Origin of the sequence: Teichococcus oryzae, assembly GCF_008386565.1 — a bacterium.
GTDB lineage: Bacteria > Pseudomonadota > Alphaproteobacteria > Acetobacterales > Acetobacteraceae > Pseudoroseomonas > Pseudoroseomonas oryzae.
This window is the reverse complement of sequence record NZ_VUKA01000002.1, coordinates 494597-549516: the sequence shown is the minus strand read 5'-3', so window position 1 is coordinate 549516 and position 54920 is coordinate 494597. Positions and strand designations below refer to the sequence as shown.

General features: G+C 70.7%; 55 protein-coding genes and 1 tRNA gene (2 of these 56 running past the window's edge). 29 read left to right on the top strand and 27 right to left on the bottom strand.

From position 1 onward, the window contains the following. Both F0Q34_RS08720 and F0Q34_RS08715 read right to left on the bottom strand, forming a co-directional pair. Positions 1–18 carry the 5' end (the start) of a 2-methylaconitate cis-trans isomerase PrpF family protein gene (locus tag F0Q34_RS08720; RefSeq protein ID WP_149811759.1) on the bottom strand. It extends 1155 nt beyond the left edge of the window, so only the first 18 of its 1173 coding nucleotides appear in the window; it begins with the start codon at positions 16–18; its stop codon lies beyond the left edge, outside the window. Further along, complete coding sequence (locus tag F0Q34_RS08715) at positions 15–932, bottom strand: GntR family transcriptional regulator (protein ID WP_161600806.1); 918 nt, start codon at positions 930–932, stop codon at positions 15–17. The genes F0Q34_RS08720 and F0Q34_RS08715 overlap by 4 nt, the downstream gene beginning before the upstream one ends. Positions 933–1053: 121 nt before the next feature. Here F0Q34_RS08715 and acnA point away from each other — a divergent pair, with 121 nt between their 5' ends. After that, positions 1054–3837, top strand: a complete 2784-nt coding sequence (gene acnA, locus F0Q34_RS08710; protein ID WP_149811757.1) for an aconitate hydratase AcnA — start codon at positions 1054–1056, stop codon at positions 3835–3837. Between the two features lie 21 nt (positions 3838–3858). Here the strand turns inward: acnA and F0Q34_RS08705 are convergent, their stop codons facing one another. Beyond that, positions 3859–5646, bottom strand: coding sequence for an AI-2E family transporter (locus F0Q34_RS08705; protein ID WP_149811756.1), 1788 nt, complete (start codon positions 5644–5646; stop codon positions 3859–3861). A gap of 133 nt (positions 5647–5779) precedes the next feature. On the opposite strand from F0Q34_RS08705, the gene F0Q34_RS08700 reads away from it, so the two are divergent. After that, positions 5780–8791: a response regulator gene (locus F0Q34_RS08700; RefSeq protein WP_149811755.1), complete on the top strand. Its 3012-nt coding sequence runs from the start codon at positions 5780–5782 to the stop codon at positions 8789–8791. Beyond that, positions 8788–9174, top strand: a complete 387-nt coding sequence (locus F0Q34_RS08695; RefSeq protein ID WP_149811754.1) for a response regulator — start codon at positions 8788–8790, stop codon at positions 9172–9174. The genes F0Q34_RS08700 and F0Q34_RS08695 overlap by 4 nt, the downstream gene beginning before the upstream one ends. Positions 9175–9190: 16 nt before the next feature. On the opposite strand, the gene F0Q34_RS08690 is transcribed toward F0Q34_RS08695, so the two are convergent. Beyond that, positions 9191–10438 (bottom strand): ABC transporter substrate-binding protein, encoded by a 1248-nt coding sequence (locus F0Q34_RS08690; RefSeq protein WP_149811753.1) that lies wholly within the window; start codon positions 10436–10438, stop codon positions 9191–9193. 156 nt (positions 10439–10594) lie between these two features. Further along, the gene (locus F0Q34_RS08685; protein ID WP_149811752.1) at positions 10595–12361 is read right to left on the bottom strand and encodes an SLC13 family permease; all 1767 of its coding nucleotides are present in this window, start codon (positions 12359–12361) and stop codon (positions 10595–10597) included. Between the two features lie 179 nt (positions 12362–12540). On the opposite strand from F0Q34_RS08685, the gene F0Q34_RS08680 reads away from it, so the two are divergent. Beyond that, positions 12541–13200 carry a DUF533 domain-containing protein gene (locus F0Q34_RS08680; protein WP_149811751.1) on the top strand — a complete coding sequence of 220 codons (660 nt, stop codon included), beginning with the start codon at positions 12541–12543 and terminating at the stop codon, positions 13198–13200. On the opposite strand, the gene F0Q34_RS08675 is transcribed toward F0Q34_RS08680, so the two are convergent. The 4 genes from F0Q34_RS08675 to mobB form a co-directional block, all read right to left on the bottom strand. Beyond that, a complete protein-coding gene (locus F0Q34_RS08675; protein ID WP_241665396.1) occupies positions 13181–13606 on the bottom strand; it encodes a CBS domain-containing protein in 426 nt (141 codons plus the stop codon). The two genes, F0Q34_RS08680 and F0Q34_RS08675, sit on opposite strands and share 20 nt — an antisense overlap. A 74-nt stretch (positions 13607–13680) precedes the next feature. Next, positions 13681–14001, bottom strand: coding sequence for an antibiotic biosynthesis monooxygenase family protein (locus F0Q34_RS08670; protein ID WP_149811750.1), 321 nt, complete (start codon positions 13999–14001; stop codon positions 13681–13683). A gap of 59 nt (positions 14002–14060) precedes the next feature. After that, positions 14061–15326, bottom strand: a complete 1266-nt coding sequence (locus F0Q34_RS08665; protein WP_149811749.1) for a molybdopterin molybdotransferase MoeA — start codon at positions 15324–15326, stop codon at positions 14061–14063. Continuing rightward, positions 15314–15814, bottom strand: a complete 501-nt coding sequence (gene mobB, locus F0Q34_RS08660; protein ID WP_149811748.1) for a molybdopterin-guanine dinucleotide biosynthesis protein B — start codon at positions 15812–15814, stop codon at positions 15314–15316. Before mobB ends, F0Q34_RS08665 begins: the two co-directional genes overlap by 13 nt. A gap of 155 nt (positions 15815–15969) precedes the next feature. Here mobB and F0Q34_RS08655 point away from each other — a divergent pair, with 155 nt between their 5' ends. Next, positions 15970–16968, top strand: a complete 999-nt coding sequence (locus tag F0Q34_RS08655) for an NADP-dependent oxidoreductase (RefSeq protein ID WP_149811747.1) — start codon at positions 15970–15972, stop codon at positions 16966–16968. A 91-nt stretch (positions 16969–17059) separates the two neighbouring features. Here the strand turns inward: F0Q34_RS08655 and F0Q34_RS08650 are convergent, their stop codons facing one another. The 4 genes from F0Q34_RS08650 to F0Q34_RS08635 all read right to left on the bottom strand — a co-directional run bounded on the left by F0Q34_RS08650 (position 17060) and on the right by F0Q34_RS08635 (position 22233). Next, positions 17060–17317: a GlsB/YeaQ/YmgE family stress response membrane protein gene (locus tag F0Q34_RS08650; RefSeq protein WP_149811746.1), complete on the bottom strand. Its 258-nt coding sequence runs from the start codon at positions 17315–17317 to the stop codon at positions 17060–17062. A gap of 385 nt (positions 17318–17702) precedes the next feature. Further along, a complete protein-coding gene (locus F0Q34_RS08645) occupies positions 17703–19892 on the bottom strand; it encodes a hybrid sensor histidine kinase/response regulator (RefSeq protein ID WP_161600805.1) in 2190 nt (729 codons plus the stop codon). Positions 19893–20326: 434 nt separating this feature from the next. Continuing rightward, complete coding sequence (locus F0Q34_RS08640; protein WP_149811744.1) at positions 20327–21370, bottom strand: glycosyltransferase family 4 protein; 1044 nt, start codon at positions 21368–21370, stop codon at positions 20327–20329. 38 nt (positions 21371–21408) lie between these two features. Continuing rightward, entirely contained in the window at positions 21409–22233 is an 825-nt protein-coding gene (locus F0Q34_RS08635) for a UDP-2,3-diacylglucosamine diphosphatase (protein ID WP_149811743.1), read from the bottom strand. A 171-nt stretch (positions 22234–22404) separates the two neighbouring features. Here F0Q34_RS08635 and F0Q34_RS08630 point away from each other — a divergent pair, with 171 nt between their 5' ends. Continuing rightward, positions 22405–23331: a diacylglycerol/lipid kinase family protein gene (locus F0Q34_RS08630; RefSeq protein ID WP_149811742.1), complete on the top strand. Its 927-nt coding sequence runs from the start codon at positions 22405–22407 to the stop codon at positions 23329–23331. Here the strand turns inward: F0Q34_RS08630 and F0Q34_RS08625 are convergent. The 3 genes from F0Q34_RS08625 to F0Q34_RS08615 all read right to left on the bottom strand — a co-directional run bounded on the left by F0Q34_RS08625 (position 23306) and on the right by F0Q34_RS08615 (position 25972). Next, positions 23306–24094 carry an inositol monophosphatase family protein gene (locus F0Q34_RS08625; protein WP_149811741.1) on the bottom strand — a complete coding sequence of 263 codons (789 nt, stop codon included), beginning with the start codon at positions 24092–24094 and terminating at the stop codon, positions 23306–23308. The genes F0Q34_RS08630 and F0Q34_RS08625 overlap by 26 nt on opposite strands. 132 nt (positions 24095–24226) lie before the next feature. Next, positions 24227–24856: a bifunctional nicotinamidase/pyrazinamidase gene (gene pncA / locus F0Q34_RS08620; RefSeq protein WP_149811740.1), complete on the bottom strand. Its 630-nt coding sequence runs from the start codon at positions 24854–24856 to the stop codon at positions 24227–24229. 72 nt (positions 24857–24928) lie between these two features. Beyond that, a complete protein-coding gene (locus tag F0Q34_RS08615) occupies positions 24929–25972 on the bottom strand; it encodes an amino acid ABC transporter substrate-binding protein (protein ID WP_149811739.1) in 1044 nt (347 codons plus the stop codon). Positions 25973–26169: 197 nt separating this feature from the next. Between F0Q34_RS08615 and F0Q34_RS08610 the strand changes: the two genes are divergently transcribed. The 7 genes from F0Q34_RS08610 (at position 26170) to hpf (ending at position 31835) form a co-directional block, all read left to right on the top strand. Then, a tRNA-Leu gene (locus tag F0Q34_RS08610) sits at positions 26170–26253 on the top strand. 56 nt (positions 26254–26309) lie between these two features. After that, positions 26310–26963, top strand: coding sequence for a ribonuclease D (locus F0Q34_RS08605; RefSeq protein ID WP_149811829.1), 654 nt, complete (start codon positions 26310–26312; stop codon positions 26961–26963). 174 nt (positions 26964–27137) lie between these two features. Then, a complete protein-coding gene (lptC, locus tag F0Q34_RS08600) occupies positions 27138–27839 on the top strand; it encodes an LPS export ABC transporter periplasmic protein LptC (RefSeq protein ID WP_149811738.1) in 702 nt (233 codons plus the stop codon). 14 nt (positions 27840–27853) lie between these two features. Next, positions 27854–28792, top strand: a complete 939-nt coding sequence (locus tag F0Q34_RS08595) for an LptA/OstA family protein (protein WP_241665395.1) — start codon at positions 27854–27856, stop codon at positions 28790–28792. After that, on the top strand, positions 28789–29541 hold the full coding sequence (gene lptB, locus F0Q34_RS08590) for an LPS export ABC transporter ATP-binding protein (protein WP_149811736.1): 753 nt from the start codon (positions 28789–28791) through the stop codon (positions 29539–29541). Before F0Q34_RS08595 ends, lptB begins: the two co-directional genes overlap by 4 nt. Positions 29542–29614: 73 nt before the next feature. Beyond that, complete coding sequence (rpoN, locus tag F0Q34_RS08585; protein ID WP_149811735.1) at positions 29615–31099, top strand: RNA polymerase factor sigma-54; 1485 nt, start codon at positions 29615–29617, stop codon at positions 31097–31099. 79 nt (positions 31100–31178) lie between these two features. Further along, on the top strand, positions 31179–31835 hold the full coding sequence (gene hpf, locus F0Q34_RS08580; protein WP_149811734.1) for a ribosome hibernation-promoting factor, HPF/YfiA family: 657 nt from the start codon (positions 31179–31181) through the stop codon (positions 31833–31835). An 86-nt stretch (positions 31836–31921) separates the two neighbouring features. Here the strand turns inward: hpf and F0Q34_RS08575 are convergent, their stop codons facing one another. Then, positions 31922–32797, bottom strand: a complete 876-nt coding sequence (locus tag F0Q34_RS08575; RefSeq protein WP_149811733.1) for a universal stress protein — start codon at positions 32795–32797, stop codon at positions 31922–31924. A gap of 238 nt (positions 32798–33035) precedes the next feature. After that, the gene (gene pdxH, locus F0Q34_RS08570) at positions 33036–33632 is read right to left on the bottom strand and encodes a pyridoxamine 5'-phosphate oxidase (RefSeq protein WP_149811732.1); all 597 of its coding nucleotides are present in this window, start codon (positions 33630–33632) and stop codon (positions 33036–33038) included. Between the two features lie 136 nt (positions 33633–33768). Between pdxH and fabI the strand changes: the two genes are divergently transcribed. The 8 genes from fabI to F0Q34_RS08530 all read left to right on the top strand — a co-directional run bounded on the left by fabI (position 33769) and on the right by F0Q34_RS08530 (position 38406). Then, positions 33769–34608 (top strand): enoyl-ACP reductase FabI, encoded by an 840-nt coding sequence (fabI, locus tag F0Q34_RS08565; protein ID WP_149811731.1) that lies wholly within the window; start codon positions 33769–33771, stop codon positions 34606–34608. A gap of 103 nt (positions 34609–34711) precedes the next feature. Then, positions 34712–34891 (top strand): hypothetical protein, encoded by a 180-nt coding sequence (locus F0Q34_RS08560; protein ID WP_149811730.1) that lies wholly within the window; start codon positions 34712–34714, stop codon positions 34889–34891. A gap of 34 nt (positions 34892–34925) precedes the next feature. Then, positions 34926–35114: a hypothetical protein gene (locus tag F0Q34_RS08555; protein WP_120006919.1), complete on the top strand. Its 189-nt coding sequence runs from the start codon at positions 34926–34928 to the stop codon at positions 35112–35114. 51 nt (positions 35115–35165) lie between these two features. Then, entirely contained in the window at positions 35166–35387 is a 222-nt protein-coding gene (locus tag F0Q34_RS08550; protein WP_149811729.1) for a hypothetical protein, read from the top strand. Between the two features lie 21 nt (positions 35388–35408). Continuing rightward, entirely contained in the window at positions 35409–35645 is a 237-nt protein-coding gene (locus tag F0Q34_RS08545) for a hypothetical protein (protein ID WP_241665394.1), read from the top strand. Between the two features lie 97 nt (positions 35646–35742). Further along, a complete protein-coding gene (aroC, locus tag F0Q34_RS08540; RefSeq protein ID WP_149811728.1) occupies positions 35743–36849 on the top strand; it encodes a chorismate synthase in 1107 nt (368 codons plus the stop codon). A gap of 95 nt (positions 36850–36944) precedes the next feature. Then, positions 36945–38147 (top strand): hypothetical protein, encoded by a 1203-nt coding sequence (locus tag F0Q34_RS08535; protein ID WP_149811727.1) that lies wholly within the window; start codon positions 36945–36947, stop codon positions 38145–38147. 112 nt (positions 38148–38259) lie between these two features. After that, positions 38260–38406, top strand: coding sequence for a peptide chain release factor 1 (locus tag F0Q34_RS08530; RefSeq protein WP_149811726.1), 147 nt, complete (start codon positions 38260–38262; stop codon positions 38404–38406). A gap of 19 nt (positions 38407–38425) precedes the next feature. Here the strand turns inward: F0Q34_RS08530 and F0Q34_RS08525 are convergent, their stop codons facing one another. From F0Q34_RS08525 to F0Q34_RS08495, 7 genes are all read right to left on the bottom strand, one after another. Then, positions 38426–39166: a TlyA family RNA methyltransferase gene (locus tag F0Q34_RS08525; RefSeq protein WP_149811725.1), complete on the bottom strand. Its 741-nt coding sequence runs from the start codon at positions 39164–39166 to the stop codon at positions 38426–38428. A gap of 148 nt (positions 39167–39314) precedes the next feature. Continuing rightward, positions 39315–41282 carry a 1-deoxy-D-xylulose-5-phosphate synthase gene (gene dxs, locus F0Q34_RS08520; protein WP_149811724.1) on the bottom strand — a complete coding sequence of 656 codons (1968 nt, stop codon included), beginning with the start codon at positions 41280–41282 and terminating at the stop codon, positions 39315–39317. Then, a complete protein-coding gene (locus F0Q34_RS08515; protein ID WP_149811723.1) occupies positions 41282–42199 on the bottom strand; it encodes a polyprenyl synthetase family protein in 918 nt (305 codons plus the stop codon). Before F0Q34_RS08515 ends, dxs begins: the two co-directional genes overlap by 1 nt. Positions 42200–42204: 5 nt before the next feature. Then, the gene (locus F0Q34_RS08510; protein ID WP_149811722.1) at positions 42205–42453 is read right to left on the bottom strand and encodes an exodeoxyribonuclease VII small subunit; all 249 of its coding nucleotides are present in this window, start codon (positions 42451–42453) and stop codon (positions 42205–42207) included. A 25-nt stretch (positions 42454–42478) separates the two neighbouring features. Further along, positions 42479–43408, bottom strand: coding sequence for a histone deacetylase family protein (locus tag F0Q34_RS08505; protein WP_149811721.1), 930 nt, complete (start codon positions 43406–43408; stop codon positions 42479–42481). Then, complete coding sequence (locus F0Q34_RS08500) at positions 43405–43713, bottom strand: sulfurtransferase TusA family protein (protein WP_149811720.1); 309 nt, start codon at positions 43711–43713, stop codon at positions 43405–43407. The genes F0Q34_RS08505 and F0Q34_RS08500 overlap by 4 nt, the downstream gene beginning before the upstream one ends. Before the next feature lie 44 nt (positions 43714–43757). Continuing rightward, entirely contained in the window at positions 43758–44150 is a 393-nt protein-coding gene (locus F0Q34_RS08495) for a PH domain-containing protein (protein WP_149811719.1), read from the bottom strand. 105 nt (positions 44151–44255) lie between these two features. Here F0Q34_RS08495 and F0Q34_RS08490 point away from each other — a divergent pair, with 105 nt between their 5' ends. Further along, entirely contained in the window at positions 44256–45152 is an 897-nt protein-coding gene (locus tag F0Q34_RS08490; protein ID WP_149811718.1) for an ROK family protein, read from the top strand. Between the two features lie 92 nt (positions 45153–45244). Here the strand turns inward: F0Q34_RS08490 and F0Q34_RS08485 are convergent, their stop codons facing one another. Both F0Q34_RS08485 and F0Q34_RS08480 read right to left on the bottom strand, forming a co-directional pair. Beyond that, positions 45245–46042, bottom strand: coding sequence for an enoyl-CoA hydratase/isomerase family protein (locus F0Q34_RS08485; protein ID WP_149811717.1), 798 nt, complete (start codon positions 46040–46042; stop codon positions 45245–45247). Between the two features lie 32 nt (positions 46043–46074). Then, complete coding sequence (locus F0Q34_RS08480; protein WP_149811716.1) at positions 46075–46998, bottom strand: NAD(P)H-dependent flavin oxidoreductase; 924 nt, start codon at positions 46996–46998, stop codon at positions 46075–46077. A gap of 262 nt (positions 46999–47260) precedes the next feature. Here F0Q34_RS08480 and F0Q34_RS08475 point away from each other — a divergent pair, with 262 nt between their 5' ends. The 7 genes from F0Q34_RS08475 to F0Q34_RS08445 form a co-directional block, all read left to right on the top strand. Next, complete coding sequence (locus tag F0Q34_RS08475; protein ID WP_241665393.1) at positions 47261–49375, top strand: acetate--CoA ligase family protein; 2115 nt, start codon at positions 47261–47263, stop codon at positions 49373–49375. Beyond that, positions 49372–50220 (top strand): MaoC/PaaZ C-terminal domain-containing protein, encoded by an 849-nt coding sequence (locus F0Q34_RS08470; RefSeq protein ID WP_149811714.1) that lies wholly within the window; start codon positions 49372–49374, stop codon positions 50218–50220. The genes F0Q34_RS08475 and F0Q34_RS08470 overlap by 4 nt, the downstream gene beginning before the upstream one ends. Continuing rightward, entirely contained in the window at positions 50217–51290 is a 1074-nt protein-coding gene (locus tag F0Q34_RS08465; RefSeq protein ID WP_149811713.1) for an acyl-CoA dehydrogenase family protein, read from the top strand. The genes F0Q34_RS08470 and F0Q34_RS08465 overlap by 4 nt, the downstream gene beginning before the upstream one ends. Next, positions 51287–52432 carry an acyl-CoA dehydrogenase family protein gene (locus F0Q34_RS08460; protein ID WP_149811712.1) on the top strand — a complete coding sequence of 382 codons (1146 nt, stop codon included), beginning with the start codon at positions 51287–51289 and terminating at the stop codon, positions 52430–52432. The genes F0Q34_RS08465 and F0Q34_RS08460 overlap by 4 nt, the downstream gene beginning before the upstream one ends. A gap of 208 nt (positions 52433–52640) precedes the next feature. Further along, positions 52641–53813 (top strand): thiolase domain-containing protein, encoded by a 1173-nt coding sequence (locus F0Q34_RS08455; RefSeq protein ID WP_149811711.1) that lies wholly within the window; start codon positions 52641–52643, stop codon positions 53811–53813. Between the two features lie 5 nt (positions 53814–53818). After that, a complete protein-coding gene (locus F0Q34_RS08450; protein ID WP_149811710.1) occupies positions 53819–54244 on the top strand; it encodes a Zn-ribbon domain-containing OB-fold protein in 426 nt (141 codons plus the stop codon). After that, positions 54231–54920 carry the 5' portion of an SDR family NAD(P)-dependent oxidoreductase gene (locus tag F0Q34_RS08445; protein ID WP_149811709.1) on the top strand. It continues 225 nt past the right edge of the window, so only the first 690 of its 915 coding nucleotides appear in the window; it begins with the start codon at positions 54231–54233; the stop codon falls past the right edge of the window. Before F0Q34_RS08450 ends, F0Q34_RS08445 begins: the two co-directional genes overlap by 14 nt.

Sequence of the window (54920 nt, the reverse complement as noted above, 5' to 3'; positions counted from 1 at the left end):
GAGGGAACGCTGGATCATGGGGTTTCCTTTGTGGTTTCGGCGGAGCCACCGGCCCGCCGCAGCAGCCGCACCTTTTCTTCCCCCGCATGGACGAGGTGGCCTTCAAGCAGCCGCGCCGCCGCGTCGCGGTCATCGGCCATCAGCCTGTCCAGGATCGAAAGATGCTCGAAACATTGGTGGCGGACGCGCCCGCGGTCCAGCACGGCGCGGTATTCCACCAGCCGGCGAAGCTGGTTCTGCCGCACCACCATCTGCAGCACGAAGCGGTTGCCCGACAGCGTGGCCAGCGATTCATGGAAGGTGGAATTGGCGGCGAACAGTTCGGCATCGCCGGCGCGGAACACGCCGCCTTCCGCCAGCATCCGCTGCTGCGCCCGCAGCCGCTCCAGCACCGCCGGGTCGGGCGCGAAGCCGGGCATCCGCAACGCCGCCGGCTCCAGCGCGGCGCGCAGGGCATAGCTTTCGGCGCAGGCCTCAGGTCCGTCGATCATCGGCAGGAAGGACCAGCGGCGGGACGGGCGCTGCTCGATCCAGCCTTCCTGGGCGGCGCGCGCCAGCACGCGGCGCAGGGCATCGCGCGCTAGGCCGGTGCGCCGCATCGCCTCGCTTTCCGACAGCACGGCGGGCAGCTCGCCCGCCAGCCGGGCGCGGGCCAGGGCGAGATAGGCGCGCTCCTCCGCCGGGGCACCGGGCAGATCCTCGGCCAGGGCCATCTCGGCGGCGTCGCGGGCCAGGAACAGGCCACGGCGCGGCGGGCGCGGCACCAGCACGCCCTGCGCCGCCAGATGCGCCAGCGCACCGCGGATGGGGGAGCGGGAGGTGCCCAGCACCGGCTCCAGCGATTGTTCCGTCAGGTGGTGGCCAGCCGGCAGCCCCTCGGCCCGGATGTGGTCGAGGACGCGGTGCGCCAGCAGCACGTGCAACGATCCCATTGGCCCTCCGCGCGGCTTTCTTGTATGATACCTGGATATGGTACAAAACGCCAGCCGAACTGCCTCCTGGCCTCCCAGGCGCCCCCTGCCCCCGCGCCCCTCGCACAAGGAACGTCCCATCATGGCCGCAGCCCCTGCCCTGCAAACCCTGACCGCCGGCGGACGCAGTCTCCGCTACGTTTCGATCGCCGATGTGCCGGGGGTGGAAACCCTGCCCGTCACGCTGCGCATCCTGCTGGAGAACCTGCTGCGCCAGGCGGCCCTGCGCGGCGCCGACACGGCGGAGGAGGTGCGGGCGCTGCTGAACCGGGAGGTCGGCAGCGGCATCACCTTCTACCCGGCGCGGGTGTTCGGCCAGGACATCCTGGGCCTGGTGATGCTGGTGGACATGGCCGCCATGCGCGATGCCGTGCAGCGCGAGGGCGGCGACCCCTCCACCGTGTCCCCCAAGGTGCCGATCGACGTCATCATCGACCATTCGCTACAGGTGGATAGCTGGGCCAACCCGGATGCCGCGCGCATCAACCTGCAGCGCGAATATGACCGCAACGGGGAGCGATTCGCCTTTCTGCGCTGGTGCTCGTCGAGCTTCGACGGAGTGCGCGTGGTGCCGCCGGGCAAGGGCATCATGCACCAGCTGCACATCGAGCAGATCGGCCGCGTGGTCTGGACCGACAACACGCCGGAAGGCGAGATCGGCTATCCCGACAGCTGCGTCGGCACGGACAGCCACACGCCGATGGTGAACGGCCTCGGCATCCTCGGCTGGGGCGTGGGCGGCATCGAGGCGGAGGCGGTGATGGTGGGCAAGCCCGTCGCCATCGCCCTGCCGGAAGTGGTGGGCATCGAGGTGAAGGGCGAACTGCGTGACGGTGTGCTGCCGACCGACCTGGTGCTGGCCATCACCGAGAAGCTGCGCTCCCTCGGCGTGGTCGGCAAGTTCGTCGAGTTCTTCGGACCCGGCCTCGACGTGCTCTCCCTCGGCGACCGCGGCATGATCGCCAACATGGCGCCGGAATACGGCGCGACGGCGGTGTTCTTCCCGGTGGACCGCCGGGCGCTCGACTATATGCGCGTCACCGGCCGCAGCGAGGAGCAGGTGGCGCTGGTGGAGGCTTATTGCCGTGCCCAGAAGCTCTGGCATGACGAGACGGTGCCGGCGCCGCGCTTCGAGACGGTGCTGACGCTGGACCTTGACACCATCCGCCCGGCCATCGCCGGCCCGCGCAACCCGGAAGACTGGCTGGACCTTGAAACCGCCCCCGCCGCCTTCGCCGAGCACCACCGGCAGATCGGCGGCCGGCCGATCGACCCGGCCCGCCGGGTGCCCGTCGCCGGCAGCGATTTCGCGCTGTTCGACGGCGCGGTGGTGATCGCCGCCATCACCTCCTGCACCAACACCGCCAACCCGGCCAACATGATGGCGGCCGGCCTGCTGGCGAAGAACGCGGTGGCGCGCGGGCTGCGCTCCAAGCCCTGGGTGAAGACCTCGCTGGTGCCGGGCAGCCAGGTGACGGCCTCGGTGCTGGAAAAGGCGGGCTTGCAGGGCGACCTCGACGCGCTCGGCTTCCACATCGCGGGCTTCGGCTGCACCACCTGCAATGGCGGCTCAGGGCCCCTGCCCGAGCCGGTGGTGGATGCCATCGAGCGCGAGAAGCTCGTCACCACCGCCGTGCTGTCCGGCAACCGCAACTTCGAGGGGCGCATCCACCCGAATGTCCGCGCCGCCTATCTTGCCTCGCCCGCGCTGGTGGTGGCCTATGCGCTAGCCGGCTCGCTGACGGTGGACATCACGCGCGAGCCGCTGGGCACCGGCAGCGACGGGCAGCCCGTGTATCTGCGCGACATCTGGCCCAAGGCGGCCGAGGTGTCCGCCGCCATCGAGGGCGCTTATGCCCGCGACCTGTTCGTCGAGAAATACGCCGAGCTGTATGAAGGCGGCGAGCCCTGGGACGCGCTGGCCCGCCCGCACAGCGAAAGCTTCGCCTGGGAGGCGGACAGCACCTATATCCGCCGCCCGCCCTATTTCGACGGGCTGACGCGGGAAGCGCCGCCGGTGCGAGACATCACCGGCATGCGGCCGCTGGTGATCCTGGGCGATTCGGTCACCACCGACCACATCTCGCCTTCCGGCGCGATCAGCCTGGGCACCCCGGCGGCGGATTTCCTGCTGTCCAAGGGCGTGCAGCGGAAGGACTTCAACAACTACACCACGCGGCGCGGCAACCACGAGGTCGCGGTGCGCGCCACCTTCGCCAATATCCGCCTGCGCAACCGCATGGTGCCCGGCGTTGAGGGCGGCGTGACCAGGGTGATGCCGGAGGGGACGCAGATGCGCGTCTTCGAGGCGGCGCAGGAATACCTGCAGCGCGGCGTGCCGCTGGTGGTGGTGGCCGGGCGCAACTATGGCTGCGGCTCCTCCCGCGACTGGGCGGCGAAGGGGGTCGCGCTGCTGGGCGTGAAGGCGGTGATCGCCGAAAGCTTCGAGCGCATCCACCGCACCAACCTGGTCGGCATGGGCGTGCTGCCGCTGCAATTCGCGCCCGGCACCACGGCCGAGACGCTGCGCCTGGACGGCAGCGAAACCTTTGACGTGCTGGACCTCGCCACCGGCATCGGCGTCCGCGCCGAGCTGCGCTGCGTCATCCACCGCGCCGATGGCAGCAGCGAAACCATTCCGCTGACCGCGCGGCTGGATACGGCAGAGGATGTGGAATACTGGCGCCATGGCGGCATCCTGCCGCGCGTCTGGCGCTCCTACGTCACCGGCACGCCGATGCGGGAAGCGGAAGATGGCGCCACGCCCCCCGCGCTGCGGGACGGAACCGGCCCCGGCCGCGAACTGCCCGATGCCCTGCCGGCCAGCGACACGCCAAGCGAGGCGCAGGGGCCGACGCTGGGCTGATCGGCCGATTGGGGCGGCGCCTCAGCGGGGCGGCGCCACCGGCTGCCCCGCCGAGGCTCGCCACAAGGCTGCCAGCTCGCCCAGGGAGGTGACGATGGGATGCCCCGTCGCCTCCTGCCGCAGCGCCCGCAGCATCGCGCTGTCGGGCCGCGCGTGCCAGACGCCGATGGCCAGCCCGGCCTCCGGCAGGGCCTTTTCCCAGCGGCGGATCAGCAGCCTGACGCTGGCGGCGCTGCTGCCTTCCTCGAGCACCGAGATGCAGCACAGCCGGACCCGCGCGGCGATCTCCGGCGGCAGCTCGGCGCCCTCCGGTGTCATGGCGGCCGCCACGCCCTCCGATTGCAGCGCCAGCGCGGCGATGGAGGCCGACAGGTCGTCCAGCCGCCCCCGCCCGGCGGCGCACAGGCAGAGCGGCGCATCCTCCGGCGGCTTGCCGACGCCCGCCTCCTCCGGCAGGACCTCCAGCAGGGCGGCGGTTCGCGCGCGGACATCCTCCAGCCGCTCCGGCTCCAGCTCCTCCCGCGCCCAGTCGCGGTCGGCCAGCACCAGGGCGGGCAGCGCCACCCCGTCCAGATAGGCGGTGAGGGACGGCTCCTCCCGCAGGCTGCGGCGCGCCTGCTCCAGCTGCCCGGCCGCGTCGCCCTGCAACAGGCGCTGGTAGAAGCTTTCCTCCGGCCGCAGCGACGGGCTGTCCCCCAGCATCACGTTCAGGAAGCCCAGGCTCGGCACATGCCGGCCCAGCACCACCAGCACCACGGTGAGCGGCGTCGCCAGCAGCAGGCCGATGGGACCCCAGATAAAGGTCCAGAACACGGCGGCGATCAGCACCGCCACCGGCGAAAGGCCGGTGGAGCGGCCGAACACCATGGGTTCCGCCACCTGGCCCATCAGCGGCTCGGCCACCAGGAACAGGCCCAGCACCCAAAGGGCCATGCCCCAACCCGGGTCCACCGCCACGGCCAGCACCAAGGGCGGGATCAGCGCGATGAACAGGCCCAGGAACGGCACGAAGCGCATCAGCCCCGTCAGGATGCCCCACAGCGCCGCGCTGGGCAGGCCGAGCATCCACAAGGCCGTGCCGATGAAGGTGCCAAGCGCCGCGTTCAGGGCCACCTGCGCCAGGAACAGCCGCGACAACCGGCGCGCCGCGTCGTTCAGCGCGACGGTGGTGCGGTGCAGGTCCCCGCTGCCGGCCAGCCGGATCACCCGGTCGCGCAGATCCTCGCGGTACAGCAGCACGAAGATGGTGAACAGGATCACCACGCCGGCCGTCGCCAGCGGCCCCAGCACCGGCCCCGCCAGGCCCTGGATCACGTCCAGTGGCGTGGTGCCGATATCGGGCGGCACGGCGCTGCTGGTGCCGGGGGCCCCGGCCGTCTCGCCGCGCGCCGCCGCCGGGATGCCGTCGCCGATCATGCTGCGCAGGTCTTGCAGCGCCAGCCGCGCTTCCCGCATCAGCTCGGCGAGCTGCAGGTTCTGTAGCTTCTGGCGCAGGTTCTCCTGGTAGTCCGGCAATCCGCCCATGAGGCTGCCGGCCTGCCGCGCCATGACCATGCCGAGGCCAAGGATGGCGCCGGCGCTGAGCAGCACCGCCAGCACCACCGCCAGGGCCCCGGGAATGAACAAGCGGCGCAGCGCCGCAACCACCGGCGCCAGCACGAAGGCCAGAAGCACCGCCAGCACAAGCGGCACGATCACGTCGCGGCCGAAATACAGCCCGGCAATGATCAGCGCCGCGGATAGCAGCCCCGTATGCAGCGTGGGGGCGGTTCTGGCGGGCGAAGCCGGGCCGGCCTGGGGAGGGATCATGGGCGGAACTCCTGCGGCACTGGCAACAGGCCGTGAGCCGGCTCAACGCCGCAGCGCCCAAGGTGGTTTGCCTTCGCCGTGAACCCCAGGCCCCTGGCACGCGTTACCGGAAGCAACCCTGGAACCACCGCCCTTGTCCGCTTCCGCCTCGCCCCGCCCAAGCTCCCGCCTTTTGCGCTTCGCCCTGCCTCTTGCGCTGGGACTTCTGGCCCTGTCGCTGGCGCTGGGCATCGCCGAATGGCGCCTGGGGGTGGCGGGCCGGGCGCAGGACGCCCGCGCCTCGAGCTATGTGCTGGATGCCGAGGCCCTGCTGTCGGCGCTCAAGGATGTGGAAACCGGCCAGCGGGGCTTTGTCCTGGCTGGCGACGAGACCTATCTCACGCCCTATGAGGAGGGCCGGCGCCGGGCCACCGAGCTTCTGGGCGCCCTGGAAGCGGCGGCGCCCCCCGACAAGGTGGCGGAAGGGGACGAGCTGTCCACCGGCCGGCTGCGCGGGCTGGTGGAAGGCAAGCTGGCTTGGTCGGCGGAAGTTGTCGCCCTGCATCGCGCGGAAGGGCGCGACGCGGCCGTGCGCCGGATCGGGACGCGCGAAGGCAAGCAGTTGATGGATGGCGCCCGCGCCGAGATCGCCAGGCTGCAGATGGCGGCGCGGCAGCAGCAATTGCGGCGCGCCATCCGCGATGAGCGCCGGGCGCCGTGGCTGGCCGGCGGCTCGCTGGCCGCCGCGGCCGCCGCCTGCCTGTTGCTGGCGCTGTATGCCCGCAACCGCCGGCGCGCCGAGCGGCGGGCCACCGCCCTGCTGGACGGGGTGCTGGGCCATGCGCCGGTCGGCCTCGGCTTCCTCGACCAGCGGCTGCGCCTGCTGCACGCCAACAAGACCCTGACGGAAATGAGCGAGCGCGTGCTCGGCGCGCAGGACGGCACCTTGCCGGAGGAGGCGCGCGAACAGATCGAGCCGCAGCTGCGCCGCGTGCTGGAGGGCGGCCAGGCGCAATCCGATGTGGAGGTGACGCTGCGGCCGCAGGGCAGTGGCGCCCGCCACCTGCGGATGAGCTTCTTTCCGCTGCATGGCGGCGGCTCCGCCCACCGGCCACTGGAAGGGGTGGGGCTGGCGGCGATCGACATCACGATCCGCCGCCGCATGGAGGACCGCCTGCGCCGCAGCGAGGCGCGGCTGCGCATGATCGTCGATTCCGTGCCGCAGCTCGCCTGGATGACCGATCCGGGGGGCGAGGTGCAGTGGTACAACCGCCGCTGGTTCGACTACACCGGCGGCCGCCTGGAGGAGATGCGCGGCTCGGGCTGGCAGGCGCTGCTCCACCCGGACCACGCGGACGCCGTGATCCAGCGCTTCCGCGACGCTGTCGCGGCCGGGGAGGCATGGGAGGACACCTTTCCGCTGCGCGGCGCGGACGGGCAGTATCGCTGGTTCCTGTCGCGCGCCTTGCCGCTGCGCGACGCGCCGGACGCCGAATCCCCCGAGGGGGGGCTGATCGGCTGGTTCGGCACCAACACCGACATCACCGAGATGCGCGAGGCCGAGGAATCCCTGGCGCTTGCCAAGGCAGCGGCCGAGGACGCCAACAAGGCGAAAAGCCAGTTCATCGCCAATATGAGCCACGAGCTGCGCACGCCGCTTTCCGCCGTGATCGGCTATTCCGAGATGCTGGAGGAGGAGGCGGAAGAGCTGGAGGGCGGCGAGAATTTCCGCGAGGACCTGGCGAAGATCAACGCCAATGCCCGCCACCTCCTGTCCCTGATCAACGACGTGCTCGACCTGTCCAAGATCGAGGCCGGCAAGATGGAGGTGCAGCCGGAGGATTTCGACACCGCCGCCCTGCTGCGCGAGGTGGCGGGCACGGTGGAGGCGCTGGTTTCCAAGAAGAACAACACGCTGTCCCTCGACATCGCGCCGGACCTTCCGGGGATGCATTCGGACCCGGTGAAGCTGCGGCAATGCTTGTTCAACCTGCTGGGCAACGCCGCCAAGTTCACCGAGCGCGGCCGCATCACGCTGAGCGCCGCCGCCGATGCGGAACAGCCCGGCTGGCTGGTGTTCGGCATCGCCGACACCGGCATCGGCATGACGGCCGAGCAGCTGGAGCGGCTGTTCCAGCGCTTCACCCAGGCCGACAGCTCCACCACGCGGCGGTTCGGCGGCACCGGGCTCGGCCTCGCCATCACCAAGGCCTTCAGCAGCATGCTGGGCGGCAGCATCGGCGTGACCAGCGAGCCCGGCCGCGGCACCTGCTTCACCATCCGCCTGCCCGCCGACCTGCGCAGCATCCGCGCCGAGGAGCATGAGCCGGCGGTGCAGGCGGGCGCCGCGTCGCTGGCGGAGGAGGAGGCGGCGGCGGCGCAGGAGGCCGGGCTGATCCTGGTGATCGACGACGATGCCGCCACGCGCGACCTGCTGGCCCGCTTCCTGCGGCGGGAAGGCTTCGCCGTCCGCATCGCGCCCGACGGCAAGGCGGGCCTGGAGATGGCGCGGATGCTGCGCCCCGCCGCCATCCTGCTCGACGTCATGATGCCGCGCCTCGATGGCTGGGGCGTGCTGTCGGCGCTGAAGGCCGATCCCGAGCTGGCGGAAACGCCCGTGGTGATGGTGACGGTGGTGCAGGAACGCGGCCTCGCCTTTTCGCTTGGCGCCGCCGACTACCTGAACAAGCCGGTGGAATGGGACCGGCTGAAACGCGTGCTCGACCGCTTCCGCGTCCAGCCCTCGCCGGGCACCGCCCTGATCGTTGAGCAGGACATCGACCAGCGCGCCGAGTTGCGCCACCTGCTGGAGCGGGAAGGCTGGAAGGTGGAGGAAGCCGAGGGCACCGCTGCCGCGCTGGCCCGCATGGCCGCCCAGCCGACACCCGGCCTGCTGATGGTGGAAGTCCAGGGCAATCATGAGGGCGACGGCTTCACGCTGATCCAGGAACTCCGCCGCCGCCCCGAATGGCGCTGCCTGCCCATCATCGCCATGACCGGCGGCGCCGTGGATGAGGCCGAGCTGCGCCAGCTGCGCGCCGCCATACACGAGGTGGCGCCCGGCGAAGACGGCATCCCCGGCGAGTTGATCGAGGAGCTTCGCCGCATCGCCGCCTCCCCGCCGCGCCTGCCCGCCGCCCTCAGCCCCGAAGGAGATACGCCATGACCAAGATCCTGCTGGTGGAGGACCATGAGGAGCTGTGGGATTTCCTGTCCCGCCGCCTGCGCCGCCGCGGCTTCGAGGTGGTGCTGGCGCATGACGGGCAGCAGGGCGTGAACATGGCGGGACAGGAAATGCCCGACGTGATCCTGCTCGACATGAACCTGCCGGTGATGGATGGCTGGACGGCGGCGCGCACCCTGCGCGGGCAGGAAGGCACCGCCCGCATCCCCATCATCGCGCTGACCGCGCACGCCATGTCGGGCGACCGTGCCAAGGTGATCGAGGCCGGTTGCGACGACTACCACCCGAAGCCGGTGGACTTTTCCCGCTTGCTCGAACAGATCGACACGGTGCTGCTGCAGCGGGAGGAGGAGCAGCCAGGCTGAGGCGGCTCCTGGATGGTCAGTTGGCGGCCAGGGAACATCCCCCTTCCGCCACCGGCCGGAAGGCCTGCTCGGCTGGCGTCGTGCCCACCAGCTTCAGCAGGTCCCACGGCCCGGTGCTTTCGGCGGGCTTCTTGGCCTCGAACAGGTACATCGGGTGGATCTTGCGGCCATCGGCGCGGATGGTGCCGGCGCCGAAGCAGTCATCCTCGGTCGGCATGCGCTTCATCGCGGCCACCACCTCCCGGCCATCCGCCTTGGCGCGGGTGGCGCCCAGCTCGGCCACCACCTTCAGGTAGTGCAGCGTCGCCGAATAGGCCGAGGCATGGTCCATGTTGGGCATGTTGCCGTTGGTCAGCCTCGGCTTCAGCCGCTCGGTGAAGGCGCGGGTGCGGTCATTCAGGTCCCAGTAGAAGCTTTCGCTGATGGTCAGCCCCTGCGCCGTCTCAAGCCCCAGCGACTTGATGTCCTGGATGAAGGCGACCAGCGCGGCCGGGCGGATGCCGCCCCGCATCAGCCCGAACTCGGCCGCCTGCTTGACGCAGTTCAGCATGTCCGTGCCCGCATTGGCGAAGGCCAGCACATTGGCCCGCCGCGCCCGCGCCTGGATCAGGTAGGAGGAGAAATCCGTGTTGCCCGGGAAGGGATGGATGGCCGAGCCCACCACCTGCCCGCCTTCCTTCTCGATGATGCGGGTGGCATCCGCCTGCATGGTCCTGCCGAAGGCGTAGTCGGCGGTGAGGAAGAACCAGCGATCGCCGCCCGAGCGCAGCAGCGAGCGCGCGGTGGAGTTGGCGTTGGACCAGGTGTCGTAGGGCCAGTGGATGGTGTTGGCGTTGCAGGCCTTGCCCGTGAGGTCGGAGGAGGCCGCGCCCGTGTTCAGGTGGACCTTGTTCCGCTCCGCGACGAGGTTGCTCACCGCCAGCGCGATGGCGGAACTGCCGACATCCATCACCACATCGACATCGTTGCGGTCGAACCACTGGCGCGTGATGGCCATGCCGACATCGGGGCGCTGCTGGTGGTCGGCCAGCAGCACCTCCACCTGGAGGCCCCGCTCGGCCGCGTTGAAATCGGCCACGGCCTGGCGCGCGCAGATCGCGCCTGTCTCGCCGGTGATATCCTTGTAGGGGCCGGAAAGGTCGGTCAGCACTCCGATGCGGAGGGTGGGGCTCTGGGCCCGGGCGCGCGTCGCGCCGCCAGCCAGCAACAGGCCGCCGGCCGCCAGGGCTGCCCGGCGACCAATTCCGGCGGATAGCTGGGACATTCTTCTTTCTCCTCCCTCGCTGCCAAGGCCAGCAGAAGCCAGGCGGCAAGACTTTTCGTTTCATTCAATGAAATTTTGTTTCATTATAAGTCTAGCAGTCAATATTTCTTTCAAGGAACAGAAATCTCCGCTGTTCCATGCCGCCTCTCGCCGGCCTCAACCCGGCCCCAATCCCCAGACCAGCGCGATCAGCGGCACGCCCACCAGCAGCACGATGGCGGTGAGCGGCGCGCCCAGCCGGGCGTAATCACCAAAGCGGTAGCCACCCGGCCCCATCACCAGCGTGTTGCATTGATGCCCGATCGGCGTGAGGAAATCGCAGGCCGCGCCCACCGCCACCGCCATCAGGAAGGCATCCGGGCTGAGGCCGAGGCGCCCCGCCAGGCTGGCGGCGATCGGCCCCATCATCAGCACGGTGGCGGCATTGTTCAGGAACGGCGTCACCGCCATGGCGATGGCCATGATCAGCCCCAGGGCGGCCAGCGGCGGAATGCCGCCCATCAGCCATTCAAGGCCGGCCGCGATCAGGTCGGTGCCGCCGGTGCTCTGCACCGCCTCGCTCACCGGGATCAGCGCCGCCAGCAGCACCAGCACCGGCCATTCCATCGCCTCATAGGCTTCGTGCATGGACAGCGCGCGCAACAGCAGCAGGACCACCGAGGCGGCGAAGAAGGCAATGGCCACCGGCACCACATGCAGCGCCACCAGCAGCATCGCGGCCCCCATCACGATCACCGGGATCCAGGAGCGCCGGCTGCGGCCCAGCGTGATGCTGCGCTCGGTCAGCGGCAGGATGCGCAGGGTGGACAGGGCATCCGCCATGCCTTCCACGCGGCCGCGCAGGATCAGCACGTCGCCCGCGCGCAGCCGCAGCGTGTCGAGGCGCTGCGCCACGCGGGTGCCGCTGCGGCTGACGGCGAGCAGCCCGACGCCGAAGCGCTCCGCCAGCCGCGCCTGCGCCACCGTGCTGCCGAGCAGCACGGATTCCCCCGTCACCACCCCTTCCACCACGCTGGCTTCCTGCCCCTGGGCATTGCCGCCCGCGAGTTGCAGCCCGGCCCGGGCCATCACCCGCTCCAGCTCCTCCGGCTCGCCGCGCAGCAGCAGGGTGTCGCCGCCGCGAAGCTGCCATTGCGGCGTTGGCAGGAAGCGGCGGAAGCGCTCGCGGATCACGGTGGCGACGGTGACGCGGCCTTCGCCCAACTCCTCGAGCCGGGCGACGGTCGCGCCGTCCAGGGCGCTGCCGGGCGGCAGATGCGCCTCGGTGGTGTAGGCCTCCAGCGTCATCGCGGCGTCCAGCCCCGCGCCCGCGCGCCGGCCGCGCGGCAACAGCCGCCAGCCCACCGCCAGGAAGGCCAGGCCGCAGGCCGCGATGCCGAGGCCCACGGGCGTGAAGTCGAACATGCCGAAGGGCTGCCCGGTGACCTCCTGCCGCACGCGCGCCACGATGATGTTGGGCGAGGTGCCGGTCATGGTGATCAGCCCGCCGATCAGGGAAGCGAAGGCCATCGGCATCAGCAGCGCCGAGGGCGAGGTGCCGGTGCGCCGCGCCAGCTGCAGCGCCACCGGCATGAAGATGGCCAGCGCGCCGATGTTCTTGGTGAACACCGAGGCCACCAGCACCGCGCCCGCCAGCACAGGCACCTGGCTGCGGGCGCCGCGCAGATGCGGCAGCACCGGGCGCATCATCCGCTCCACCGCGCCGGAGCGCGCCACGGCGGCGCTGACCAGCAGCGCCGCGGCGACAATGATCACCACATCGTCCGAGAAGCCGTCGAACGCCTTGTCCATCGGGATGATGCCGACCACCACCCCCGCGAGCAGCGCCAGCAGCGCCACCAGGTCATAGGCGATGCGGCCCCAGATGAAGAGCCCGATGGTGATGCCGAGGATGCCGAAGGCCAGCGCCTGATCCAGAGTCATCCGTGCAGGAACCGGGGCAGGAGCCGGGCCGCGAGGCGGGCGGGGCGGGTCGGCGAAAGGCACATGCGTCAGGGTCCCATCGTGGAAAGGCCTTTGCCTCAACCCGCCCCTTACCGGCCGGTTGCCGCGGCGCAACCGCGGCAACATGGCCCCGTTGGAGCTGGCAGGAGTTCATGCCCATGCCCCTAGCGACCCGCCGGCTGCTCGCGGTGTTCTTTCCGGCCGCGGCGCCGCCCGACGAGGCAGGCCGGATGCCGGCGGTCCCGGCGCCGGCGGTGCCGCCGGACCTCATGGCCGCCTTGCCGGAACTGCCGGAGGCCGCCGCGCGCCGCCGCGCGCCGCCCCCGCCGCCCTACCGCGTGCTGCAGGAGAAGCTGGGCACCAAGCTGCTGCATGCCTGGCTGCAGAACCGCCACCAGACGCTGTTCCCGCTGGCCCTCAACCTGCGCAACCTCGATGCCGAAGGGCGGCACCTGCTGGTGGAGATGCTGGCCGCCAGCGCCCGCATGGCCAGTCCGCAGGAAAACCAGGCGGGAAATGGGGCCGAGGAACGTGCCGCCCTTGTGCTGTCCACCCTGGGCGGCGGCGCGGAGGATGCCGAGCGGCTGGCCGCCGCGCTACAGCAGCCGCATCCATTGCCGGAGCTGCTGGAGGCGGTGCGGGCGGCGGGGCTGGGGGCGCAGGCCTATGTGGCGGCCCTGCTGCTGGCGGGCCGCAACGCCCGGCTGGAGCGGAGCTGGGCCGATTACCTGGCGGCACGCTTCGCCCTGCCGGCCGAGCTGGTGCTGGACCTGGAGCGCCGCGCCGCCTCGCGAAGGATCAGGCGGATGGCTCGGTGATCGCCCGCAGCGCCTGTTGCAGGACCTCATTGTCCAGCATCAGGCGCCGCGACAGGTCGGCCAGCGTGATCCAGCCCACCACCCGGCCTTCCGCGTTCAGCACGGGCATGCGGCGGATATTCTGCGCCGCCATCAGGTCCATGGCGCTTTGCACCGAATCGCCGGGCCGGCAGCCGGTGACCGGGCTGGTCATGATGTCGCCGACACGGGTGGCGGCGGGCGCCCGGCCCTCGGCCACCAGCCGGTACAGGATGTCGCGGTCGGTGATGACGCCGAGCAGGTCGTCCGGCCCGCCCACCGGCAGGGCGCCGACATCCAGCTCGCCCATCATCTCGGCGGCCTGCTGCACCGTGGCGTCGGGCGCGATGAACTCCACGTCCCGGCTCATGAAGGCGGCCACTTCCATTCCGCGATGCTCCATCCAGAGGAACGGGAACTGCCGCCGTTGCCAGCGGGTTGCGCCGGAACGCCCGGCTGGGCTCAGGCGGCGGGGCCGACGGTCTGGATCACTTCGAAGCCCTCGAATTGCGGCGGGCCAAGATAAAGCGGCTTGCTGCCGCCGGCCCCGCGATGCGCCGCGCGGAACGCATCCGACCGGGTCCAGCTCTCGAAATCCGCCTTGCTGCGCCAGATGGTGTGGGAAGCGTAGAGCACATGATCCTCCCGCATCGGGCCGCGCAGCAGATGGAACTCCACAAAGCCGGGCACGGTGTGCAGGTGGGATTCGCGGTTCATCCACATCTGCTCGAAATCCCCCTCGGCGCCGGGCGCGACCTGGAAGCGGTTCATGGCGATGAACATGCGGGGCTCTCCTGTTGGCAGCAACTCAGATGGGGCCGGATGCGGCGCGGGCCAGCCCTTCAAAGCAGGCCCGCGAAAGGCAGCACGGTCACCAGGGCGCCGGGGCTGACATCGGTGCCGTCCTCGGGCAGTTCGGCGAAGGCATCGCTGCCGGTCAGCGAGGTGAGGGATGCGGAGCCCTGCCGCGGAAAGGCATGCGCCACCGGCAGCCCGTCCGCCGATGCCTCCACCGTGACGCGGAGATATTCCCGCCGGCCCGGCTTCTTGCGGTGGGCGAACGCCGCGCGGGCGGCGAAGCGCGGCAGCTTCTCCGGCCGGGCGCCGCACAGCCGCAGCACAAGCGGCCGCGCGAGATGCAGGAACGCCACCACCGCCGCCACCGGGTTGCCGGGCAGGCCCAGCACCGGCGTGCCGTCCACCACCCCCATGGCCGCCGGGCGGCCGGGCTTCACCGCCAGCCGCCAGAATTGCAGCGTGCCGCAGCGGGCGATGGCGGCGCGCACATGATCCTCGTCGCCGCCGCTGACGCCGCCCGAGGTCAGCAGCAGGTCATGCGCGGCGGCGGCCTGGCGCAGCGCCGCCTCGGTTTCCGCCGCATGGTCGGGCAGCAGGCCCAGATCCACCGGCTCCACCGGCAGGCCGGACAGGAGCGCCAGCAGGGTGAAGCGGTTGCTGTCGAAGGTCTGCGCGGGGCCGAGGCGGCCACCGGGGGGCACCAGCTCGTTGCCGGTGCTGAACACGCCGATGCGCGGGCGCGGGCGCACCGCCAGGCTGTTCCGGCCCAGCGCGGCGGCGAGGCCGATTTCCGCCGGGCCGAGCCGGGTCCCTTCCGGCAGCGCCTCCGCCCCGGCCGCCAGATCCTCCCCGGCGGGCCGGCAATTGGCGCCGGGCCGCAGCACCAGGGCGATGCCGGCGGGCAGGTGCAGGGCGCCGCCCTCGGTGCGCGCATCCTCCTGCATCACCACCGTGTCGGCTCCCGGCGGCAAGGGGGCGCCGGTCAGGATGCGGCAGGCCTGGCCGGGGCCGAGCGGCATGCCCGGCGCCGTGCCCGCGGCCAGCCGCCCGGCCAGGGGCAGCCGCGCCGCATCCCGCGCGGGCAGGTCGGCATGGCGGAAGGCGAAGCCATCCACGGCGCTGTTGCCGAAGGGCGGCAATGGATGCGGCGCCAGCAGGGGTCCGGCCAGCACCCGGCCGCGGGCCGCGTGCAGCGGCACCGCCTCCCGCGCTGCTGGCGCCGGGATGCCGGCCACCACCAGCGCCCCCGCCGCCTCCACGGTCAGCGGCGCGCCGCCATGGGCGAAGCAGTCGGCCCCTAGCCCGGCCATGGCGCCGCGTGCCGCAGCACCAGTTCCGCCACGGCCTCCACATCATCGAGCGGCGCGTGCGGCAGGGGGGCGGGCGGGATCACGTCGCTGGCCACGGCGCGGATCGCCGGGTCTTCGGGATGCAGCCAGGGCTTGCCATTAGCGGCGCGGTGCACCTCGATCTTCGGGTGGCGGTCGCGCTTGAAGCCTTCCACCAGCACCAGATCCACCGGGTCGAGCTTCGCCAGCAATTCGGCGAGCGGCGGCTCCGGCGCGCCGCGCAGCTCGGTCATCAGCGCCCAGCGCGCATCGGAGGACACCAGCACCTGATGCGCCCCCGCCTGCCGGTGGGTGTGGCTGTCCTTGCCCGGCTGGTCCACGTCGAAGCGGTGATGAGCGTGCTTCAGGGTGGAAACGCGCAGTCCGCGCCCCGTGAGGCAGGGGATCAACCGGGCGAGCAATGTGGTCTTGCCGGCGCCGCTCCAGCCGGCCAATCCGATCAGGCGCATGGCGCGGGCTTAGGCCGTGGCCCGCGCCACGGCAAGATGCCGCCGGCACCGCCCCGGCGGGCCGGTGTTGCGCATCGCCCGCTTCGCGCCAACCTTGCGGGGGCCGGAACAGGGGTTCGCCCCTGGTCCGGCGCGTCCGCACAGGAAGGCGACCCATGACCGAAACCAATCTGCGCATCCTCCTGAAATCCCGTCCGCAGGGCCGGCCCGGGCCGCAGCATTTCGAGCGCTCCGAGGAACCCCGCCCCACGCCGCGCCCGGGAGAGGTGCTGGTCCGGCACCGCTTCCTGTCGCTCGACCCCTATATGCGCGGGCGCATGAGCGACGCGCCCTCCTATGCCGCGCCGGTGGCGCTGGGGGCGGTGATGGAAGGCGAATGCGTGGGAGAGGTGGTGGAAAGCCACCATCCCGGCTTCTCCACGGGGGATCGGGTCCGTGGCGCCCGTGGCTGGCAGCAATGGTCGGTGGCGCATGGCTCGACCCTCATCAAGCTGCCGGATCAGGACGGGGTGCCCGATTCGGCCTATCTGGGCGTGCTGGGCATGCCCGGCACCACGGCCTGGGTCGGCGTCACCGAGATCCTGCAGGTGAAGCCCGGCGATTGCTTCGTGGTGTCCGCCGCATCCGGCGCGGTGGGCAGCGTGGCCGGCCAGATCGCCAGGCGCATGGGCGCGCGGGTGGTTGGCATCGCGGGCGGGGCGGAGAAGACGCGCTTCGTCACCGAGGAGCTGGGCTTCGATGCCTGTGTCGATCACCGTGGCGATCTGGCCTCCGCGCTGGACGCGGCCTGCCCGAACGGCATCGATTGTTATTTCGAGAATGTGGGCGGGCCGGTGCAGGCGGCGGTGTTTCCCCGGATGCGGGATTTCGGACGCATCGCCTTTTGCGGCATGGTCGCCGAATACAACCAGGACCCGCCGCCGCCCGGCCCCAACCTGATGGCGCTGGTGCGCAAGCGGCTGCGGCTGCAGGGCTTCCTGGTGAGCGATCATCCGCGCGCCTGGAAGCAATGGAGCGAAGTCGGCGGCGCCTGGCTGCGCGAAGGCGGGCTGCGCTTCCGCGAGGATGTCGCGCAGGGCCTGGAAAACGCCCCCGAAGCCTTTGCCGGCCTGCTGGAAGGGCGCAATTTCGGCAAGCTGGTGGTGGCGATCTGAATGCCACGGGCGGCGCCGGCACCTTCCTTGCAGGGCCGGCGCCGCCAATGACCGGAGGCCCGGGCTGAACACCCGGACCGGATGCCGGTGGTCAGACGTGCGTGCGGCGGCCAGCCACCATGCGGTAGATGGCCAGCAGGATGATGGCGCCCACCACCGCGCCGATGAAGCCCGCTCCCTCGCCGGCCCTGTACCAGCCAACGGCCTGGCCCAGATAGGTGGCCACCACGGCGCCGACGATGCCAAGCAGGGTGGTGATGATGAAGCCGCCCGGATCGCGCCCCGGCATCAGGAACTTGGCAACCACCCCCGCGAGGAAGCCGATGATGATGGTGATGATGATGGACATGCTGCTGTCTCCGCCTGTGTCCCGCGCGTGCCGCCGCGGGTCTGCTTCCGGTTGAGAATGGATGAGGGCGCCTTGCCCCGCATCCGTCGTTGCGGCGCCCGGCGGCGTCGCCTTGCCAATTCTCTGCTGCGGAGGGTTTCCCATCCGGCCCCCCTGCAACGTGCCGCAACGGTGGCGGTTTCGCTGCGGCCGGCGGAACCGGACGGCTCAGGTGAGGATTCTGCTACCGGCGGCACAGGCGGCAGGCGCCGCCCGCCCATTGCCCGGCGCCACCGGCACGAAAAGCCGCCCGGCCGGATCGCGGCATCGTTGCGCACGGAAGGCCGGAAGCGGCGCGGCGGGTCGGCCCAGACAGGGCCTGGGCCGCGGAACCGGAAGCGCCTTATCAGGAGGACTGACTGGCGGCGCCCTGGCCGTGTTCGCGCAACAGGCCCGACAACCGTTCCGCCAGATCCTCGGGATCAACCGGCTTGTGCAGCAGCAGGAGCGGGCCGGCCTCCGCCGCCTCCCCCAGGGCGCGGTCGGCCGCGTCCCCGGCATAGCCGGTGATCAGCAGCGCCGGCAGGCCAGGGCGCCGCTGGCGGGCGGCGCGCAGCACCGCGAGCCCGTCCATCCCGGGCATGGCGAGGTCGCTGACCAGCGCATCGCAGGGCGCGTCGCTTTCCAGATGCACCACCGCCGCGGGGCCGTCCGCCGCCTCGAACACGGCATAGCCCTGCTCGCGCAGCGCCAGGCTCAGCACTTCGCGCACCTGCGCCTCGTCATCCACCAGCAGGATGTGGCCGGAAGCCCGCGCCAGGGGATGCGGGGCGGCATCGTCCGCCGCGCCAGGCGCCGGTGCGACCGGCAGCCACAACAGCACCACCGTGCCTTCCCCCGGCTGGCTGCGGATCGCCAGGGCGCCGCCCGACTGCTCGGCGAAGCCCTTGGCCATGGCCAGGCCGAGCCCGGTACCCTTGCCCTTCGGCTTGGTGGTGAAGAACGGTTCCATCGCCTGGGCCAGGGTCGCCGCATCCATGCCGCAGCCGGTGTCCTCCACCGCCACCGACAGGTATCGGCCCGGCGCCAGCGTGGCGGTGGCATCCGCCGCATCCTCCGGCGCCGCCTCGCGCAGGCGGAAGCACAGCCGCCGCTCCGGCCTGGCCTGCATGGCGTCGCGCGCATTGATCGCCAGGTTGATCAGCACCGTTTCCAGCTGCGCGCCATCGGCCAGGGCCGGCGGCAGGCCGGGCGCCAGGTCCAGCTCGATGCGCACCTCGCGGCCGAGCGTGTGGGTCAGCACCTCCTGCAGGCCCCGCAGCATGTCGTCCAGCCGCACCGGCGCGGCGCGCAGTTCCACCCGGCGGGCAAAGGCCAGCAGCCGCCGCGTGACGGAAGCGCCGCGTTCCGCCGCTTCCTGCATCATGCGGGACAGCTTCCGCACCGTGGCCTCGTCCGCCGGGCGCTTGCCCAGCAGCTTGGCGCCGCCGAGGATCGCCTGCAGCACATTGTTGAAGTCATGCGCGACCCCGCCGGCCAGCCGCCCCAGCGCCTCCATCCGCTGCGACTGCACCAGGCGCTGCTGCGTCGCCTCGCGCTCCCGCCGGGCTTCCTCCAGGTCGCACAGGGTGCGGCGTCGGTCGAGCCAGAGCAGCGACAAGGCGAGCGCCGCCAGCAACAGGACCGAGAAGGCCAGGGCCGTGGCACGCAGCGCCGGCCGCACGAAATCCGTTCCGGCGATCTCGGTCGCCGCGTCCAGCGACACCAGAACGGCGAGCGGCGCATCCTCCAGGATGCGGAAGCCGATGAGCTTCTCGCGGCCATCCGACGGCTCGATCAGGCTCAGCCCCCCGTCCTGTCCGGCGGCCAGGGCCTGCATCAGGGGATCGGACGCCGACAGCACGTCGCCGGATTGCTGCGGCGCCTCCTGCCCGCGTGCCAGCACCGTGCCGTCGCGACGCAGGATCAGCGCCGTGTTGTGGCCCCCCAGGCTCAGCGCCGTCAGGTCCTGCGACAGCCGCTCGGGGTCCACCGACACCACCAGGACGCCGGCCGGGCGGTCGTCCCGGTCCAGCAGCGGACGGCTGAATTGCAGGCTGCGCCGCCCGGTGGTGCGACCGGTCAGCGGGGCGCTGACATAGAGCTGGGCGCCCCCCCCCGACCGGTGGGCCAGGAAATGGGGGCGATCGCCCAGGTAAACCCGCTGCCATCCCGGCGCCGAGGACCAGACCAGCCAGCCTTCATTGTCGATCGTGCCGACCTGCAGAACCCCGAAGCGGTGGCAGGCGGGCACCGAGGTGAGCTGCGCCTCGATCATCCTGGCGACATCCTGCACGCCGCTCTGCTGCAGGATCTGCCGGGCCCGTGCCAGATCGCTCAGGCCGCGGATGCTTTCCAGCATCCGCATCAAGTTCTGTTCGATGGCTTCGGCGGCGACCTGGGCGCGCGCCAGGGCCGCGAGCTTGGCATTCGCCTCCACCCGGTCGGCACTGCGCTCGGCCACGGTCCAGGCGGTAACCGTGCAGGCCAGCCAGCCAAGCAGGGCCAGCAACCAGACACCCGGTCCCTGGAAGGTCAGCAGACGGCCTTTCCTCAACCTGGACATCCGCAGCGGCGGCAAGCTCCTGTGCGGGCGGCGCCGCGATCGGGGCGCCGCGGGATAAGGGTTCCCGTGCCGCCGAATGGGGCCGCACCAGACGCAGCCCCGTCCGGCGGATGCCGGCAGCGCTGCTCATGGTGAGCAGATGCTATGGAAAGCAGCCGCGATCAATGGGAAAGGCGCGCGGGGATGGAGCGCCGCGCGCTGGCAGGTAGCGAATTCAACGCCGCCCGGGCTTTCCGCCCCGCCACGGAACCCCAGCCCGCGACATGGCGAAGGTGAGGTGACGCGGGAAGCCCCGGCCCGGCGCCACCGCCTCCATCGCGGCACGAAGCGCCATCGGCACCGCGCCGCCGGGCAGGGTGCGGCGCGGATGCGCGGCCACCAACATCGGCGGCCATAGGGGCCAAAGGCGTTCCACCGGCCCCCCTTCAATGGCGGGCCGGCGTCATGGTGTCGCGGAAGCGGGCGGCGCAGGCTTCCCAGGACCAGCGCTCGGCATGGCGGCGGCAGGCGGCGCGGTCGGCGGCCAGCGCATCAAGGCAGGCGGCGCGCAGATCCTCGCCCAGCGCCCCCACCTTCTCCGGCGCCGGCCCGATCACGTCGATCGGCCCGGTCACGGGATAAGCGGCGACCGGCGTGCCGGAGGCCAGCGCCTCCAGCAGCACCAGCCCGAAGGTGTCGGTGCGGGAAGGAAACACAAAGGCATCCGCCCCCGCATAGGCGGCGGCGAGTTGGCCATTGTCCAGCCGCCCGGTGAAATGCGCCTGGGGGAAGCGGCTCTGCAGGGCGGTGCGCTGCGGGCCATCCCCCACCACCGCCTTGCTGCCCGGCAGGTCGAGCGACAGGAAGGCGGCGATGTTCTTTTCCACCGCCAGACGGCCGGCATACAGGAAGACCGGACGCGGCAGATGCGCCCACGGGTTGCCGGGCGCGCCCGGAGCCGTCACCGGGTGGAAGCGGCGCGTGTCCACGCCGCGCGACCAGGCGGCGATGTTGCCGAAGCGGCGTTCCCGCATTTCCGCCGCCAGGGAAGGCGTCGCCACCAGGGTCGCGGCGGAAGCGGCATGGAAGCGGCGCATCACCGCCCAGCTCCATTCCACCGGCACGCGCGTGCGGGCGTGGAGGTATTCCGGGAAGCGGGTGTGGAAGGAGGTCGTGAAGCGCCAGCCGCGGCGGCGGCAGATGGCGCGCGCAGCCCAGCCCAGCGGCCCTTCGGTGGCAACATGGATGGCGTCGGGCGCGAAGGCGTCGATCAGCTGTTGCAGGCGGCGGCGCGGCGCGAGCGCCAGCCGGATCTCGGCATAGCCGGGCGTGGGAAGGGAATGAAAGCGGTCCGGCCCGATCACCTCCACCGTGTCGCCGCCGGCCCGCAGCAGGTCGACAACCGTGGACAAGGTGCGCACGACGCCATTGACCTGCGGGAACCATGCGTCCGACACCACCAGCAGCCGCGCCGGCATGCCGGGGATCATGGGTGGCCCCTTGAAGAACGGAAAGGCATCGGCGGCGATCAGGCGGACAGCGCCAGGTGCGGCGGCGGCATCGGCGCCGCCGGCCAGGGCGAAAGGCGGTTCTCGGCGGCCCAGTCGATCAGCTCGAAGCGGCCATCGGGATGCTCCACCAGCGCGGTGCAGGATTCCACCCAGTCCCCGTCATTCATGTACAGCACGCCGCCGATGTCGCGCATCTCGGCATGGTGGATGTGGCCGCAGATCACGCCGTCGAAGCCGCCGCGCCGCGCTTCCAGGGCCAGCGCGGATTCGAAGCGGTCGATCGCCTTCACCGCGCCCTTCACCTGCCGCTTCAGCCATTGCGACAGCGACCAGTAAGGATAGCCGAACTTGCGGCGCACCAGGTTGAAATAGCGGTTCAGCGTGAGGGCGAGGTTGTAGGCGCCATCGCCGAGCAGGGCGAGGAACCTGGCGTAGCGCACCACGCTGTCGAACTCGTCGCCATGGATCACCAGGAAGCGGCGGCCATCGGCGGCTTTGTGCTCGGCCTTCAGCGCCAGCTTCACGCCGGCCATTTCCAGCCCCAGCCAGTTGCGGAAGATCTCGTCATGGTTGCCGGGGATGTAGGTCACGGCGGTGCCGTCGCGCGCCTGCCGCAGGATCAGGCGGATCACCTCGTCATGGCAGGAATCCCAGTACCAGGTCTTGCGCAGGCGCCAGCCATCGACGAAGTCGCCCACCAGATACATCTGCTCGCATTCGGTCTGCCGCAGGAAATCCGCGAGGAAATCCGCGCGGCTGCCGCGCGTGCCGAGATGCGCATCCGAGATGAAGACGCTGCGGTACCGGCGCTTCGGGATGGGGGCGGTCCTGCTCTGGTGCATGGTCATCCGGCTGCTGCGACGCATCTTCCATAGGCGCTGCCGTCACGGCACGGCGTGACGTTTTCCTGACATGCGGCCGGTTTTCATGAAGTTTCGGCGACGGCGCGATCGGCGCGGGACGCCGCTGCCGCCGCGCACCACATTGCGGGCGAACCGCATGAAGCCCGAGGAATGACGACGCTGCATCCGATCGCGCCGTTGATCGTGTTCAATCCCGCCGCCGGCAGCCGCCGCCGGCAGAAGCTGCACCGCGCCCTGCGCCTGCTGCCGGGCGCGGAGCTGGCGGAAACCGCCGCCCCCGGCGATGCCGAGCGCATCGCGCGGGAAGCCGCGCGTTCCGGCCGCCCCTGCGTCGTCGCGGCGGGCGGGGACGGCACCATCGCCGAGGTGGCGGCGGGGCTCGCCGGCAGCGACACGGCGCTCGGCATCCTGCCGCTGGGCACCGCCAATGTGCTGGCGCAGGAGCTGGACCTGCCCATGCTGCCGGAAGCCGCCGCCAGCTGCCTCGCCACGGGGCGGGAGGTGCTTCTGTGGCCCGGCATCGCGCGCTTCGCCGATGGGCGGCAAAGGCTGTTCGTGCAGATGGTGGGCGCCGGCTTCGATGCGGCGGTGGTGAAGAACCTCGACCTGCGGCTGAAGAAGGCGATCGGCCGGGGTGCCTATGTCTGGCATTCGCTGCGCGAGCTGCCGCGCTACCGCTTCGCGCCGATCTCGGCCTCGCTGGATGGCGGGGCGCCGCTCGCGGCCTCGGCGCTGGTGGTCAGCAAGGGCCGCTTCTATGCCGGGCGCTACACCCTGGCGCCGGGCGCCAGCCCGGTGCAGCCGGGTTTCCATGTCGCCCTGATGCGGGGCGGGGCGGCCCAGGCGATGCTGGCCGGCGCGCTGCTGCCCTTCGGCCTGTTGCCGCGCCTGCCGGGGCTGACGCGGCACCGCGCCGGCCATGTGGCGCTGGACGGGATGGAGGTGCCGGTGCAGGCCGATGGCGACCCCGCCGGCACCCTGCCGCTGGTGGTGGAGGACGCCCCCGGCCCGCTGCGTGTGCGCCTGGCGCGGGAGCCGCGCCGAGGGCCGCTCAGCCCTCCAGCACCATGCCGGTGAGGGCCGCCAGCGGCGCCGCGATGCCGGGGGCTGCGGCCAGGATCGGCGCTCCCTTCCCCGCCGCGTTCTGCTGCAGGAAGGGGCTGACCCGCGCCCCGGCTTCCGACAGGATGGCCAGGGCGGCGGCCACGTCCCACAGGTTGATGTATCGCTCCACATAGGCATCCAGCGCGCCGCAGGCCACGTCGGCCAGCCCCAGCGTGCCGGAGCCGCCGGCGCGCAGCATCGCCCCCTGGCCCATCACTGCCTGGCACAGCGCGTGATAGGCGTCGTTCGGCACGCGCGGGGACCAGCCGCATTCCACAATGGCGCGCGACAGCCCGGCGGTGGCGGCGGCGCGGATCGGGCGGCCGTTCAGCGTGGCGCCCCGCCCTTCCGCGCCCAGGAAGCACTGGTTCAGCTCCGGCGCCACGATGGCGCCGAGCACCGCCCGTTCTTCCGTGACCAGCCCCACCGAGACGCACCAGCGCTGGCCGCCATGGGCGAAGTTGGAAGTGCCGTCGATCGGGTCCACCACCCAGCGCAGCGGGCCATCCCGGTGCAGCCCGGCTTCCTCCCCCTGGAAGCCGTCTTGCGGGAAGCGCTGGCGCAGCGCGTCGGACAGGAAGCGCTCCACCGCGCCATCGGCCTCGGTCAGCCAGTCCTGGGCGCCCTTCAGGGTGATGGCGGCGCTGCCATGGGCGGGGCGCAGGCGCAGCGCGAGGGCGGCGGCTTCCCGCGCCAGCGTCTCGGCGGCTTGCAGGCGTTCCGTCAGGTCCGTCATGGTGCGGCTGTTCCCTTGCCGTTGCGGCGCCATGGTATCCGGCACCGCCGGCGGCAGCCTCCGTTGATCCGCGGCAGCCTGTCCGCATGCCGCACATTCCGTGCGCGGCTGGAAGCCGGCCGCGGGTGGCGCTCAGCCGAGCTCGTCGCTTCGGGCCAGCAGCACCCCCTTGTCGCGCAGCCGCCGCGTGCCGGCGGCCGTCGCTTCCGGCGTGATGCCGCGGCAGGCATCCTCCAGCAGCACCACCTGATAGCCGAGATCGGCGGCATCCTCGGCCGAGACATCGGTGCAATAGCCGCGTGCCAGGCCGGCGATGAAGATGCGCCGGATGCCGCGCTCCGCCAGATAGCCATGCAGGCCGGTCTGCGTCGCGCGGTCATTCTCCCGGAAGGCGGAATAGCTGTCGATGGCGCGGCGGAAGCCCTTGCGCAGCACCATCTGGAAGCGGGCCGCGTCCAGCGCCGGGTGCAGCGCGGCGCCCGGGGTGCCCTGCACGCAATGGTCGGGCCACAGGACCTGCTCGCCATAGAACAGCCGCACGGTTTCAAAGGCGGCCTTGCCGGGATGCTGGCTGGCGAAGGAGGCATGGTCCACCGGGTGCCAGTCCTGCGTCGCCACGGCATGGGAAAAGCGCGGCAGGATGCGGTTGATCGCCGGCACCACCGCATCCCCATCGGCGGCCGGCAGCGCGCCGCCCGGCATGAAGTCGGGCTGCACGTCAACCACCAGCAGCAGGTCATGGTCGGGCGCGATGCGGATCATGGCGCCAGCCTAGAACAGATCGCGGCGCCGCGGAACGATCCCGCCCGCCCCTTCCCGGAAGCTCTGCGCCGCTCAGCGGAAGGGCGGCGACCACATCAGCCCGCCATCCCGCGCCAGCCTGTTGCGGCCCCGGTCGACGCCGACCGGCGTCATGTTGCGCTCCCACATCTCGCCATAATGGCCAACCGCCTGGATCGCCTTCAGCCCCCAGTCATTGCCGAGGCCGAGCGGCTTGCCGAACTCGCCCGTGCCGCCCAGCAGGCGCTGCACCTCCGGGTTCGGGTCCTGCAGGCGGCCTTGCGCGTTGGCGGCGGTGACGCCGTGCTCCTCGGCGGCGACCAGGGCGTTCAGGGTCCACTTCACGATGTCCGCCCAGCGGGCGTCGCCCTTGCGCACCAGCGGGCCCAGCGGCTCGCTGCTCACCGTCTCGGGCAGGATGACGTAGTCGTCGGCGCGCGCGCCCTGGGCAGCGCGCACGGCGGCGAGCCCAGTCCGGTCGGTGGTGTAGGCGTCACAGCGCCCGGCCACGAAGGCCGCCGTGACCTCCTGGAAGCTTTCGATCACCACCGGGGTGAAGCGGATGTTGTTGGAGCGGAACCAGTCCGCCAGGTTCAGCTCGGTGGTGGTGCCGGGCTGCAGGCAGATTGTGGCGCCGTCCAGCTCCCGGGCGGAGGACACGCCCAGGCCGCGCTTCACCATGAAGCCCTGCCCGTCATGCACCAGCACCCCCGCGAAGGAGAGCCCGATGCCGACATCGCGGGCGAAGCTGTAGGTGGTGTTGCGCGCAAGTAGATCCACCTCGCCCGATTGCAGGGCGGTGAAGCGGTTCTGTGGCGTGGTCGGCACGAAGCGCACCCTGGCGGCGTCGCCCAGCACGGCGGCCGCCACGGCGCGACAGAAATCGGTGTCGATGCCGCGCCATTCGCCGCGCGAATCCGCCTGGGACAGCCCGGCCACGCCGGTGGACACGCCGCAGGCCAGGGTGCCGCGCGCCTTCACCGCCGCCAGCGTGTCGGCGTTCGGCTGCTGCGCCCGAAGCGGAGCGGAGGCGGCCATGACGGCCAGGGCCAGCCCAGCCAGGAAAAGGCCGGCCAGGGCAAGGAAGGGGCGTCGCATGGGAAAACCTCCCAGGTTGTTGGCGCCGGATGGTTGGCGAAGATCGCAACCCTGCCCACGGGCCGGAGTTTCCATCCCCTTCGCTGGGGTTGAAGGAAGGTTTTTCACCAGATGTCGCAAAACTGCAAAACCCCCGTTGACGCCGCGCCGCCTCCCCCATAAAAGCCCGTCCACGCCGTTCGGCGGTTCGCCTCCTTGCCCAGGTGGTGGAATTGGTAGACGCGCTGGCTTCAGGTGCCAGTGACCGCAAGGTCGTGAAGGTTCGAGTCCTTTCCTGGGCATATCTCCCCCGCCTCCTCCGGCCCGTACGCTATTGCCGGAAGCCGCAGAGGGGATGATGGCCAAGACCTTGTTTACCCCGAATTCGCTGATCAAGCTGCACCGGCACGACCTGCCGCCCGGGCTTGATTTCGGCCCCGTTGTCGCCGTTGACACGGAAACCATGGGCCTCGATCCGCGCCGCGACCGGCTTTGCCTTGTGCAGCTTTCAGCAGGCGACGGCACCGCGCATTGCGTGCAGATCATGCCCCCCACCCTGGGCGGCCGCGGCGCCGACTGCCCCAATCTGAAGGCGCTGCTGGCCGATCCGGCCGTGGTGAAGCTGTTTCATTTCGCCCGCTTCGACGTGGCCATGCTGCGCGCCGCCCTTGGCATCGAATGCGCCCCCGTCCGCTGCACCAAGATCGCGGCCAAGCTGGTGCGCACCTTCACCGAGCGGCATGGGCTGAAGGAGCTGTGCCGCGAATTGCTGGGGATCGAGATCTCCAAGCAGCAGCAATCCTCCGACTGGGGCGCGGCCGAGCTGACGCCGGAGCAACTGGCCTATGCCGCCTCGGACGTGCTGCACCTGCATGCGCTGTGGGAAAAGCTGGAAGGGCTGCTGCGCCGGGAAGGGCGGCTGGAACTGGCGGAAGCCTGCTTCCGCTTTCTGCCGGCACGCGGCGCGCTGGATCTGCTGGGCTATGACGATCCGGACATCTTCGCGCACTGAGCGCTGGGCAGCCAGCCTCCACCACAATCCTGGCATGATTTTTGATTGGGGAAAGTCCGGCTGCGTTGACCCCGGCGGCCCTCCACCCCATACAAGACCGGTGAGGCCCTTCCTGAATTCCATCCACCCGTCATGCCGGCACCCTGGCTCGCGGCCCGCTGTCCGGCAGGCGGCATGACCATGGCCATTCCGCCGCGCGACATCCCCTCCGCGCCCGTCGCCAGGAGCGGCGGGGGGCAGGGCCGGTCGCGCATGCTGCTGCCGTCCCGCGCCCGCATGGTGATGAACGAGGGCGCCCTGGCCCGCCGGCGCTTCTTTGTGCGCATGGCCCGCTGGCTGCTGCCGCTGGGCGCGCTGGGGCTGCTGGCGGCGGTCGCGTTGTGGCCGGAATTCGACAGCGCCGAGGATCGTGGCCGCCTGGCCCTTCGCCGGGCCGGGCAGACCACCACGGAGGCCATGCGGCTTTCCACCGCCCGCTACCAGGGGCTGGACGAGCAGGGCCGGCCGGTCAACGTCACGGCCAGCCAGGCGCTGCAGCGCGAACAGGAGCTGATCGACCTGATCCGCCCGCGCGCCGACATGGTGACCAGCGGCGGGGCCTGGGTGCTGCTGGAATCCGAGAAGGGCGAGTATGCCCGTGACAGGAACGAGCTGGATCTGGCCGGCCAGGTGACGCTCTGGCACGAGGATGGCAGCACGTTGCGCACCGAAGCCGCGCAGATCGACCTGAATGCCGGCAATGCCGAGGGCGACCAGCCCGTGGCGGCGCAGGGCCCGTTCGGCACGCTGGTGAGCGAGGGCTTCCGGCTGGAAAACCGCGGCCAGGTGGTGGTGTTCACCGGCCAGGCCAAGGCGGTTCTGGAGGGCGGCCGATGAGGCATGCGGTTCCCATGGCCACGCTTCTGGCCGCGCTGACATTTGCCCCAGTGGCGCTTGCCCCGCTGCCGCTGGCGGCGCAGGCACTGGACCTCACCCAGGGCGGGCCCATCGAGGTCACCGCCAGCAACGGCATCGAATGGCGCCAGCAGGAACAGCTGGTGATCGCGCGCGGCAATGCCCGCGCCGTGCGCCAGGGCGTCACCGTCACCGCCGACCGGCTGATCGCCCGCTACCGGCCGCGCGCCGGCCAGCCGGCCGCGCAAGCGGCGCAGGACGGCGATGCCTCCCCCATGTCGGGCGGCGAGATCTGGCGGCTGGAGGCCGAGGGCAACGTCAAGATCGACAGCGCCACCGACCATGCCGAGGGCGACCGCGCCATCTACGACATGGACCAGGCGGTGCTGGTGCTGACCGGCCGCGCGCTAAAGCTGACCACGCCGCAGGAGGTGCTGACCTCCCGCGACAGCATGGAATACTGGCCGCAGAAGCGCATGGCCGTGGCGCGCGGCGCCGCGCATGTGGTCACGCAGGACCAGCGGCAGATCTTCGCCGACACGCTGGTGGGCTATTTTCAGGACCAGGGCGGCGCCGCCCCGGCCCAGGCCGATGCGCGGCAGGGTGGCCCCGACGCCGGCAGCCAGCTGGAGCGCGTCGAGGCCTTCGGCAATGTCGAGATCCGCACCCCGTCCGAGGTGGTGCGCGGCGATCGCGGCGTTTATTCGGAGCTGACCGGCATGGCCCGCCTGCTGGGCCGAGTGCGCATCACCCGCGGCGACAACCAGTTGAACGGGCAGGAAGCCATCGTGAACATGCGCAGCGGCGTGGCGCGCCTGGTTTCCACGCCCGGCGGCCGCGTGCAGGGGCTGATCATCCCCCAGCAGGGCCAGGAGGCGGCGCCGCAGGGCCAGCCCCAAGGACAGCCGCAGGAACAACGGGGACGCGGCCGATGAGCGCCAGCCTGAAAGTGGTGGAAGGCGAAGGCGGCCTGGTCGCCCGGGACCTTGGCAAGCGCTTCAAGAAGCGGCCGGTGGTGCGCGGCGTCTCGCTCAGCGTCCGGCGGGGCGAGGCGGTGGGGCTGTTCGGCCCCAATGGCGCGGGCAAGACCACCACCTTCTACATGATGACCGGGCTGGTCCGCCCCGATCAGGGGCAGGTGTTCATGGATGGGCAGGAGGTCACCACCCTGCCCATGTACCGCCGCGCCCGCATGGGCCTCGGCTACCTGCCGCAGGAAGCCTCGATCTTCCGGGGCCTGAGCCTGGAGGACAACATCCGCGCCGCGCTGGAGGTGGTGGAGCCGCAGCGTGACCGGCGCGAGCAGATGCTGGACGAGCTGCTGGCCGAGTTCGGCCTGACGCATCTGCGCAAATCGCCGGCCCTGGCGCTGTCGGGCGGCGAAAGGCGGCGCTGCGAGATCGCCCGCGCCCTGGCCACCCATCCCGCCTACATCCTTCTGGACGAGCCGCTGGCCGGCATCGACCCGATCGCGGTGGGCGAGATCCGCGATCTGGTGAAGCATCTGAAGAATCGCGGCATCGGCGTGCTGATCACCGACCACAATGTCCGCGAAACGCTGGAAATCATCGACCGTGCCTACATCCTGCATGATGGCCAGGTGCTGATGGAGGGCACGCCAGAGGACATCGTGGCGCATGAGGATGTGCGGCGGGTTTATCTCGGCGAAAGGTTCAGCTTGTAGCATGGGCCCGCTGCACCGGCTTTGTGCGGCATCCACCTTGTTTCGGCCATTCCCGGTCGCCGGAAGCTGAGCCATGGCCATCGGCCCGCGCCTGGACCTGCGTTTCACCCAATCCCTCGTGATGACGCCGCAATTGCGGCAGGCCATCAAGCTGCTGCAATCCTCGAACCTGGAGGTCAGCGCCTTTGTGGAGGAGGAGCTGGAGCGCAACCCGCTGCTGGAGCGGGACGAGCGCCCGGACATCCCCCCGCCGGAATCCGCGCCACCGCAGGAACCGGCTGCGGCGCCGGACAGCTATGACGCGGCGGGCGCCGCCACCCTTCCGGCCGAGGCCGATGCGCCGCTCGACATCCGCGACTGGTCCAATGTGTATGACGGCGAGCCCGCACGGGGCGGCCGGGCCGATTTCGAGGATGCGCCCCGCGGCATCGAGGAACTGGCCGCCGAGCGCCCCCGCACGCTGCGCGAGGAGCTGGCTTGGCAGGTGCGCCTGGCCTTCCCCGAGGCCGGGGACCGGCTGATCGCGGCGCAGCTGATCGCCCTGCTGGACCCCGCTGGCCGCCTGGCCATCGAGGACGAGGCCATCGCCGCCGCCATGGGCTGCGACGTGCCGCGTGTCGCCCGCATCCGCGCCGTCATGCAGCGTTTCGAGCCGACGGGGTTGTTCTGCCGTTCCCTGCGCGAATGCCTGGCGGTGCAATTGGCGGAACGCGACCGGCTCGATCCGGCCATGGCCGCGCTGCTGGATCACCTGGAGCTGCTGGCGCGGCGCGACCTGCGCGGCCTGATGCGCATCTGCGGCGTCGATGCCGAGGACCTGGCCGACATGGTGGCCGAACTGAAACGGCTCGATCCCAAGCCCGGCGCCAGCTTCGACGCCAGCCCGGCCATGCCGCTGGTGCCCGACGTGCTGATGCGCCCCGCCCCCGCCTGGACCGCCCCCGACGGCACGCTGGAAGCCGCCTGGTTGCTGGAGCTGAATCCGGAAACCCTGCCGCGCATCCTGGTTAATCGCGGCTTCCACGCCCGCGCCCAGGTCAGCGCCACGCGGGAGGAGCGGGCCTTTCTGTCGGAAAAGTACCAGGCCGCCACCTGGCTGGTGAAAAGCCTGGAACAGCGCGCCAGCACCATCCTGAAGGTGGCGGCCGAGATTGTGCGCCGCCAGGACGGCTTCTTCCGCCATGGCGTGACGCATCTGCGCCCGCTGATCCTGCGTGACGTGGCGGAAGCGGTGGAGCTGCATGAAAGCACCGTCAGCCGCGTCACCGCCAACAAGTACATCGCGACGCCGCGCGGCTGTTTCGAGCTGAAGTATTTCTTCACCACCGCCATTGGCGGCACCGGCGGTGAAACTTTCAGCGCCGAGGCGGTTAGACACCGTATCCGGAGCATGGTCACCGCCGAATGCCCAGACGATATCCTCAGCGACGATGCCATCGTCGCAGCCCTCCGCCGTGAAGGTGTGGACATTGCCCGCAGAACGGTGGCCAAATACCGGGAAGCGTTGCGCATACCTTCATCTGTGCAACGCAAACGGGAGAAGGCCGTCCCGGCCTGACCCGGTGCGGGCGTGACCCGCCCGCTCCGCCGTCCCACGGGACGGCCCCTCGTCAGTCAAGAAGGAGGGGTTACTTCACATGCACATCGTCGTCGCAGGCAAGCAGGTCGAAACCGGCGAGGCCCTCAAGGTCCATGTCGCCGAAGGCCTCAACAACGTGACGAAGAAATATTTCGACCACGCGCTCGAGGCCTATGTTACCTTCAGCAAGAACCGGGCCTTCTTTGCCTGCACCGTCGACATCCATGCCGGACGCGGCCTCAGCCTGCGCGGCCAGGGCGAAGGCCCCGACGCCCACCGCGCCTTTGACGAGGCGGCCGCCCACATCGCCAAGCGGCTGCGCCGCTACCGCCGGCGGGTCAATGAGCATGCCCGGAACCAGGCACCGGACCGGCTGCCCGCCACGGCGGAAACCGCCCGCTCCGTGATCCTTGCCCAGGCCCCGGACGAGCCGGATGAAACCATCGATCCCGACATCCTGTTGGACCGGGTGACCGATGACGGCATCGCCGACGGCCAGGATGGCCAGGACGGAGCGGATGGCATGGACCATGGCACCGTGATCGCCGAAACCCCCACCGAGATCGCCCGGCTCACCGTCAGCGAGGCGGTGATGCGGATGGATCTCGGGCAGATGCCGGTGATGATGTTCCGCAACCAGGCCAGCGGCCAGCTCAACGTGGTTTACCGCCGCTCCGACGGGCATGTGGGCTGGATCGACCCGCAGGCCAGCTAGGCCCCTTCCCGGGGAGGTGGCGTCTCAGGGAGCGCCGGGCCGGGGTGGCTGTTCCACCCCGGCCCGGCGCTCCACCAGCACCCATATCAGCGGCACATCAGAACGGGGATGTCCGCATTCTCCAGCACATGACGGGTGACGCCACCCAGGATCAGTTGCCGCAGGCGCGAATGGCTGTAGGCGCCCATGCACAGCAGGTCGGCGCCGAAATCGCGCGCCCCACCCAACAGCCCGGCGCCCACCTCGCGCGTCTGCGGCTTGAAGGGCACCGCTTCCGCGGTGATGCCGTGCCAGCGGAGATAGGCCTGCACCCCCTCGGCCCCTGGCCCGCGGCGCTGGTAATCGTCGCTGTAGAGGATGCGCACCGCTTCCGCGTGGTGCAGCCAGGGCAATGCCGCGGCAACGGCGGCGGCGCTTTCCGCCGTGCCGTTCCAGGCGCAGCAGACACGCCGGCCGATGGCCTGCGGCGCTTCGCGGGGCGCGATCAGCACGGGGCGGCCGGAGTCGAACAGCACCGCGTGCAGCGCGTCGGAGGAGGAAACATCCTCATCCGCCTCCGGATGAGGCACCACCGCCATGTCGTAGAGGCGGGATTGCTGCGCCACGACATCCTCCTCCCGCCCGGCGATCGACTCGAAGGACAGGGTGGGGCCGTCGCTCTTGGCCGCCGTTTCCGCGGACAAGGCGATGGTGACGTCGCAGCCCTGCACGAATTTCTCGAACAGGCTGCGCACGCGGCTGGCGCGTTCGCCGCTTTCGCGCTCGGTCGCCGCCATCATCTCCTCGATCATGGCGCCGGACAGGCCCTCGCCGGCCAGTGGCGCGACATCACGGGCATCCACCCGCACATGCAGGCAGTGGACATGGCTGTTCCAGGTGCGGGCGACCATCAGCGCAGTGTTCAGCGCAGCCTCCCCCGCGGCGGTCCCGGTCAGGGGAAGCAACAGCCGGCGATAGGCCATGGCTCGGTCTCCTTTGATCACTCCAGCGCCCGCCAACCCTGCCGAGCCTCGGGCGATGCCCTGCATAACACGGCCAAGCCCAAGTTGTTCCAGCCCTGAACATGGTTCCAGGCAGCAAGAAGGCGCCGGGGTGGCATCAGGCTAAGGCCAGACCAGCCGGAACGGAATCAAAACCCGCTTCTCCGCGCAACGGGACATCCCCCGCCGCGGCCCGGCAGGCCGACCGGCCCCTTGTTGCTCAGGGAAAGGCGCGGCCCATGGTCCAGCCTCCGCCTGGGGCGGCGTCGAACATCCGCCGGTCATGCAGGCGGAAGGGCATGTCCTGCCAGAACTCGAAATGGCCGGGCAGCAGGCGGAAGCCGCCCCAATAGGCGGGGCGCGGGATATCCGCTTCGGGAAAACGCTGCTCGGCGTCCCGCAGCGCCGCCTCCAGCGTGGCCCGGCTATCGAGCGGGCGGGATTGCTGCGACGCCCAGGCCCCCAGCCGCGACAACCGCGGGCGCGTCGCGTAATAGGCGTCGGATTCGGCCTCGGTCACCGCCTCGATGGCGCCCTCGATGCGGATCTGCCGGCGCAGCGACTTCCAGTGGAACAACAGCGCGGCGCGCGGATTGGCCAGCAGCTCGCCGCCCTTACGGCTTTCGCGGTTGGTGAAGAACACGAAGCCGCGCTCATCCAGCCCCTTCAGCAGCACCATCCGCGCGGACGGAAAGCCATCCGGCGTGGTTGTGGCCAGGCACATGGCGTTGGGGTCGTTCGGCTCGGTGGCCTCGGCCTCGGCCAGCCAGGCGCGGAACAATGCGAACGGATCGTTGGATGCATCGGACGCGGTCATGCGGCTCCCCTGCCCAGCCTCTTGCCCCAGGCCCCTTGCCCAGCCGGAGGCGGTGTGCCACCACGGCGTGACCCTTGCAACGGGGATGCCCTGCCCGGCCACCCTGCAACCCTGAGCCAGATGGTTTCACCCGCCCATGGAAGCTGACGCCCCGCACGCCCCCTCCAGCCCCGCCGGCACGTTGATGGCGGGCAAGCGCGGCCTGATCATGGGTCTGGCCAATGACAAGTCGATCGCCTGGGGCATTGCCCGCGCCGTCGCCGCGCAAGGGGCCGAGCTGGCCTTCACCTATCAGGGCGAGGCGCTGGAGAAGCGGGTGCGGCCGCTGGCGGCCAGCGTCGGCAGCGACATCGTGCTGCCCTGCGACGTGGCGGACGAGGCCAGCGTCGATGCCGCCTTCGCCACGCTGGAACAGCGCTGGGGCCGGCTGGACTTCCTGGTGCATGCCATCGCCTATGCGGACAAGCAGTATCTGCGCGGCCGCTACATGGACACCCCGCGGGACGCCTTCCTGCAGGCGATGGACATTTCCTGCTATTCCTTTGCCTCTGTCAGCCGGCGTGCCGTGGCGCTGATGCCGGAAGGCGGCTCGCTGCTCACCCTGACCTATCTCGGCGCCGAGCGCGTGACGCCGCATTACAATGTCATGGGCGTGGCCAAGGCGGCGCTGGAAGCCAGCGTGCGCTACATGGCGGTGGATGTGGGCGACCGGAACATCCGGGTGAACGGCATCTCGGCGGGGCCGATCAAGACCCTGGCCGCCAGCGGCATCGGCGATTTCCGCTACATCCTGAAGTGGAACCAGTACAACTCGCCGCTGAAGCGCAACACCACCATCGAGGATGTCGGCGGCGCCGGCGTGTTCCTGTTGTCCGAGCTGGGCAGCGGCGTCACCGGTGAGGTGCTGCATGTGGACAGCGGCTACCATGTTGTCGGCATGAAGGCCGTCGACGCGCCGGACATTTCCACCGTCTGACGCCGCTGCGCCGGCCATCGGGCCGGGCGCGGAAACCCCCGACAGCTGCGACCGTTTCCCTTCCATGCGGCCATGCCGGCCGCGTGAAAGGGAAGGCTTCTGCATGAGCGAGCGGACCCCTCAATCGGGGCAGCCGCCCCTGCCGCCCGGGGCGCATGGGCCCACGCCGCGCAGCGGCCAGCCCACCGAACCCGCTTCCAGCGAAGCCGAGGCGGATGCCGCCATGGCCGAGGAGCAGGCGCGCAAGGAGCGCGCCGAACAGGCCGGGGCCCGCCTCCGCTAGTCGCGCCTTTTCCAGCATCCAAGGAGATCCAGTGATGAGCAAGGCGCATATGCCGCCCGTGCCGCCGGAGAACCAGCCCAAGGTCCCCGGAGCCGACCGCGAATCCCCCGCCGCCAAGGCGGAACAGAAGGCGCGGCCGCAGAACAACATCCCGCAGAACCAGGGCCGCAGCGCCGACATCCAGCAGAACACCACCCACCAGGGCTACCAGCAGGACCGCTGACAGCCCGACCGGCCCCCGACTGGTCCACCAACCGGCCAAGGAGAAGGCAGCATGCCCGAACGCGACCCCGACACCGAACGCCATGGCGGCCCCGGCAGCAGCCACCAGAACCGCCAGGACCCCAGCAAATCCGCGGCCACCGGGCACAAGGGCGGCGGCGGCACGGAAGGCCCGGAGCCCGGTTCCTCCACCAACAGCCGCAACAGCCGGATCTCGGGCGGCGGCGGCGAGCGGGACCGGCACCACGTCCACGACACCACCGAGAAATCCTGAGCGGAACAAGGAGGCACCTGAATGGCCGATCCGCAACAGAACCGTGACCGGATGAACCCGCGGGACAGCGGCACCATCCGCAAATCCCACCAGGGCGAGGCGGAACAGCAGGAAACCGCCAGCGGCACCATCCGCCAGCCGATCCAGCCCGGGGAAACGCAGCCCGGCGAAATGAACGAGCTGGCGCAAACGCTGGGCGGGCCGGTGGACGTGTTTCCCGCCGGCGGCCGCCGCAAGACGCCGCAATCAGGCGCCTGAAACCCGCCTGACCGGCCGGCGCGGCGGCAGGGGCCCTTGGCCTTTGCCGCCGCTTTCCGCATAACCGGCGATCCTGTTCTCCCGCCGGTGCGTTTTCATGTCCCACAACAGTTTCGGCCATCTGTTCCGCGTCACCAGCTGGGGTGAAAGCCATGGCCCCGCTATCGGCGGCATCGTGGATGGCTGTCCGCCGGGCCTCGCGCTGTCGGAAGCCGATATCCAGCCCTTTCTGGACCGCCGCCGCCCAGGCCAGTCCAAATTCGTGACGCAGCGGCAGGAGCCGGATCAGGTCCGCCTGCTGTCCGGCGTGTTCGAGGGGATGACCACCGGCACCCCGATCGCCTTCATGATCGAGAACCAGGACCAGCGCAGCAAGGATTACGGGGACATCAGGGACCGCTTCCGCCCCGGCCATGCGGACCTGACCTACCATCTAAAATATGGTGTGCGGGATTACCGCGGTGGCGGCCGGTCCTCGGCGCGCGAAACCGCCATCCGGGTCGCCGCCGGCGCCATCGCCCGCAAGGTGCTGGGCGATGCCATCGCCATCCGTGGCGCCATGGTCGCGATGGGGCCTCTCGGCATCAACCGCACGCGCTTCGAATGGGACGAGGTGAATCGCAACCCGTTCTTCTGCCCCGACCCCCAGGCCGTGCCGCTGTGGGAAGAATCCCTGGCCGCCACCCGCAAGGCCGGCAGCAGCCTGGGCGCGGTGATCGAGGTGGTGGCGGAAGGCCTGCCGCCGGGCCTGGGTGCCCCGCTTTATGGAAAGCTGGATGCCGACATCGCCGCCGCCCTGATGAGCATCAACGCCGTGAAGGGCGTGGAAATCGGCGAAGGCTTCAGCGGCGCGGCGCTGGACGGTGAATCCAATGCCGACGAGATGCGCATGAACCCGGATGGCACGGTGCAGTTCCTGTCCAACCATGCGGGCGGCATCCTGGGCGGCATCTCCACCGGCCAGCCGGTGGTGGCGCGCTTCGCGGTGAAGCCCACCTCCTCCATCCTGACGCCGCGCCAGTCGGTGGACCGCTTTGGAGCCGAGGTCGAGGTGCTGACCAAGGGCCGCCATGATCCTTGCGTCGGCATCCGCGCCGTGCCGGTGGGCGAGGCCATGCTGGCCTGCGTCCTGGCGGATCATCTGCTGCGGCACCGGGCGCAGAATCCGGAGGCACCCTCGCAGGCGCGCCTGCCCCGCAACTAATCGTGAAGGTCGCTTGCATGCGGCCAACCCTCCGCTTGACGCGGCGTTTCGCCCTCCGGAAAGGTATCCTGGTCCGATGGGAGAGGCTGAAGCCGATGCAGCGCACCGATGATGCCTCTGGCCGTCAGGATTGCCTTGGCTTCCTGGCGCTGGCGGGCGAGGCGCCGTGGCGGGACCGCATGGCGGAGATCGCGCGGCGTGCTGTGCCGAATTCCTGGTGCGGCCGCGCCACGCAGCAGCGCCATGCCCTTGAGCTGATCCTGTCGAAGCTGGCGAAGCCGGAGAACGGGGTCGCGCCCAACCGGGCCGAGCGCCGCATCATCGGCCTGGCGCGCGATGCCGTGGCCCTGGCCGACACCCTGCCGGAGCCTCCGCGCGAACGGCTCCGCCAGCGCCTGCTCGAAGGGCTGGTGGGCGAGGCGACGCTGATCCCGCTCTTTCACCTGCTGCGGGAAGCCGCACGCCAGCGCGCCCGTGGCTTCACCGTGCATTTCACCGGCCTGACCGACGGAACCCCGCACGACCTGATGCTCGAATATGGCGAGGCGCGGGCCGAGCTGGTCTGCGAAACCGTCTCGGCCGAGGAAGGGCGCCACCTGAACCGCGGCGACTGGTTCACCCTGGTGGATGGGGTGAATCCGGAGCTGCAGAACTGGCTGGCCGCCCATCCGGGCCGCTACCTGCTGAAGATGACCCTGCCGGACGGCATCCAGAGCCCGGAGGAACTGGCCGCCCTGCAGCAACGCGTCAGCACCATGCTGGCCGACCAGAAGCGGCAGGATGCCAATGGCGCCGCCGTGCTGAAGCTTGACCCGCTGCTGCTGGCGGGGGTGCAGGCGGCGGGGGCCGGTTTCTCGGCCCGGCTGCGCAGCCAGTTCGGTCCCGACGCGCATCTGGCCGTGACCAGCGATGCCACCGGCAGCAGCGTCTTTGTCATGGCCGCGCGGGCCGGGCGGGAGAATGCCATCGCCGCGGCCATCACGCGCCGCCTCGGCAACGCCGCGATGAGCCGCCTGTCCGGCACCTGCGCCGGCCTTGTTTCCGTTTTCCTGGAAGATGTGGACCGTTCCGAATGGCGCGGCCTGCGGGAAACGCTGGAACTGGAAGGCAGCATCCGCCGCTTCTTCACCACGCCGGACGCGGCGCGGATCACCGCCGCCAGCTGCGTCACCCGCCTGGAGATGTTTGACTGCGCCCCGCCCGACGCGGCCGCGCAGGGCGAAGTACGCTTCCGCAACCAGGGGCACCGCGAGGCGGCGCGGCCCGAATTGCAGCCGGCAATCTCCTCCCTGGCCTGAGCGGTGCTTTTCTGCGCCGGTCACGACAACGTTCCATCGCCCAGCTGTAACTTTCCGGGCCATGTTGCGTTGCACGAACTCCGTAACCGCCGTGCCAGAGACGAGACCAACGATGTCCGAGCGCGACATGGAAGCCAAGCTCCTGGAGCTTGATCGCCTGCTGAACGACCCCGAGGTGCGGATGGACCCGCACCGCGTCTGGTCCCTGCTGCAGGAAATCGCGACGGCCGGCAAAATGGCGGCGCCCCGCGCCGCCTGAGGCGGCCTTCGGCCTTTCTCTAGCCTTCCTTGCGTGCGGCGATCAGAAATTCCCGGTTGCCCTCGGGCCCCAGAATGGGGCTCGGCTCGATCCCCAGAACCGTCCAGCCCGGTAGCGCCTTCCACCAGTTCCGCACGGTGGCACAGACGGAGTCATGCACCGCGGGGTCGCGCACCACGCCGCCCTTGCCGACCTTGTCGGGCCCCGCCTCGAATTGCGGCTTGATCAGCGCCACCGCCCAGGCCCCCGGCGCCGCCAGCCCGAGCGCCGCCGGCAGCACCGTGGCCAGGCCGATAAAGGAAGCATCGCACACCACGATGCCAGGTGCCTCCGGCACCAGCGTGGCATCCAGCCAGCGGGCGTTGGTCCGTTCCATCACCACCACCCGCTCATCGCTGCGCAGCTTCCAGGCCAATTGCCCATGGCCCACATCCACGGCGTAGACCTTGGCCGCGCCATGATGCAGAAGCACGTCGGTGAAGCCGCCGGTGGAGGCGCCCACATCCAGCGCGATCCGCCCGGCCGGGTCCAGCGCGAAATGCTCCAGCGCATGGGCCAGCTTCATGCCGCCGCGGCTGACCCAGGGATGCTCCTGCCCCTTCACCTCCAGCGGCGTGTCCCCGGCGACAGGCTGTCCCGGCTTCTCCACCCGCCTGGTGTTGGAAAACACCTTGCCGGCCATGATCAGCGCCTGCGCCTTGGCGCGGGATTCCACCAGGCCACGCTCCACCAGGGCGAGGTCGGCTCTTTGCTTGGGCATTGCTTCTGAAACTCCGAAGGCGGTGGGCGCTGGCCCGGCGGGGCGCATCCGCGCCCCCAGGGACCGGCGCCACCCGCGACCCGCCATCACCGGCGGGAAATGGCCCACTCCGGCCCGGAAGGGCGGCGGCCCTTCCGGGCAGAGATGATCAGGCCCGTGCCGGAATGGCCCCGGCCCCGCGGCCCAGCGCCGCCACCGCCGCATCGGCGATGGCGCGCGCCGAAAGCCCGGCATGGTCGTATTGGAGCTTCGGCGCATCATGGTCGATGAAGGCATCCGGCAGCGTCATGGGCCGGAACTTCAACCCGGCATCGAAGGCGCCCTTCCAGGCCAGGTGCTGCATCACCAGCGCGCCGAAGCCGCAGGCCGAGCCTTCCTCGATGGTGATCAGCACCTCGTGCTCCCGCGCCAGCCGTTCCACCAGGGCGGTGTCCAGCGGCTTGGCGAAGCGGGCATCGGCCACGGTGCAGGACAGCCCGCGCGAAGCCAGCTCCTCCGCCGCCTTCAGGCATTCCTGCAGCCGCGCGCCATAGGACAGCAGCGCCACCGTGCTGCCTTCGCGCAGCACCCGCCCCTTGCCGATCTCCAGCACCGTGCCGCGCGCCGGCACCGGCACCAGGCCGAAGCCCTCGCCCCGCGGGAAGCGGATGGCGGTCGGCCCCTCGTCAAAGGCGGCGGCCGTGGCCACCATGTGGGCCAGCTCCGCCTCGTCGGCCGAGGCCATCAGCACCATCTCAGGGATGCAGCCGAGATAGGCGATGTCATAGGCGCCGGCATGGGTCGCGCCATCGGCGCCGACCAGCCCGGCGCGGTCGAGCGCGAAGCGGACGGGCAGCTTCTGCAGCGCCACGTCATGCACCACCTGGTCATAGGCGCGCTGGAGAAAGGTGGAATAGATGGCCACGAAGGGCTTCATCCCCTCCGTCGCCATGCCGGCGGCGAAGGTGACGGCATGCTGCTCGGCGATGCCCACATCGAAGGTCCGCTTCGGGAAGCGCTTCTCGAACAGGTCGAGCCCGGTGCCGGAGGGCATCGCGGCGGTCACGGCCACGATGCGCTCATCCGCCTCCGCCTCGGCCACCAGCGCCTGCGCGAACACCTTGGTGTAGGTGGGCGGGCCGGGGGGCGCCTTGCTTTGCGCGCCAGTGATGACGTTGAACTTGGAAACGGCGTGGTACTTGTCGCTCGCCGCCTCGGCCGGGGCATAGCCCTTGCCCTTCTGGGTGACGACGTGCAGCAGGATCGGCGCGCCATCCTCCGCGTCGCGCAGGTTGCGCAGCAGCGGCAGCAGGTGGTCCATGTTGTGCCCGTCGATCGGGCCGACATAATAGAAGCCCAGCTCCTCGAACAGCGTGCCGCCGGTCAGCATGCCGCGGGCGAACTCGTCGGCGCGGCGGGCGGCGCGCTCCAGCGGCGCGGGGAAGCGTCGGGCCACCTTCGCCATCACCTCGCGCAGCGACAGGAAGGGGCGCGAGGAGATCAGCCGCGACAGATAGGCCGACATGGCGCCCACCGGCGGGGCGATCGACATGTCGTTGTCGTTCAGCACCACGATAAGGCGGGACTTCATGGCGCCGGCATTGTTCATGGCCTCATAGGCCATGCCCGCGCTCATGGCGCCGTCGCCGATCACGGCGATGACCTGCCGGTCGTCACGCTTGGCCGTTCCGTTCTTGGCGCCGGCGCGCTTCAGGTCGCGCGCCACCGCCATGCCGAGGCCGGCGGAAATCGAGGTGGAGGAATGCGCGGCGCCGAACGGGTCGTATTCGCTCTCGCTCCGCCGGGTGAAGCCGGACAGGCCGCCGCCCTGGCGCAGGGTGCGGATGCGGTCGCGGCGCCCGGTCAGGATCTTGTGCGGATAGGTCTGGTGCCCGACATCCCACAGCAGCCGGTCCTTCGGCGTGTCGAACACGGCGTGGATGGCGACCGTCAGCTCCACCACGCCCAGGCTGGCGCCGAGATGCCCGCCCGTCTGGCTGACCGCGTGGATGGTTTCCGCCCGCAGCTCATCGGCGACCTGCTTCAGCTGATCGGCCGAGAAGTTCTTCAGGTCGGAGGGATATCGCACCCGGTCCAGCAGAGGCGTGTGCGGCGCCTGGTTCGGTGGGTTCGCCATCAGGACCTCCGGTGAATGGTGTAGGCAGCCAGCATCCGCAACAGGTCAGCCCGTTCGCCGAAGCTGTCGAGATGCGACACCGCCTGTTCCGCGAGCCGTTCGGCCTGGATGCGGGCCCGTTCCAGCCCGAGCAGCCCGACCAGGGTGGCCTTTCCCGCCGCCGCATCCTTGCCGGTGGCCTTGCCGGTTTCCGCCGCCGTGGCGGTGGCGTCCAGGATGTCGTCCGCGATCTGGAAGGCGGCGCCGAGTTCCCGCCCATAGGCCAGCAGGCAATGGCGCTGCATCCCCGGCGCCTTGCCGAGAATGGCACCGGCCTCGGCCGAGAACTCGATCAGCTTGCCGGTCTTCAGCACCTGCAGCCGGCCGATCGAGGCCTCGGTCGCCGGCTCCCTGCTGCTTTCAGCCAGCATGTCCAGCATCTGCCCGCCGCACATGCCGCGCGGCCCGGCGGCCTGGGCCAGGCGCAGGCACAGATCGGCCCGCACCGCCGGGTCGGAATGGGTGTCCTCATGCGCCAGCACGGCGAAGGCATGCGCCTGCAGCGCGTCCCCGGCCAGGATGGCGGTGGCCTCGTCAAAGGCCTTGTGCAGGGTCGGCCTGCCGCGGCGCAGGTCGTCATTGTCCATCGCCGGCAGGTCGTCATGCGCCAGCGAATAGGCATGCAGCATCTCGATCGCCGCGGCGACGCGCAGCGCGGAGGTGCGGGACACGCGGAACTGCGCCGCCCCTTCCAGCACCAGGAAGCCGCGCAGCCGCTTGCCGCCCCCCAGCGCCGCGTAGCGCATGGCGGCGTAAAGCGGCGCCTCCGGCCCTTCCTCGGGCGGCAGCAGCGTGTCCAGCGCGTTCTCGATCTCCGCCACCGAGGCGGCAAGCGCGGCGAGCAGCGGAGAAGCGGTTTCGGGGGCGGCGCCGCTCATCGTGGTCAGCCCATGTCCCGCAGCCCGGTGGCGGCGCCATCGGGGCCCGCGACAATGGCCTGCACCTTGCCCTCGGCCTCCGCCAGCTTGGCTTCGCAATGGCGGCGCAGCGCGGCGCCGCGCTCGTAATCGGCGATCGCCTCCTCCAGCCGGGACTGGCCGCCCTCCAGCTTGCGGACGATGGCATCCAGCTCGGCCAGGGCATCCTCGAAGGACAGGGAGGAAACCTCCGGCGGGTTGGTTGTCTCGGGCATCAAACAGAAAACCTTGTGCTGCGGTTCAGCCATTCATCAACGCGCGAACATGCGCCGCGGCGCTGCTGGCCAGCGCCGGCAGATCATAACCGCCTTCCAGCGTCGAGACGACCCGGCCACCGCAGATGCGGTCCGCCAGATCGCAGATTCGCTCCGTCAGCCAGGCGAAATCCGCCTCGCGCAGCCTGAGCTGGGCCAATGGATCGCGCGCATGGGCATCGAAGCCGGCCGAGATAATGATCAACTCCGGCACGAATTCCTCCACCGCCGGCAGCAGAATGTCCCGCCAGGCCTCGCGAAACAGGCCGGGCTCGGCGCCTGGTGGCAGGGTGGCGTTGTGGATGTTGCCGACGCCCCGTTCCCGCTCATGCCCGGTGCCGGGATAGCAGGGCCATTGGTGGCTGGAGGCGAACAGGATCGCCGGGTCGCGCTCCACCGCCGCCTGGGTGCCGTTGCCGTGATGCACGTCGAAATCCAGGATGGCGACGCGCCGCATGCGGTGCGCGGCGATGGCGTGGCGGGCCGCGATGGCGGCGTTGGAGAACAGGCAGAAGCCCATCGGGCGGTCCGGCTCGGCGTGATGGCCGGGCGGGCGCACGGCGCAGAAGGCGCGCTTCACCTCGCCCCGGCACACCGCATCCACGGCGGCGATGCCGGCGCCGGCGGCACGCAGCGCGGCGTCGGCGCTGCCGGCGGCCATGCCGGTTTCCGCATCCAGCATCACCCATTCGCCCTCCGGCGGGCGGATGCCCAGCACGGCGCCGACATGTTCCGGCCGGTGCACGCGCAACAACTGCTCCTCGGTCGCCTCCGGCGCCTCCTCCCGCAACAGCAGCGCGAATTCCTCGGCTTCCAATGCCCTCAGCACGGCCCGCAGGCGGTCGGGACATTCGGGATGGTCATCCGCATTGCTGTGCCCAAGGCAGGCATGGTGGGTGACCAGGAGGACGTTCATTCGGGCGGCGGCTCGTCCCGCTTGTCTTCCCGCTTGCGCAGGGTGAACCGGAACAACCCGGCCGTTTCGCTGAAGCTGACCAGGGCGTGGCCGGTTTCCCGGCTATAGGCCTGGAAATCCTTGACGCTCGCGGGGTCGCTGGCCAGCACGGTGAGCCGTTCCCCGGCCTTCATGCCGCGCAGGGCGCGGTTGGCGCGCAGCACGGGCAAGGGGCAGGTCAGCCCCTGCAGGTCGAGCGTGATCTCGGACGCGGCCGGCGCGGCGGCGGCGGGTCTGGGGGGGACGGGCTTGGAAGGGGCTGCCATGGGCCGGGACTGCACCACCGCCGCGGTTCCGATGCAAGCCACGCTCACGCGCCCCGCACCCGCTCGGCCAGCAGGGCCTGCGCCGCCATGGCCGCGCCCGTGCCGCGCCGGAAGGAAAAGGACAGCGGCGCCTCCCCGGCGCGATCCCAGACCTTCAGCTCCTCATCAAGGTCGGTGGTGCCGCCCGCTTCCACGGAGAAGCGCGTGACGGCGCGGTAGGGCACGCTGAGGATCCCGGTCTTGGAGCCGGTCATGCCCTGGCGGTCCAGCACCACGATACGCCAGTCGGTCAGCGCGAAGCCATCCCGCACGGTGCGGAAGGCGGCCAGCACCTGCTCGCCGGGCAACAGCGCTTCCTGGAATCGGGGGCCGAGACCGGCAGGCTCCACCCGCCCGGCATCGCCCGTGAGGGCACCCAGCAACCTGCCCAGCACCATGGCCCCCTCCGTCCTTCAATGCCTGTTCGGGAACATAGGCCGCGCCCCTGGCCGCGAACAGGGGCGCCCTATCGCGCAAGCGGGCGGACCCTTATCCTTCGCGGCATGACGCTTCGCATCGGCATCGACCTGGGCGGCACCAAGACGGAAATCGTGGCGCTGGATGCGCGGGATGCCGTCCGGCTCCGCCGCCGCGCCCGCACCCCGGGCGACTATCGCGGCATCCTGTCCGGCATCGCCGGGCTGGTGGAAATGGCCGAGGCCGAGCTGGGCGAGAAGGGCAGCGTCGGGATCGGCATCCCCGGCAGCCTGAGCCCGCGCGACGGGCTGGTGCGCAACGCCAACACGCAATGCCTGAACGGCCAACCGCTGGACCGCGACCTGGCGGAGGCACTGGGCCGCCCGGTCCGGGTTTCCAACGACGCCAACTGCCTGGCGCTCAGCGAGGCCGCGGATGGCGCCGGCGCCGGCCACGGCGTGGTGTTCGCGGTGATCCTGGGCACCGGGGTCGGCGGCGGGGTGGCGGTGGATGGCCGGCTGCTGGAAGGCCGCAACCGGGTGGCCGGCGAATGGGGCCACACCCCCCTGCCCTGGATGACCGCCGCGGAGCATCCCGGCCCGCGCTGCTGGTGCGGGCTGCATGGCTGCCTGGAAACCCTGCTCTGCGGCCCCGCCCTGGCCGCCGACTGGAAGGGCAAAGGCGAGCGCGACGCCGGCGGCATCACGGAGGCGGCGGCAGCCGGGGACCACGCCGCCCACGCGGCGCTGGACCGGCATGCCGGCCGCCTGGCCCGCGCGCTGGCGGCGGTCACCAACATCCTCGACCCGGACGCCATCGTGCTGGGCGGCGGGCTGTCCAACCTGCCGCATCTCTACGTCGAGGTGCCGCGCCGCATGGCACCCTTCGTGTTCGGGGATGCGGCGGAGGTGCGGCTGCTGCGTGCCCGCCATGGCGATTCATCGGGCGTGTTCGGCGCGGCGCGCCTCTGGGACCGGCCCTGAAGCGGTTCCGCCCGCGCTGAACGCGGAAACCGCCCGGGACCTATTCTACCCGGCCGGATGATGTTGTCCGACCGGGATCTGCCCTGGCGTCCTCAGCCGCCCCGGAAGGCAGGCTGACGCTTTTCCAGGAAGGCGCTGCTGCCCTCGACGAAATCCTCGGACGCGTAGAGCAGGCCCTGGATATCCGCCTCGGCCTGCAGCGATTCGCCCAGCGTGCCGGTGGTGCGGTTCAACAGCGTCTTGGTCATGGCGTTCGAGAGCGGGGAACGGGCGGCGATGCGGCGCGCCATGTCCCGCGCCGCCTCCAGCGCCTTGCCGGGTTCCGCCAGCTGATCCACGAGGCCGAGGCCCGCCGCCGCCTCGCCCGACAATGGCTCGCCCAGCATCATCAGCATCTTCGACCGGCCCAGCCCGATGCGGCGCGACACCGTCCAGGCGGCGCCCAGATCCGGCACCAGCCCGACCTTGTTGAAGGAGCAGGTGAACACCGCCTCGCGCGAGGCCACCACGATGTCGCAGGCCGCGGCCATCGAGATGCCGGCGCCGGCGGCGTGGCCCTCGACGGCGGCGATCACCGGCTTCTCCCCTTCCACCAGCAGCCGCACCATCCGGTGGCCGGACATCATGCGGCGGCGGCCCTGCATGGCGGTCGGCCGGCCCATGCCGGAAATGTCGCCGCCGGCGCAGAAATGCCCGTCCTCCCCCGTCAGGATGATGGCGCGGCATTCCGGATCGGCGAGGCCGCGCTCCAGATGCGCGATCAGCGCTTCCCGCAATTCCATCGCCAGGGCGTTGCGCCGGCGCGGATAGCTCAGCGTCAGCTCCAGCACGCCATCGCTGAACCGGGCATGGGTGGTGGGCGGGGCATCCGCGGGGGTGGTGTCGCTCATTCTGGATCGTTCCTCGGGTTGCTTGTCGCGGCTCAAAGGCTGCCGGCGGCGGCACGGTATTCGGCGGCCAGCCGGGCGCACAATTCCCCGGCGGCCGGCAGGTCATCGATCGCGCCGACACCCTGGCCGGCCGACCAGATGTTCTTCCAGGGCCGCTTCTCGTGCTCGGTGAGGTTGAGCGCCTCCTGCTCGGCGAGGCGCTCGGGGTCGAGGCCGGCCGCGACCAGGCTTTGGCGCAGGAAGTTGCCCTTCACCCCGCTGATGGCGGCCGTGTACACGATGTCCCCCGCCCGGGCGTCGAGCACCATGCGCTTGTAGTCCGGCGGCGCCAGGCTTTCCTGCGTGGCGATGAAGCGGGTGCCGACATAGGCGAGGTCGGCCCCCATCAGCCGGGCCGCCGCGACCTGCCGGCCATGCGAGATGCCGCCGCCCAGCAGCAACGTGCCGGAAAACATCGAGCGCAGCTCCGGCAGGAAGGCGAAGGGGCTGAGCGTGCCGGCATGGCCGCCGGCGCCGGCGCACACCGCGATCAGCCCGTCCACCCCCGCTTCCGCGGCCTTGGCGGCATGGCGCATGTTGATCACGTCGTGGAACACCAGCCCGCCATAGCCATGCACGGCGTCCACCACTTCCCGCACCGCGCCGAGGGAGGTGATGACCAGCGGCACGCGATGCGCCACCGTAGCCGCCAGGTCGGCCTGCAGGCGCTGGTTGCTGCGATGGACAATGAGGTTCACGCCGAAGGGCGCCGCGCCGGGATGCCCCGCCAGCCGGCCGGCGATCTCCTCGAGCCAGCCGACATAGCCCGGCGTGTCGCGCTGGTTCAGCGCCGGAAAGGTGCCGACCATGCCGGCGCGGCAGGTTTCCACCACCAAATCCGGCCCCGACACCAGGAACAAGGGCGCCGCCACCGCCGGCAGGGCGAGGCGGCCGTTGAAAAGCTCAGGCACCGGCATGGCGGCACTCCGACCGGGTGGAAAGCAGGTGGAAACGCGGCGCGGCGCGGCTTGCGTCCGGCCGCGCAGCCCGGCCCGATGGGGTGTGTTCCATGGTCACGCCTTTCCTCCCCTTTGCGGTTTGATGACCCGCATTTCGGATGAAGAATACCATTCTTCATATTGAATGGCGACAACCTCCCTTCTAACCTCCACAGCCAACAAGGGAGGGTGAGGGTCGCGCCGAGGCGCCGGCCATCGTCCAGGAACAGGAAACAAGATCTTGCCGCAGACCGAAGCTGGCGCAGCGTTGTCTGCGCTGCTCCGCCCACGCAGCGTGGCGGTGATCGGCGCATCGGAGGATTCCAGCCGGATCGGCGGCCGCCCCATCGCGGCCATGCTGGAACGCGGCTTCTCGGGCCCCATCCTGCCGGTCAACCCGAATCGCGCCACCGTGCAGGGCCTGCCGGCCTTCGCCTCCGTGCGGGACCTGCCGGAAACGCCGGAAGCCGCCATCATCGCCGTGCCGCCAAAGGCCGCCGAGGCCGCGCTGCAAGACCTCGCCGAACGCGGCACCAAGGCCGCCATCCTGTTCACCGCCGGCTTCGCCGAAACCGGCGCGTCAGGGGCGGATGCGCAGGAAAGGCTGCTGCGCATCGCGCGGCAGCACGGCATGCGGCTGCTCGGCCCCAACAGCCTGGGCCTGCTGAACACGGCGAACGGCTTCTACGGCACCTTCACCTCCTCGCTGGAGCGCGGCTATCCGATTCCTGGCCCGATCGGCATCGCCAGCCAGTCCGGCGCCTATGGCATGCACCTGTTCAGCATGGCGCGCGACATGGGCATGGGCCTCTCCTGCAGCGTCACCACCGGCAACGAGGCCGACGTGACCGTGGGCGACATCGTTGCCTGGATGGCGCAGGACCCGGGCACCGAGGTGATCGCCGCCTATTCGGAAGGCATCCGCGACGCGAACCGCTTCCTCGCGGCGCTGGACCTCGCGCGCCGCAACCGCAAGCCCGTGGTGATGATGAAGGTCGGGCGCAGCGAGCTGGGGCGCGCAGCCGCGCAGTCGCACACCGCCTCCCTGGCAGGCGACGACGCCGTGACGGATGCGGTGCTGGCGGAATTCGGCGTGGTGCGCGCCCGCACCACGGAGGAGTTGCTGGACATCGCCCGGCTGGCGACGCGCAAGATCTATCCGGCCGGCAACACGCTTGGCGTGCTGACGGTAAGCGGCGGCGCCGGCGTGCTGATCTCCGACGCGGCCGATGCCGCCGGCCTGCCCATGCCGCCGATGCCGGAGGCGGCCCAGGCCGCGCTGCACCGCGACCTCCCCTTCTGCGCACCGCAGAACCCGGTGGACTGCACCGCCCAGGTGCTGAACGACCTGTCGCTGGTCGGCCGCTTCGGGGAGGCGCTGCTGGGCGAGGGCGGCTACCGTTCGGCGCTGCTGTTCTTCACCCATGCGGGGGGCGCGCCCTCCATCACGCCGCGCCTGCGGGAGCAGCTTCGCGCCCTTCGCGCCCGTTACCCGGACCGGCTGATGGTGCTGTCCGTCCTCGCCGATCCGCCGCAGATCCGGCAGTTCGAGGAAGATGGCTTCGCGGTCTTCGCCGACCCGTCCCGCGCCGTGGCCGCGATCCACGCCATGGGCCGCTTCGGCGATGCCTTCGCCGCCGCTTCGCCCGAGCCGGCGCCTTCCCTCCCGGCGCTCGAATGGCCCAAATCGACGCCCAGCGAGGCCGAGGCGAAGCGCCTCCTCGGCCAGGCCGGCATCGCCGCCGCCCCCGAGCAGGCCTGCGCCACCGCCGAGCAGGCCGTGGCGGCGGCAAGGGCGCTCGGCTTCCCCGTGGTAATGAAGATCCTGTCGCCCGACATCCTGCACAAATCGGAAATCGGCGGCGTGCTGCTGAACCTCGGCGACGAGACGGCGGTGCGCGAAGGCTTCGCGCTGCTGATGCAGCGGGCCGCGACGGCGGCGCCGCAGGCCCGGCTGGAAGGCGCGCTGGTCGCGAAGCAGCTTTCGGGCGGAGTGGAATGCATCCTCGGCATGCATCGCGACCCGGTGTTCGGCCCGGTCGCGGTGTTCGGGCTGGGCGGCATCTTCGTGGAAGTGCTGCGCGACGTCGCGCTGCGGCGCTGCCCCTTCAACGAGGCGGAAGCGGAGGCGATGATCCGTTCCATCCGCGGCGCGCCGCTGCTGCTGGGCGCGCGCGGCCGCCCGCCCGCCGATATCAGGGCGCTGGCGCGCATGCTGTCGCGCCTGTCGGTGCTGGCGCACCAGGCCGGCCCGCGCCTGTCGGCGATCGACCTGAACCCGGTCTTCGCCATGCCTGAGGGCGAAGGCGCCTTTGCCGCCGACGCGGTGATCGAGATCGCGGAGAACAGGTCATGATCGATTACAACACGCTGCGGAACTTCCCGATCCCCGAGGTGCGGCAGCGGGTGACACCGCGCGACGCCGTGTTCTACGCATTGTCGGTAGGCCTGGGGCAGGACCCGATGGACCGGCGGCAGCTTGATTTCACCGACGCCGACCGGGCGCTGCGCGTGCTGCCTTCCATGGCGGTGGTGCTGGCGCATCCCGGCTTCTGGGCGGCCGACCCGGCCACCGGCATCGATGCGGTGAAGGTGGTGCATGGGGAGCAATCCATCACCCTGCACCATCCCCTGCCGGCGGAAGGCGAGATCATAGGCCGCACCCGCGTCACCGGGCTGATCGACAAGGGCGAAGGGAAAGGCGCGCTGCTGTATTCCGAGAAGGAGCTGCGCGACGCCGCCACCGGCACCCTGCTGGCCGTCACCGGCAGCACCACCTTTCTGCGGGGCGATGGCGGCTTCGGCGGTCCTTCCGGCCCGGTCAAGCCGGTCAATCCCGTGCCGGAAACCCCGCCCGACATCACGGTGGACCTTCCGACGCGGCCGGAGCAGGCGCTGTATTACCGCCTGAACGGCGACAACAATCCGCTGCATTCCGACCCGGACGTGGCGGCGAAGGCCGGCTTTCCGCGCCCCATCCTGCACGGCCTATGCACCCTCGGCGTGGTGGCGCATGCCCTGCTGCGCGAACTCGGCGACTACCGGGAGGATTCCATGAAAAGCCTGGCGCTGCGCTTCTCCTCCCCCGTGTTCCCCGGCGAAACCATCCGCACGGAGATCTGGCGCGACGGCGCCTTCCGCGCGCGGGTGGTGGAGCGCGACGTGGTGGTGGTGAACAACGGCAAGGCGGTGTTCGCATGAGCGCGGCGCTCGACAACGACGAACTGGCCGAGGCGACGCGGCTGCTGCGGGAAAGCGCCGCGGGCATCGCGCCGCGGGGCGGCGACCGCCGCCGGGTCCGCGCGCTGCGCTTCCAGCCGCCCGGCTTCGACCCCGCCCTGCTGCGCGCCATGGGGGAGCAGGGCTGGATCGGGCTGCGGCTGCCCGAGGAGAAGGGCGGCGCCGGGCTCGGCCTCACCGCGCTCTGCGCCCTGGCCGAGGAGCTCGGCGCCGCGCTGGCGCCGGAGCCGCTGATCCCGGCCATGTTGTCCGCCGCGCTGCTGGCGGCCGTGGATGCGGAAGCACCCCTCGACGGCCTGCTATCTGGCGAGGCGCTGGTGCTGACCGCCTGGCAGGAAGCGCCATCCGCGCTGGCCGCGCCCGGCACGGCGGAGGCGCCGCGCTTGTTCATCCCGCAGGCCGGCGGCGCCAGCGCCTTCCTGGTGCCGGTGCGGCAGGGCGACGGCATGGCCCTGCTGCTGCAACCGGCCGAGAGCGCGGAACTGTCGCTGCAGAAGACCCAGGATGGCGGCTTCTTCGGCACCCTGCGGCCGGGAAGCGGCACGCCGATCGGCACCGTCAGCCCCGGCATCCTGGCCGACGCGCTGGAGGAAGCGGCGCTGGCCACCGCCGCCAGCCTGCTGGGCGTCATGGACCAGACCTTCACGCTGACCCTGGATTACCTGCGCACCCGCCAGCAATTCGGCCGGCCGATCGGCAGCTTCCAGGCCTTGCAGCACCGCGCCGCCGATTTGCAGATCCAGATCGCCCTCAGCCGCGCCAGCATCGCCGCCGCGGCCGCGCTGCTGGATGAGGGGCAGGCACCCCGTGCCGAACGCCGCGCCGCCGTGTCCCGCGCCAAGGCCCGCGCCTCGGACGCGGCGATGCTGGTCACGCGGCAGGCGATCCAGCTGCATGGCGGCATCGGCTACACGGACGAGGCGGATATCAGCCTTTACCTGCGCAAGGCCATGGTGCTGGCCAGCCAGTTCGGCTCCGCCGCGATGCACCGCCGCCGCTTCGCGGAAGAAGCCCGGGAGGACGAGGCATGACCGACCTGAACGCGATGAGCGACGAGGCCTTCCGCGCCGAGGTGCGGCGCTTCGTCGAGGCCGAATACCCGCCCGAGCTGCGCAACCCGCCGCACCGGCTGCACTGGGAGCAGGGCAAGCCCTGGTTTGAGAAGCTGCGGGCGCGCGGCTGGGTGGCGCCGGGCTGGCCGCGCGAGCTGGGCGGCATGGGGCTCGATGCCTCGAAGCAGATCATCCTGATCGAGGAATATGAGCGGCACGGCGTGGCGCGCCTGCCCGACCACGGCGTCATCATGCTCGGGCCCCTGCTGATCCGCTTCGGCACGGAGGAACAGCGCCAGCGCTTCCTGCCCCGCATCCTGGCGGGCGAGGACATCTGGTGCCAGGGCTATTCCGAGCCGGGCGCCGGCTCCGACCTCGCCTCCCTGCGGACCGAGGCGGTGCTGGACGGCGACCATTACGTGGTCAACGGCCAGAAGATCTGGACCACGCTGGCGACCGACGCCAACTGGATCTTCTGCCTGGTGCGCACCGACAAGTCGGCGAAGAAGCAGGACGGCATCTCCTTCCTGCTGATCGACATGAAGATGCCGGGCGTGACGGTGCGGCCGATCATCAACCTCGCCCTGCATGACGAGTTCTGCGAGGTGTTCTTCGACAATGTCCGCGTGCCGAAGGAAAATCTGGTCGGCGAGCCCAACAAGGGCTGGAGCATGGCCAAGGCGCTGCTGGGCTTCGAGCGCATCTTTCTCGGCTCCCCGCGGCAATCGGGCTACGCGCTGGCGCGGCTGAAGCTGCTGGCCGAGCGGATGGGCGTGTCGGACGATCCCGATTTCGCCGACCGCTACACCCGCCTGCGCATGGACCTCGAGGACCATAAGGACCTTTACGAAACCTATGTCGCGGTGCTGCGGCGCGGGGAGACGCTCGGCCCGGACGTATCGATGCTGAAGCTGCACCAGGCGGAGCTGTTCCAGCGCATCACGGAGTTGATGCTGGAAATCGCCGGGGAGCATGCGGGGCTGCTGGAGCCCATGGAAGGCAACCGCGACCTGCATCCCGCCGGGCAGTTCATCGAGGCGCGGCCAACCACGATCTATGGCGGCAGCTCCGAGATCCAGCGCGGCATCCTGGCCAAGAACGTGCTGGGCCTGCCGGGCTGATGCACGCGATGCCGCAACGGCGCGCTTTTCCCGCCAGCGGGACCGGCATGGCAGCCAGGGCGGCCGCCGCGCTCCGCGACGAAAGGCGGCACAATGCCTGCCGCCTTCGGGCGCTTTATCCGGGGCGGGATCGCGCGCTGGCCGGGATGGCGCGCGTCAGCGATGTGGCGCGGACTGAGAACAGCAAGACAGGAAGGGGGCAACACGCTTGAGCATTCGTGGCAAAGCCTGCATCGCCGGAGCCTATGAGCATCCGACGCGCAAGGCCGAGAACAAGAGCACGGCGCAGCTCCATGCCGAGGTGGCGCTTGGCGCGCTGCGCGACGCGGGGCTGACCCGCGCGGACGTGGACGGTTATTTCTGCGCCGGCGACGCGCCCGGCATGGGGCCGCTGAGCATGGCCGACTATATCGGCCTCGACCGGCTGCGGCATGTCGACTCCACCGATGTGGGCGGCAGCTCCTATCTGCTGCATGTCGGGCATGCGGCGGAGGCCATCGCGCTCGGCAAGTGCAATGTCGCGCTGATCACGCTGGCCGGGCGCCCACGCTCGGAAGGCATGGCGACCGGCACGGCGCCGCGCGCCGGCAACCCGGCGCAGCCCGATGTGCAGTTCGAATACCCGTATGGCGCGGCCGTGGCCAACATGTACGCGCTGTGCGCCCGGCGGCACATGCATGAATTCGGCACCACCTCCGAGCAGCTCGCCTGGATCAAGGTGGCGGCGAGCCATCACGCGCAGCACAACGAGCACGCCATGCTGCGCAAGGTGGTGACGGTGGAGGATGTGGTGAACTCGCCCATGGTGGCGGACCCGCTGCACCGCCTGGATTGCTGCGTGATCAGCGATGGCGGCGGCGCGCTGGTGGTGACGCGGCCGGAAATCGCCCGCTCCCTGAAGCGGCCGGTGGTCAGCGTCCGCGGCGCGGGCGAGGCGGTGAAGCACCAGATGGGCGGGCAGCTCGACCTGACCTATACCGGCGCGCGCTTCTCCGGCGCCCGCGCCTTCGAGGAAGCCGGCGTGACGCCGGCCGACATCAAATACGCCAGCATCTATGACAGCTTCACCATCACGGTTCTGTTGCAGCTGGAGGATCTCGGCTTCTGCGAGAAGGGCCAGGGCGGGCGTTTCGTCGCCGATGGCAATCTGATCAGCGGCGTCGGCAAGCTGCCCTTCAACACCGATGGCGGCGGGCTATGCAACAACCATCCCGCCAATCGCGGCGGCATCACCAAGGTGATCGAGGCGGTGCGGCAATTGCGCGGCGAGGCGCATCCGGCCGTGCAGGTGCCGAATTGCAACCTGGCGCTGGCGCATGGCACGGGCGGCTCGCTCGGCACCCGCCATGGCAGCGCGACCCTGGTTCTGGAAAGGGAGTGACAGGGATGGGCGAGAAGCTTCCACACCGCACGCCGCCGGCCCCGACGCCCGATCCCTCCACCCGCGCCTTCTGGGACGCGGCGCGCGAGGGGAAGCTGCTGATCGGCCGCAACACCAAGACCGGCAAGGCGCACTACCCGCCCCGCCCGGTCTGCCCCTTCGACGATGAGGGCGAGGTGGAATATGTCGCGGCCAGCGGCCGGGGCAGCCTCTACACCTACAGCCACATGCACGCGAAGACGCCCTATGTCATCGCCTATGTGGAGCTGGAGGAAGGGCCGCGCATCATGACCAACATCGTCGATTGCGACCCCACCACCCTGCGGGTCGGCCAGAAGGTGCGCCTGGTGTTTGTTCCCAGCGAAGGCGAGGGCCAGCCCATCCCCATGTTCACCCCCGCCGAGGAGAATCCCGGTCATGCCCATGCTTGATGGAAAGGTCGCGATCGTCACCGGCGCCGGCGGCGGCATCGGGCGCGAGATCGCGCTGGCGATGGCGCTGGCGGGCGCGAAGGTCGTCGTGAACGACATCGGCGCCTCCCTGACGGGACTTGGCGAAACCTCGGCCACGCCGGGCGAGCAGACCAAGGCGATCATCGAGCAGCGCGGCGGCGCCGCCGTGGTCAACACCGACAGCGTCTCGGATTGGGATTCGGCGCGCCGCATCGTCGCCAGCGCCATCGACGCCTTCGGCCGCGTGGACATCGTGGTCAACAATGCCGGCATCCTGCGCGACCAGATCTTCCACAAGATGACGCCGGAGGAATGGCGTGCTGTCATCGACGTGCATCTGAACGGCAGCTTCTACGTCTCCCGCGCGGCGGCCGAGCATTTCCGCGCCCAGTCCTCCGGCGCCTATGTTCACATGACCTCGACCTCGGGCCTGATCGGCAATTTCGGGCAGGCCAATTATTCGGCGGCCAAGCTCGGCATTGTCGCCTTGTCGAAATCCATCGCGCTCGACATGCAGCGCTTCGGCGTGCGCTCCAACTGCATCGCGCCTTTCGCCTGGAGCCGCATGACCAGCTCCATCCCGGCCGAAACGCCGGAGCAGCAGGCGCGGGTCGAGAAGCTGAAGCGCATGACGCCGGAAAAGAACGCGCCGCTG

Coding starts and splice junctions, on each gene's coding strand:
- pncA (WP_149811740.1), bottom strand. CDS start 24,856: ATGATCCGCATCGCGCCCGACCATGACCTGCTGCTGGTGGTTGACGTG.
- rpoN (WP_149811735.1), top strand. CDS start 29,615: ATGGCCATCGGCCCGCGCCTGGACCTGCGTTTCACCCAATCCCTCGTG.
- F0Q34_RS08500 (WP_149811720.1), bottom strand. CDS start 43,713: ATGGCAGCCCCTTCCAAGCCCGTCCCCCCCAGACCCGCCGCCGCCGCG.
- F0Q34_RS08575 (WP_149811733.1), bottom strand. CDS start 32,797: ATGGCCTATCGCCGGCTGTTGCTTCCCCTGACCGGGACCGCCGCGGGG.
- F0Q34_RS08605 (WP_149811829.1), top strand. CDS start 26,310: ATGGCCAAGACCTTGTTTACCCCGAATTCGCTGATCAAGCTGCACCGG.
- F0Q34_RS08680 (WP_149811751.1), top strand. CDS start 12,541: ATGCCCCTAGCGACCCGCCGGCTGCTCGCGGTGTTCTTTCCGGCCGCG.
- F0Q34_RS08480 (WP_149811716.1), bottom strand. CDS start 46,998: ATGCCGGTGCCTGAGCTTTTCAACGGCCGCCTCGCCCTGCCGGCGGTG.
- F0Q34_RS08640 (WP_149811744.1), bottom strand. CDS start 21,370: ATGATCCCCGGCATGCCGGCGCGGCTGCTGGTGGTGTCGGACGCATGG.
- mobB (WP_149811748.1), bottom strand. CDS start 15,814: ATGCGCCTGATCGGATTGGCCGGCTGGAGCGGCGCCGGCAAGACCACA.
- F0Q34_RS08695 (WP_149811754.1), top strand. CDS start 8,788: ATGACCAAGATCCTGCTGGTGGAGGACCATGAGGAGCTGTGGGATTTC.
- F0Q34_RS08495 (WP_149811719.1), bottom strand. CDS start 44,150: ATGGTGCTGGGCAGGTTGCTGGGTGCCCTCACGGGCGATGCCGGGCGG.
- F0Q34_RS08525 (WP_149811725.1), bottom strand. CDS start 39,166: ATGCCCAAGCAAAGAGCCGACCTCGCCCTGGTGGAGCGTGGCCTGGTG.
- F0Q34_RS08715 (WP_161600806.1), bottom strand. CDS start 932: ATGGGATCGTTGCACGTGCTGCTGGCGCACCGCGTCCTCGACCACATC.
- F0Q34_RS08530 (WP_149811726.1), top strand. CDS start 38,260: ATGTCCGAGCGCGACATGGAAGCCAAGCTCCTGGAGCTTGATCGCCTG.
- aroC (WP_149811728.1), top strand. CDS start 35,743: ATGTCCCACAACAGTTTCGGCCATCTGTTCCGCGTCACCAGCTGGGGT.
- F0Q34_RS08450 (WP_149811710.1), top strand. CDS start 53,819: ATGGGCGAGAAGCTTCCACACCGCACGCCGCCGGCCCCGACGCCCGAT.
- F0Q34_RS08650 (WP_149811746.1), bottom strand. CDS start 17,317: ATGTCCATCATCATCACCATCATCATCGGCTTCCTCGCGGGGGTGGTT.
- F0Q34_RS08675 (WP_241665396.1), bottom strand. CDS start 13,606: ATGGAAGTGGCCGCCTTCATGAGCCGGGACGTGGAGTTCATCGCGCCC.
- F0Q34_RS08655 (WP_149811747.1), top strand. CDS start 15,970: ATGACCGAAACCAATCTGCGCATCCTCCTGAAATCCCGTCCGCAGGGC.
- lptC (WP_149811738.1), top strand. CDS start 27,138: ATGACCATGGCCATTCCGCCGCGCGACATCCCCTCCGCGCCCGTCGCC.
- F0Q34_RS08545 (WP_241665394.1), top strand. CDS start 35,409: ATGGCCGATCCGCAACAGAACCGTGACCGGATGAACCCGCGGGACAGC.
- F0Q34_RS08595 (WP_241665395.1), top strand. CDS start 27,854: ATGGCCACGCTTCTGGCCGCGCTGACATTTGCCCCAGTGGCGCTTGCC.
- F0Q34_RS08460 (WP_149811712.1), top strand. CDS start 51,287: ATGACCGACCTGAACGCGATGAGCGACGAGGCCTTCCGCGCCGAGGTG.
- F0Q34_RS08690 (WP_149811753.1), bottom strand. CDS start 10,438: ATGTCCCAGCTATCCGCCGGAATTGGTCGCCGGGCAGCCCTGGCGGCC.
- F0Q34_RS08685 (WP_149811752.1), bottom strand. CDS start 12,361: ATGACTCTGGATCAGGCGCTGGCCTTCGGCATCCTCGGCATCACCATC.
- F0Q34_RS08505 (WP_149811721.1), bottom strand. CDS start 43,408: ATGAACGTCCTCCTGGTCACCCACCATGCCTGCCTTGGGCACAGCAAT.
- F0Q34_RS08705 (WP_149811756.1), bottom strand. CDS start 5,646: ATGATCCCTCCCCAGGCCGGCCCGGCTTCGCCCGCCAGAACCGCCCCC.
- F0Q34_RS08670 (WP_149811750.1), bottom strand. CDS start 14,001: ATGTTCATCGCCATGAACCGCTTCCAGGTCGCGCCCGGCGCCGAGGGG.
- F0Q34_RS08490 (WP_149811718.1), top strand. CDS start 44,256: ATGACGCTTCGCATCGGCATCGACCTGGGCGGCACCAAGACGGAAATC.
- F0Q34_RS08555 (WP_120006919.1), top strand. CDS start 34,926: ATGAGCAAGGCGCATATGCCGCCCGTGCCGCCGGAGAACCAGCCCAAG.
- F0Q34_RS08535 (WP_149811727.1), top strand. CDS start 36,945: ATGCAGCGCACCGATGATGCCTCTGGCCGTCAGGATTGCCTTGGCTTC.
- acnA (WP_149811757.1), top strand. CDS start 1,054: ATGGCCGCAGCCCCTGCCCTGCAAACCCTGACCGCCGGCGGACGCAGT.
- F0Q34_RS08510 (WP_149811722.1), bottom strand. CDS start 42,453: ATGCCCGAGACAACCAACCCGCCGGAGGTTTCCTCCCTGTCCTTCGAG.
- fabI (WP_149811731.1), top strand. CDS start 33,769: ATGGAAGCTGACGCCCCGCACGCCCCCTCCAGCCCCGCCGGCACGTTG.
- F0Q34_RS08470 (WP_149811714.1), top strand. CDS start 49,372: ATGATCGATTACAACACGCTGCGGAACTTCCCGATCCCCGAGGTGCGG.
- F0Q34_RS08625 (WP_149811741.1), bottom strand. CDS start 24,094: ATGACGGACCTGACGGAACGCCTGCAAGCCGCCGAGACGCTGGCGCGG.
- F0Q34_RS08515 (WP_149811723.1), bottom strand. CDS start 42,199: ATGAGCGGCGCCGCCCCCGAAACCGCTTCTCCGCTGCTCGCCGCGCTT.
- F0Q34_RS08630 (WP_149811742.1), top strand. CDS start 22,405: ATGACGACGCTGCATCCGATCGCGCCGTTGATCGTGTTCAATCCCGCC.
- F0Q34_RS08485 (WP_149811717.1), bottom strand. CDS start 46,042: ATGAGCGACACCACCCCCGCGGATGCCCCGCCCACCACCCATGCCCGG.
- F0Q34_RS08615 (WP_149811739.1), bottom strand. CDS start 25,972: ATGCGACGCCCCTTCCTTGCCCTGGCCGGCCTTTTCCTGGCTGGGCTG.
- lptB (WP_149811736.1), top strand. CDS start 28,789: ATGAGCGCCAGCCTGAAAGTGGTGGAAGGCGAAGGCGGCCTGGTCGCC.
- F0Q34_RS08560 (WP_149811730.1), top strand. CDS start 34,712: ATGAGCGAGCGGACCCCTCAATCGGGGCAGCCGCCCCTGCCGCCCGGG.
- F0Q34_RS08550 (WP_149811729.1), top strand. CDS start 35,166: ATGCCCGAACGCGACCCCGACACCGAACGCCATGGCGGCCCCGGCAGC.
- dxs (WP_149811724.1), bottom strand. CDS start 41,282: ATGGCGAACCCACCGAACCAGGCGCCGCACACGCCTCTGCTGGACCGG.
- F0Q34_RS08465 (WP_149811713.1), top strand. CDS start 50,217: ATGAGCGCGGCGCTCGACAACGACGAACTGGCCGAGGCGACGCGGCTG.
- F0Q34_RS08635 (WP_149811743.1), bottom strand. CDS start 22,233: ATGCACCAGAGCAGGACCGCCCCCATCCCGAAGCGCCGGTACCGCAGC.
- F0Q34_RS08665 (WP_149811749.1), bottom strand. CDS start 15,326: ATGGCCGGGCTAGGGGCCGACTGCTTCGCCCATGGCGGCGCGCCGCTG.
- hpf (WP_149811734.1), top strand. CDS start 31,179: ATGCACATCGTCGTCGCAGGCAAGCAGGTCGAAACCGGCGAGGCCCTC.
- pdxH (WP_149811732.1), bottom strand. CDS start 33,632: ATGACCGCGTCCGATGCATCCAACGATCCGTTCGCATTGTTCCGCGCC.